This is a genomic window from Streptomyces sp. NPDC029169 (genome assembly GCF_055563935.1).
This window is the reverse complement of record NZ_JBVHXA010000020.1, coordinates 56,703-112,949: the sequence shown is the minus strand read 5'-3', so window position 1 is coordinate 112,949 and position 56,247 is coordinate 56,703. Positions and strand designations below refer to the sequence as shown.

Below are 56,247 nucleotides of genomic sequence, written 5' to 3'. Positions count from 1 at the left end.
GCCGCGCTCGACGCCCTCCAGGAACGGACGGGCCTCGACATCCCCGTCCACGTCGACGGCGCGTCGGGCGCCATGGTCGCCCCGTTCGTGGACGAGAACCTGGTCTGGGACTTCCGGCTGCCCCGGGTCTCCTCGATCAACACCTCCGGTCACAAGTACGGCCTGGTCTATCCGGGCGTCGGCTGGGCCCTGTGGCGCTCGCCGGCCGAGCTCCCCGAGGAGCTCGTCTTCCGGGTCAACTACCTGGGCGGCGACATGCCCACGTTCGCTCTGAACTTCTCCCGGCCGGGCGCCCAGGTCGTCGCGCAGTACTACACCTTCCTGCGGCTCGGCCGGGAGGGCTACCGGATGGTCCAGCAGACCACCCGGGACGTCGCCCGCGGGCTCGCCGGAAAGATCGAGGCGACGGGCGACTTCCGCCTCCTCACCCGGGGCGACCAGCTGCCGGTCTTCGCGTTCACCACCGCCCCCGAGGTCAGCCGCTTCGACGTCTTCGACGTCTCGCGCCGGCTGCGGGAGCGCGGCTGGCTCGTCCCGGCGTACACGTTCCCGGCCAACCGGGAGGACCTGTCCGTGCTGCGCGTGGTCTGCCGCAACGGCTTCTCGGCCGACCTGGCGGGGCTGTTCATCGAGGACCTCAACCGGATCCTGCCCGAACTGCGCCGCCAGCCCGGCCCCCTGACCGACAGCAAGGAGGCCGCCACCTCCTTCCACCACTGAGCGCGCCCGGCCCGGGTCAGGGCCGCTCGCCCTCGCACGCCAGGCGGAACTCCGTCCAGCGCACCCCGTCGGCCGATATGTCGTACAGGCAGGTGGTGCCCTGGCGGAGCAGCCCGATGGGGGTGCGGCGGGCGAAGCGGGCGCCCTCGCCCGAGGGGCGGAAGCTGCGACCGCCGTCGGCGCTGACGTACTCCCCGCCCTCGGCGCCGATCACCACCCGGCCGCCGGGGCCCGGCACCGGGAGCCCCTGGAGCGTGCGCGGCTCCCGCGTCGTCCCGGTCGTCCACATCCGCTCCCAGGTGCGACCGCCGTCCAGCGAGCGGTGCAGCGCCCGCAGGGGGTTCTTGACGGGCCGGCCGCCCTTCAACTCCCCCATCTCCGCCGCGTAGACGGCGTCCGGGCCGACCACGACCGCCGTGTACCAACCGGGGGCGGTGGTCGGGCTCGGCAGCCGGACCGGCGCCCAGCTGCGCCCCGCGTCCCGCGACACGGTGACCGCCGCCCGCCCCGTGACCGGATCGCTGCCCGAGACCCACCAGGAGCCGTCGGGCTCCGCCCGCTCGGCCGGCCTCGGGTGCGCACCGAGCAGCGGCCCCTTGGCGAGCGCCCGGCGCCGCCCGTCCTGCGGGGAGACCACGACCAGGCCCTCGCGGGCGCACTGCTCCCCCTGGGCCCCGGCGGGCTGCACACAGCCGGTGGTGAGGACGGCCCCGTCCGGTATCTCCGGGACCGTGCCGACCGTCCGCAGATCGCCCTTGCGCCACGTCGACCCGCCGTCCCTCGTGAACCAGGTCGTGGGCTTCGCGTCGGCACTCCACTCCTCGATCAGGGCGCGCCCCGGACCGAGCACCAGCAGGTTCGCCGAGATACCGTCTGTCGCCCGTACCTCGGCCAGCGGGGACTTCCGCATGACCCACTTCTCGGCGCCCCGGTCCAGGACGGCCACATGCTGCCTGCAGAACCCGTTCTCCGGCACCTGCGCGTCCTCCACGCAGTCGGCGAGCAGGACGAACCCGCTGCCGTCGGAGGCGAATCCTGGAGAGTGCGACCACCCGGGCAGCTGCGGCGCGGACGGTATCCGCGGCGGCGCGGCGCCCGGAGCCCCCGAACCGCCCGGCGCCGAAGCCCCCGAAGAACCCGCTGACCCCGGAGATCCCGAAGGCCCCGGCGACCCCGAAGGGCCCGAAGCCCCCTCCCCCGTACAAGCCGTCAACAGCAGCGCCACGACGGCGCCGGCCACTCCCCAGAGCCTGCGCATCGCCCGTCCCCCTGTCCCTTCGCCCGGTCCGCGGTGAACCGTCTGCCTTAGTTACACCGCTCGCCGCCGATGGGTTCCCAGTCCCCCGCCACGGCTTCTACGCGCTCAGCCGCCTGAACCTCCGTACCGCCAGCGGGTAGAAGACCGCGAGCAGCAGCAGCGGCCACACCACCGCCGCCGTCACGTGCCCCGGCTCGCCGCCCGGGTTGCCGAAGAGGTCCCGTACCGCCGTAGCCGTCGCCGACATCGGGTTCCACTCCACGGCCGTGCCCAGCCACCCCGGCATGGACCCGGGCGAGGCGAAGGCGTTGGAGAGGAAGCCGACCGGCCAGACCAGGATCTGCACGGCCATCACCAGCTCCGGCCGCCCCGCGAGCATCGCCAGGTAGATCCCGATCCAGAGCATCGCGAACCGCAGCAGGAGCAGCAGTCCCAGCGCGCCCAGGAAGGCCCCGAAGCCGCCGTGCGCCCGCCATCCGATCGCGTACCCGACGCCGGTCATCAGCAGCAGTCCGGCGGCGGACTGGAGCATGTCCGCGGCCGAACGCCCCACCAGGACCGCTCCGTCGGCCATCGGCATCGAGCGGAACCGGTCGATCACGCCCTTGTTGAGGTCCTGCGTGACGGCCGTCATCGTCGCTTCGAGGCCGAAGACCATCGTCAGCGTGAGCATCCCGGGCACGAGGAAGTCGACGTAGTCGCCCTCGATCCCCCGCCCGCCGCCGACGAGGTAGCCGAACATCAGCAGCATCATGACCGGGAAGGCGAGTCCGACGACCATCACGACCGGCTGCCGCGCCCAGTGGGCCAGTTCCCGCCTGGTCATGGTCCAGCAGTCGCTCAGTACATACGCCGCGCTCACGCCGCCACCTCCTTCTCACGGTCGGTCAGGTGCAGGAAGACCTCGTCGAGGGTCGGCCGCCGCAGGGCGATGTCCTCCGCCTCGATCCCGGCCGTCTCCAGGGCCCGTACGGTCTCGGCCAGCGCCGCCATCCGGTCCGTGACCTGCGCGCTGATCCGCCGCCGGTCCGCGTCGACGTGCACCTCGGATCCGGGGGCCGGCAGCAGCCGTGCCGCCTCCTCCAGCCGCCGGGCGTCGCGCAGGACGACGTCGATGCGGTCGCCGCCGACCTTCGCCTTCAGCTCGTCGGCGGTTCCGTCGGCGACGACCCGCCCGTGGTCGACGACCGAGATCCGGTCGGCGAGCTGGTCGGCCTCCTCCAGGTACTGCGTGGTGAGGAGGACGGTCGTCCCCCCGCCCACCAGCGAGCGCACCGACTCCCACACCTCGCCCCGGCCGCGCGGGTCGAGTCCGGTGGTGGGCTCGTCCAGGAAGAGCACCTCCGGCTCCGTGATCAGCGAGGCCGCGAGGTCGAGCCGCCGGCGCATGCCGCCGCTGTACTGCTTCACGGGCTTGCGTCCGGTGTCCGCGAGCCCGAACCGCTCCAGGAGCTCGTCGGCCCGGGCGCCGGCGCGCCGGGCGCCCAGGTGATAGAGCCGCCCGAACATCTCCAGGTTCTGCCGGCCGCCCAGCTCCTCGTCGACGGCCGCGTGCTGCCCGAGGAGCCCGATCCTGCGCCGCACCTCGGCCGCCTCGCCCCGGACGTCGTGGCCCGCCACCCGCACCAGGCCCTCGTCGTGGCGCAGCAGCGTGGCCAGGATCCGTACCGTCGTGGTCTTTCCCGCGCCGTTCGGGCCCAGCAGCCCGTGCACCGTGCCGCGCCCCACGACCAGGTCGAGGCCGTCCAGGGCCTGCTTGTCGCCGTACCGTTTCCGCGCGCCTTCGACGACGATCGCGTCAGTCATTCCAGCCCTCCAAGCCAGTAGTCAAACTTGACCACTCGATCGAAGGTAAGCCCGCCCAGATCGATTAGTCAAACTTGATTAGATCTCGTCCTCGGGTCCCTCAGGGCCGGACCCATCCGTCGCGAACGGATTCTCCTGACCCTCGGCGAGCACCCCCACGAAGGGCTCCCCGCCCTCCCCCGCGAAGGAATACGCGCCCGCCTCGATCCGCTCGATCAGACCGAGCGTCCATTCCTTGCCCGCGTCGGCCGAGTGGACCCAGAGGTGCATGATCTCGCCGATGTGCCCGAGCTGCTGCGGGCCACCCTCGGGGGTGTAGTACTCGGTGACGGCCTCACGCCAGGCGTCGAGCGCCCGCACCCGCTTCCGCAGCAGCTCCACGACCTCCCCTCTGGGGAGGTCCACGATGAACCCGATCCCCGCGGACAGGACGTCCATCTTCTGGTCGTACGTGGTCAGCGCCTCGCGCAGCAGCGCGAAGTACTCCTCCGTGCCCTTCTCCGTCATCTCGTACTCGGTGCGCGGCGGACCGCCGGCCGTGCTCGGCGCGATCTCGTACGCGCGCAGTAGGCCGTGCTTGGCCATCTGCTTGAGCGCGTGGTAGATCGAGCCGGGCTTGGCGTTGGACCACTCGTGCGCGCCCCAGAACTCCAGGTCGTTACGGATCTGGTAGCCGTGGGCCCGACCGTGCTGACGGACCGCGCCGAGGACGAGAAGCCGGATCGCTGACACGTTTCGTACCTCCTAGTCAATATTGACTAGCGTACGAGAGCATCAGGCGCCCTGCTCCTCCGCGATCAGCGTGAAGGAGTCCTTGCCGTCCAGGGACTCCCGGATGATGTCCGCGTGCCCGGCATGCCGTCCCATCTCCTGGACCAGGTGGAGCAGCATCCAGCGCATCGAGACCCGGCCGTCCTTGGGGAACCAGGGCGCGGGCGGCAGCGGGAAGGTGTCGTCCAGGCTCGGCACGGAGCGGACGAACTCCTCGGTCTCCTTGGCCACGCCCGCCCAGAAGGCCAGCATCTCGGGGACGCTCTCGCCCTCCATGAGCTTGAAGGCGTCGCCCCAGGTGTCCCGGGAGCGCTGCTTCTCGTTCGGGCGCTGCTGGGCCAGCCGCAGCCAGGTCAGCTCCACCTCGGCGACGTGCTTGATCAGCCCGGAGAGGCTGAGCGCGCTGGCGCTCGGGCGGCTCGCCGCCTGCTCCTCGGTGAGGCCGAGAGCGGCACGCCGGATCGCGGCCCGCTGGGCCTCGACGAAGTTGAGGAACGCTCCGCGCTCGTCGCCCTGGGCCTCCGCGGGAACAAGAGCAACCATGGTGTGTCCGCCTTCCTGAGGTGAAAGAAATGGTGGGCGCCGGGGAGCTCTCCTCTCCCGACACCCACCACGTTAGGGAGACTTCCGGACAGTTACGGTCCTAGAAGGCTCTGGAAGCGCTAGAACGGGAACCGGCTCCTGCCGTGCTGCACCGAGATCCACTTCTGGGTGGTGAAGGCCTCGATCATCGCGTCGCCGTTCAGCCGCCCGATGCCCGAGTGCTTCTCGCCGCCGAAGGGCACGATCGGCTCGTCGGCGATGGTGCCGTCGTTGATGTGGATCATGCCGGTGTGGATGCGCTTGGCGACCCGTACACCGCGCTCGACGTCACCCGTGTGGACGGCGCCGCTCAGCCCATACGGCGTGTCGTTGGCGATCCGTACCGCCTCCTCCTCGCCGTCGAAGGGGATGAGGAGGGCCACCGGGCCGAAGATCTCCTGGCTCAGCACGGGCGCGTCGGCCGGCAGACCGCCGAGGATCGACGGGGAGACGACGTTGCCGTCCGCCGAGCCGTGCAGCAGGGCCGTCGCGCCGGCCTCCACCGCCTGCGTGACGACGGCCGAGACCGACTCCGCCTGCTGGGAGTTGATGAGCGGGCCGATGTGGGTGGCGGGGTCGGCCGGGTCGCCGACGCGCAGGGTCTTCACCTTGGCGACGAACTTCTCGGTGAACTCCGCCTCCAGGGTGCGGTCCACCAGGATGCGGTTGGCGGCCATGCAGACCTGGCCCTGGTGCACGAAGCGGCTGAAGACGGCGGCGTCCACCGCGTAGTCGACGTCGGCGTCGTCGAGGACGATCAGGGCGCTGTTGCCGCCGAGTTCGAGGACGGCGTGCTTGAAGTTCTGCGCGCAGACGGTGGCGACGTGGCGGCCGACCTTGTCGGAGCCCGTGAAGGAGATGACCTTGGGCACGGGGTGGGTCAGGAGCGCGTCACCGATCTCGGCGATGTCGGTGACGACGACGTTCAGCAGACCGGCGGGCAGACCGGCCTCCTCAAGGACCTTGGCGACGAGGGTGCCGCCGCAGATCGGGGTGTTCTGGTGCGGCTTGAGGACGACACCGTTGCCCAGCGCGAGCGCGGGCGCGACCGACTTGAGGGAGAGGAGGAAGGGGAAGTTGAAGGGGGAGATGACGCCGACGACACCGACCGGGAGGCGGTAGACGCGGTTCTCCTTGCCGTCGACCGGCGAGGGCAGGATCTTCCCCTCGGGGCGCAGCGCCAGGCTGATCGCCTCGCGCAGGAACTCCTTGGCGAGGTGCAGCTCGAAGCCCGCCTTCAGGCGCGTGCCGCCGAGCTCGGCGACGATCGTGTCGCTGATCTCCTGCTCGCGGTCCTCCACGATCCGCAGGGCGCGCTCGAGGACGAGCCGGCGGGTGTACGGGTTGGTCTCGGCCCACTCGCGCTGGGCGCGCTCGGCGGCCCGGTAGGCGCGGTCGACCTCGTCGGCGGTCGCGACCGTGATCGAGGCGAGCTTCTCCCCTGTGTACGGGTTGAAGTCGATGATGTCCCACGAGCCGCTGCCGGGCTTCCACTCGCCGTCTATGTACTGGTGGGCCAGGTCGGTGAAGTAGGACATGGAACGAGACCCCTTAACCCGCGATGGCGGACGCTGTGGCGACTGTGACGTCGGGCAACTCTGCACTCTGATGTCACGTCATCGTACTGACGTCCTACGTGAGTTGGAGGAGTCCTCGGAGAAGATCGCGACTTTCGGCCGGATCGGGACTCTCCTCGGCCAGTCGCTCCATCACGCGCGCGTACTGGCCCACCTCCTCGCGCTTGTCGAGGTAGAGGGCGCTGGTCAGCTGCTCCAGATAGACGACGTCGGAGAGGTCGGACTCCGGGAAGCTCAGCATGGTGAACGCGCCGCTCTCGCCCGCGTGGCCGCCGTAGCTGAACGGCATGACCTGCAGCGTGACGTGAGGGTGCTCGGAGATCTCGATGAGGTGCCTCAACTGGCCCTGCATCACGGCCCGGTCGCCGTACGGGCGGCGCAGGGCGGCCTCGTCGAGGACGGCGTGGAAGCGCGGGGCGCGCTCGGAGACGAGTACCTTCTGGCGCTCCAGGCGCAGGGCGACGCGGCGGTCGATCTCGGCGCGGGGGGCGTCGGGCATGCCGCGGGTGACGACCGCGTGCGCGTACGCCTCGGTCTGCAACAGGCCGTGCACGAACTGGACTTCATACACGCGGATGAGGGAGGCGGCGCCCTCCAGGCCGATGTACGTCTGGAACCAGCCGGGCAGGACGTCGCCGAAACTGTGCCACCAGCCGGCCACGTTGGCCTCGCGGGCGAGCCCGAGGAGCGAGCCGCGCTCGGACTCGTCGCTGACCCCGTAGAGCGTGAGCAGGTCCTCGACATCCCTGGCCTTGAAGCTCACCCTGCCCAACTCCATACGGCTGATCTTGGATTCGGACGCGCGGATCGAGTAGCCGGCAGCCTCGCGGGTGATGCCGCGCGATTCGCGCAACCGCCTCAGTTGCGAACCCAGCAGGATGCGCCGCACCACGCTCCCGCTCGCTCCGCTCGATTCGACTGCCGTCACGGCTCCAGCCTCTCCTTCGCGGTCTCGGGCCCCCGGATTGTGCCACTAAACGCTTCAGCGCGTACACATTCGATTACGGAAAGGCGGCGACTTCAGGGCGACTTCCTGATCATGGCGAAAGTAGTCGGCAGAAGATATGCACAAAATCGGCACGGGGACGGACAGGTCCGGCGCGTGCACGTGCATCTGCCCTTGCATCCAGTGGTCGCATTCGGAACCATGGACCCGCGCAACCGCACCACATCCGCGATTCGCCGCGATTCCCGGGAGTGCCTCGCATGGGGACGAATGGATCGACCATGCTCGAGCCGTTACGGCAGGGGCTTCCGCCGATCGATCCCGCCGCCGTCTCCAACGCGGCCTCCTGCGCACTCCCGCCTGCGTACGAAGCGGTGCGCGGCGCACGGAAGTTCACGCGCGCGACGCTCGCGCAGTGGGACCTCACCGAGCGCTTCGACGACGTCGCCCTGGTCGTCTCCGAACTCGTCACCAACGCCTTGCGCCACGCGCTGCCGTCGGACGAGGCCCGGGAAGAAGGCCAGAACGCGCCCGTCCGGCTCCATCTGATGCGCTGGACGAGCCGTCTGGTGTGCGCGGTGCGCGATCCCAGCCACCGGGGTCCGGAGGCGCGCGAGAAGGACGAGGACTTCGCCGCGGAGTCCGGGCGAGGGCTGTTCCTGGTCGACTCCTTCAGCGACAGCTGGGGGTGGCACCCACTGGCCGGGACGCTCCAGGGCAAGGTGGTGTGGGCGCTGTTCCGGATCGGCCCGGAGTAACACCCGTACCTCTACACATAGGGCCCCGGCGGGATGCCGGGGCCCTTCGCGCGCATACATCACGTCACACGAGGTGGTCGAACTCCCCGTCCTTGACGCCCAGCAGCAGCGCCTCTATCTCGGCGGGCGTGTAGACCAGCGCGGGCCCGTCCGGGTGGCGCGAGTTGCGCATGGCCACGTTCCCGCCCGGAAGCTTCGCGAACTCCACACAGGATCCTTGGGAGTTGCTGTGCCGGCTCTTCTGCCAGACGACACCCCGCAGCTCTGTGGCCGCCATGCCGTTGTACGCACGATGCGCATGATGCACTGGTAGCTCCCCGAGTTTGCTTGGTGCAGGTCTCAACTTCCTCGGATCATAGCTGTGTTCATATGCCCATGCATGAGCAGATGCACGTGCACGCGGGGTGGCGTAGCGACTACGCGACTCAGTGCACTCGCGTGGCGCTCAGCGAGCTACCGACGAGTAAGGCAAGAGTGCCATCTCCCGGGCGTTCTTGACGGCCCGGGCGATCTGCCGCTGCTGCTGGGCGCTCACGCGCGTCACCCTACGGCTACGAATCTTCCCCCGGTCGGAGATGAACTTCCGCAGCAGGTCGGTGTCCTTGTAGTCGATGTACGTGATGCCGTCACGGTCCAGCGGGTTCGGGCGGGGCTTGGCGGGCTTACGGGGGGACTTCGGGGGCACGGGTCAGACCTCCAGGAGGGCGTCGAAGGCGGGCGGGAGCAGCTTCCAGGCGTCGCGCCCGGCGGCGTACTCCGCATCGGTGAGCAGGCAGGAGTCGAGGACCTCGGCCAGACCCTGGCGGTCCAGGCCGGGCGAGGTGAAGACCAGGTGCTGGCAGCGGTCGCCGTGTTCGGGATGCCAGTCCATGGCGGCGGCGGCCCTGCGGACGGGCGGGATCATCTCCCAGGCGGCGTCGGGCAGAGAGGCCAGCCAGGGGCCGACGCTCTCGACACAGAGCGCGCCGCCCGCCGCGTCCCAGTGGAGCAGGGTGTCGGGCTTGTCGGCGAGCCAGAAACGGCCACGGCTGCGGGCCGCGGCGCAGGTCAGGTCCTCCAGCGCCGCGTACAGGCGTCCGGGGTGGAAGGGGCGGATGTGGTGCCAGACGAAGGTGGTCACCCCGCTCGCGTCCGCCTCCTGGGGCAGCAGCGCGCAGGCCGGGTGCTGCGCGGCGGCCGCGGCCTCGACGTCGAAGCCCGCGAGGGCGGCGGCGGCCAGCTCCGTACCGGACTCGACGGGGACGTGGCGGGCGGTGGGGTGGAGCTGGGCGAGCAGCGCGCGGTCCTCGTCGTCGGCCTCGGGGCTGTCGACGACGGCCAGGACGGGCGCGTACTCCAGCTGGCGCGCCCAGGTGTCGGCGACGGTCCGCTGGTCGGTGGCGGCGGCCGCGAGACCGCCGTCGGCGAGGTCGTCGCCGTTTCCGAGGTACGGCAGGACGAGGGCAGGGTCGACGGCGGTGATCACGGAGGTGAGCCGGAGTCCGGCCGAGGCCACGACCTCGGCCATCGCCTTGGGCTCGACCGAGTCCCAGAGCTCGACGACCGCGAGCCGGGTCAGTCCGGCGTCGGCGAGCCGCTGGAGCTCGGGGACGAGGTCCTCGCGCAGGGCGCAGCAGGCGCAGTCGTTGACGAGCGGGGTCTCGTCGGTGGACAGGACGCCGGTGGTGTCGCGGACCGTACGGGCGACCGTCCCCGTCTCCGGGGCCGTCGCGAGGTCGTGGTGGAGCGCGACACTGCCGGGGACGGTGGCGAGGAGCCGGTCCACGGCAGCACGGCGGGCGTCGGAGTGGAGTCCTCCGACGAGGGCGACGGAGAGGCCGGCGGACATCAGCGAGCCTCGCGCCGTCCGTAACGCTTCTCGAAGCGCTCCACGCGGCCGGCGGTGTCGAGGACGCGTGCGGTGCCCGTGTAGAAGGGGTGGCTCGCGGAGGAGATCTCGACGTCGACGACGGGGTAGGTGTTGCCGTCCTCCCAGACCACCGTCTTGGTGCTGGTCATCGTCGAGCGGGTGAGGAAGGCGAAGTCACCGGCCTTGTCGCGGAAGACGACGGGGCCGTACGGGGGGTGGATGTCGTGCTGCATGGGTGCTCAGCGCTCCTCTCGGAAGTCGACGTGACGGCCGGCGACGGGGTCGTACTTGCGCAGGACGAGACGGTCGGGGTCGTTACGGCGGTTCTTGCGGGTGACGTACGTGTAGCCGGTGCCGGCGGTGGACCGGAGCTTGATGATCGGGCGGAGTTCGTTGCGGGCCATGGTGTGTAGAGTAAATGAACATGGTTCCCATTTCCAAAGACGTCTCCCGAGAGGTAGGTCACCCTTGTCCGCCCACTGCCAGCTGACCGGCGCACAGCCCGGCTTCGGCAACCGCATCTCGCACTCGCACCGCCGCACGTCACGGCGCTTCGACCCGAACATCCAGAAGAAGCGCTACTGGCTTCCGAGCGAGGGCCGGCACGTCCGGCTGACGCTGAGCGCCCGCGCGATCAAGACCGTCGACACGATCGGGATCGAGGCCGCCGTGGCCCGGATCCGGGCGCGGGGGGTGAAGGTCTGATGGCGAAGAAGAGCAAGATCGCGCGCAACGAGCGCCGGAAGTCGGTCGTGGAGCGGTACGCCGAGCGGCGGGCCGAGCTGAAGGAGATCATCCGCCGGCCGTCCACGCCGGAGGCCGAACGGGAGGCGGCGGTACGGGAGTTGCGGCGCCAGCCACGCGACGCGAGCGCGACGCGGGTCCGCAACCGCGACGCGGTGGACGGACGGCCGCGCGGACATCTGCGGAAGTTCGGCATCTCGCGCGTACGGCTCCGGGAGCAGGCGCACGCGGGGTTCCTGCCGGGGGTGCGCAAGGCGTCCTGGTGACCGACCCACCCGATCGGCCGGCCCGGGCTCTCGGCGGAGGGCCCGGGCCGGCGGCATACCGGACACGGCCTACGGCGTGCGCGGCGCGGCCGGGAGTTCCGCGAGGGCCTTGCCCGTACGGTCGTACAGCGTGACGCCGGGGTCGCCGTTCATGGGGCCCGTACGGGCGTACCAGACACCCCAGCCCGGCGTGCCGGGCAGCTCCAGGAGAGCGGCGACGGCCTTCTTGCCGTCCACGTCGGCCACTTCGACCCGGCCGACCGTGCGGGTCCCGTAATAGAGCCCCGAACGGAAGGCCCCCTTCGCGTCGCCCTCCGACTGGTGGCTGACGCCCGGGTCGGACACGGCGACGTTGCCGTCGACGACGCTGCGGAAGTTCTCGTAACCGTCGGGCCCCGACCAGAACTTTCCCTGCGCCGTCAGCCACAGCTTCCAGCCCCCGCCCGCGTCCACCTTCTCGCCGGGTGAGACCACCCGCGGCGGCGTGGCGAGCGGCGTGCGGGCGGCGGAGGCGGAGGGCGACGGGGAGAGGGGGGCCGGGGCGGCGACCGAGGCGCGGCTCGTCGGGGGCACGAGCAGGGGGGAGGGCGTCGGCGAGGGGGTCAGGCCGACGGCCGCCGCCGTGACCGTCGCGACGCCGGTCACCGACAGCGCCGCGAGCGCCACCGCACGGCGGCGACGGCGCGCCCGGCCCTCGCGCCGGACGGCCACCAGCGGCACCGGGCCGGGGGCGATCTCGTGGGCGGCGTGTGCGAACACCGCTCGGACCTCGGTCTCCGCGTCGGATTCCGCTCCGGATGCGTCGGATTCCGGGTCGGACTCGGGGATCATGGTCGTACTCCGGTGGGGGCGTGGGGGTACGGGACAGGGGCGGTGGCGAGTCGGGGGTGCGCACGCAGGGCCGCCAGTCCGCGCCGGGCATGGGTCTTGACAGTGCCGATCGAGCAGTTGAGCACGCACGCGATGTCCTGCTCGCTCAGGTCCTCCCAGTAACGGAGCACCATCACGGCACGCTGACGTTCCGTCAGTCCCGCTAAGGCCTCCAGAAGCGCGGTGCGCTGCTCGACGGCCTCGGCATGGTCCCCGTACGCGGACCTGACCGAGTCCGGCAGCACCGGCGTCAGGAGATGGACGACCCGTTTACGGCGCAGACGGCTGAGGTTGTTGTTGATCAGGGCGCGGCGCACATACAGGTCGATCTCGTCCCGTGGGACCCGCCGCCACCGGCCGTAGACCTTGGCCAGCGTCGTCTGCACCAGGTCCTCGGCCTCGTGGAAGTCACCGGTCAGGAGCTGGGCCGTGCGCACGAGACGGGGCCACGCAGCGACGGCGAACTCGTCGAAGCCGTCGTCCTCGGCGGCGGACTCGTGCGACACGGTGGGTGACCTCGCGATCGGTCGGCGGGAGAGGGGGAGGGAGCAGGGCCCGCCCCGTGGTCGGGCCCTGCTCCGGGTCGGATACGGCTCATGCGCCGCCGGTCGTCAGGCGTCCCACCCGGGCAGCTCGGCCAGAAGCCGGCCCTGACGGTCGTACAGCGACACGCTCGGGCCGCCCGTCGCCGGACCGGTGTGGGCGTACCAGACACCCCACCCAGGCTTGCCTGGCAGCTGCACGAGCGCGGCGACGGTCTTCTTCCCGGCCGAGTCGGTCAGTTCCACCCGGCCCGCCTTGTGGGTCCCGTAGTACAGGCCCGAGTGGAAGGCGCCGTTCGCGTCGCCCTCCGACTGGTGGCTGACGCCCGGCCGGGATAGGTCGATGTTGCCGTCGACGACGCTGCGGAAGTTCTCGTAACCGTCGGGCCCCGACCAGAACTTTCCCTCCTCCGTCAACCAGATCGTCCAGCCCCCGCCCGCGTCCACGCGCTCGCCGGACTGCACGGTACGGATCGGGGTCGCGGTGGTCGACTTCGGGGAGACGGACGTGGCGGCGGCCTGCGCGGTCGAGGTCGAGGCGAGCTGTGCGGCGGGCGCGCCCACGGCCGTCGGCGCCGCGGTCGCGACGGCGGCCACGACCACGGCCGCGGCCAGCAGGTACTTCTTCATGCGAACGCTCCTGGGTTGTGTGCGGTCTCCACTCCTTCCAACTCCTCTTGGGGGACTACCGGATGACATACCCAGGGAAGAGATTGCGTGGGGCGGCTACACCCAGTACTCGCTCCCCGGCTCTAGGGCACGTCGGGGAGCTCGGGGTGGGGGCGGGACAGGCCCGCGCGGTCGGCTGCTGTCGTGCCGTGGGTCCAGCCCGCCTCGTCCCACATCGCGCGGACGCGGGTCGTGCGGGTTTCGGGGAACATCTCGTCCGCGTGGGACGTGACCGCCGCCTCGCGGCTGCGCAGGGCGGGAAGCAGCGTGGGCTCCTCCGCCGTCACCCGGCGCGTCGTCGTCGCGAGCCGCGCGCCCAGGCGGTTCGCGTACGCGAGCAGGAACGACTGGCGGAAAGACTTCGTGCGCTTGCGGCCGCCCGCCCGCTGCTCCGCCTCCGCCCGCGTCATCGCCGCCGTGCCCTGGACCAGGAGCGAGGTGTACAGCAGCTCCACCGGCTCCAGGTCCGCCTCGAAGCCGACGACCGTCGAGAAGCCGTACGGCTCGTTCCACACCGCCCGGCAGTGGTTCGCCGTCGCCACCACGTCCAGCAGGATCGCCTTGGCCTGCTCGTAGGGCGGTTCCACCCCGATCCGGATCGCCCCCGGCGCGTCCCCCGACGGCGTACGCGACGCCAGCGCCGCCTCGTCCAGGCTGTGGCGGGCCATCAGCTCCTGGGCCTTGGCGGTCAGCGCCTCCGCCTCCTCCGGGTAGCCCGTCGCCTCGGCCTTCGCGAGCAGGGCCCGTACACGCGTCAGCATCCGCGGCTCCCCCGCCACGGCGGCCGGGAGTACGTCACCCGGAACCGGGCCAACCGGTTCCAGGGACGGCAGCCTGACCAGCAGGCGGTACAGCTCCAGGGTCATGGTCGCCGAGGAGAAGCGGTCCGCCCGGACGGGGGTGGTGTCCAGCTCGGCCAGTTGCGCGGCCCAGCGGTGCGGCAGGCGCTCGTAGCGGCTCGTCTCCGCCGCGATCAGGGCCCCCGCCAGCCTCACGTGCTCGTCCGGCAGCTCCCGCCGCACCAGCCGTACGAGATCCGCCGGCTGCCAGCCCCGCTCCCACGCCCGCCGTACGAACTCCTCGCCGCGACGCGCCAGTTCCGCGTCCGCCGACCGGTCCGCCGCGAGCAGCGACGCCGCCGTGTCCAAGGCCGTGTCGTCGTCCGTGTACAGCGCCGCCTCGAACGCTCTCTCGACCGTACTCATTACTGCTTCGCGTCCCATTCCTCACGCGCCCGACCGATCACCGCACGGTGGTCGAGCGACCAGTCGATCAGCTGCTTGATCAGGTGCGTCATGCTGTGGCCCGTCTCCGTCAGCGCGTACTCCACCTGCGGCGGCGTCGTCGGATACACCGTCCGCGCCACCAGCCCGTCGCGCTCCAGACGACGCAGCGTGAGCGTCAGCATCCGCTGCGAGATCCCGGCGACCAGCCGCTGGAGCTCCTTGAACCGCCGTGGCCCCGCCGCCAGTTCGACCACCACGTGCACGGTCCACTTGTCGCCGAGCCGGTCCTGCACATCCCGTACTCCGCACTCCTCCGCGCAGCTCACCACCGGGTCGGTGGTTACCTCCGTGTGCCCCTCGTACATGAATGTGCCTCCTTACAAGATCGGCGCGCTGCCTCCAGGATGGTCCTCGACGGAAAGAACCACGAAACCAGGGGGAACAATGCTGCTCGTCACCGGTGTCTCCGGCGGTCTCGGCTCGCTCGTCGCGGAGCGCCTCGCCGGTCGCGACGACGTCGTCCTCGGCACCCGCGCCGGACTGCCCGGGACGCGTCCCGTCGACTTCGACGAGCCCGCCGGCCTGCCGGAGGCCTTCGCCGGGGTGGACACGCTGCTGATGATCTCGGCGGGGTACGGCGAGGACGACACCGTCATCGCCCGGCACGAGGCCGCGATATCCGCCGCCGAGGCGGCCGGGGTCGGCCACATCGTCTACACCAGCCTCTCCGGCGACGGCGACCACCTCACGTACTCCCTCGCGCACCGCTGGACCGAGCGGCGGCTCCAGCGGTCGAGCGTGAACTGGACGATCCTGCGCAACGGCCTGTACGCCGAGTTCCTGACGTGGATCGCGACCCCGGACGCCGACAACCGCATCACCGGCCCCCTCGGCGAGGGGCGGCTCGCCGCCGTGGCCCGCGAGGACCTCGCCGACATCGCGGTCGCCGTCGCCACCGCGCCGGCCGCGCATGCCGGCCGCACGTACGAGCTCGTCGGCGAACGCCCGCTCGGCGGGGCCGACCTGGCGCGGGCGCTGGGTGCCGAGTACGCGCCCGGCACGATCGCGGAGGCGCGGGCGGCGATCGCCGCGTCGGGGGCCGTGCCGTTCCAGGTCCCGATGCTGACGGGCACGTACTCGGCGATCGCGCACGGCTTCATGGACGGCACGGGGGTGAAGAGCGACCTGCGGGAGCTGCTGGGGCGTGAGCCACTGGACGCGCTCGAGGTGTTCGTGGCGGCCGTACGCCGGGGGTAGGCCCAGGCATACCGTGCGGACGCCCTCCAGTGGTCGTGATCGGCGGACGCGGAAACGGTTCGCTTGAACCATGACTTCAACCGCCGTACGACTCACCGACCTTCACCGCCACCACGGCGACGTCCGCGCCCTGGACGGTGTCGACCTGGACTTCCGTACCGGGACCTTCACCGCCGTCATGGGGCCCTCCGGCTCCGGCAAGTCCACGCTGCTCCAGTGCGCGGCGGGCCTCGACCGGCCCACGAGCGGGACGGTCGAGGTGGGCGGGGTGGCCCTGGAAGGGCTGAGCGAGCGGCGGCTGACGCTGCTGCGGCGGGACCGGATCGGGTTCGTCTTCCAGTCGTTCAACCTGCTGCCCTCGCTGACGGCCGCGCAGAACGTGGCGCTGCCGCTGCGGCTGGCGGGGCGACGGGTGTCCCGGGGCGAGGTGCGGGCGGCGCTGGAACGGGTCGGTCTTGGCGGGCGGGAGAAGCACCGGCCCGGGGAGCTTTCGGGCGGACAGCAGCAACGGGTCGCGATCGCCCGGGCGTTGATCACCCGGCCCGCGGTGCTCTTCGGGGACGAGCCGACCGGGGCCCTGGACTCCACCACGAGCCGCGAGGTACTGACGATGCTGCGGGAGCTGGTGGACCGGGACGGCCAGACGATCGTCATGGTGACCCACGACCCGGCGGCGGCGGCCCGGGCGGACCGGGTGGTCTTCCTGGTCGACGGGCGGGTGGAGGGTGAGCTGCACGCCCCGACGGTGGAACGGGTCGCGACCCGAATGACCGGCCTGGAGACGGGGCGGGCGGCGGGGCGTGCCGTCGATCCGGTGGCGGAAGGTGCCGTCGATCCGGTGGCAGGGCGTGCCGCCGAACCGGCCACGGGGCGTGCCACCGGACCGGACGCGGACGCGGCGTCGGAGGCCGGCGCGGAGGCCCGCTCCGGTCCGGACGCGGACCCGGCGTCGGAGGCCGCCCCGGAGGCCGGGTCCGGCCGGGAGGCCGAGGCAGGGGCGGGGGTCGTCGCGTGTTGACCGTCGTGCTTTCCGGGCTGCGGGCCCGGTGGGCCGCCTTCCTCGGCAGCTTCGTCGCCCTCGCCCTCGGCGTGGGGCTTCTCACCACCATGGGTCTCGGCCTCTCCGCCACCTTCGACGCGCCCGAGCGCGCCCCGCAGCGGTTCGCCTCCGCACCCGTGGTCGTGAAGGGGCGGGACGCGGTCACCGTCGACGTACGGCGGGGTCCGGACACGGCCACCGTCTCTCGGAAGCTCGACCGTCCACAGCCTGTGGATACCGAACTGCTGCGCGACCTCAAGGCCCGCTGGACCGTCACCACCGCCGGCGGCCCGGACGCCGTCGGCGTCCACGGCCCCGCCGCCGAGGTCCGCGAGCTCGTCGGCGACCGGGCCCAGGTGCTCACCGGGAACGACCGCCGGCTCGCCGACCCCGAGCCGGAGCGGGACGCCGAGGCGCTCGTCGCCCTCAACGCCCTCCTCGGCACCGCCGGAGGCGTCACCACCTTCGTCTCCGTCTTCGTCGTCGCCTCCACGTTCGCGTTCGCGGTCGCCCTGCGGCGACGCGAGTTCGGGCTGCTGAGGACGGCGGGCGCGACCCCCGGTCAGGTGCGGCGGATGCTGCTCGCGGAGGCCTCGGGGGTCGGGGTCCTCGCCTCGGCCACCGGGTGCGCGCTGGGCGCGTGGGGTGCGCCGTGGCTGGCGCGGGTGCTCGTGGACGGCGATCTCGCCCCGGAGTGGTTCGCGATCGGCGGCGCCACGTGGCCGTTCCACACCGCGTTCTGGACGGGGGTGACCGTCGCCCTCGCGGGGGCCGTCGCCGCCTCGCGGCGGGCGGGGAAGATCGGTCCGGCGGCGGCGCTGCGCGAGGCGGACGTCGACACGGACGTCCTGCCGCTCGGCCGGGCGCTGCTCGCCACGGGGCTGCTGCTCGCGGGCGCCGGGCTGCTCGTCTGGACCTGTGTCACCGAGCCGTCGGAGCTGCTCAAGCGCAAGACGTACACGACCCTGCCGATGCTCCTGATCACCGGCGTCGCGCTGCTCGCCCCGGTGCTCGTCCGGCCGGTGGCGCGGGCGCTGCGGCTGCCGGGGGTGACGGGGATGCTCGTACGGGAGAACAGCGCGGCGGCCGTCCGCCGTACCGCCGCCGTCGCCGCGCCCGTCCTGGTCACGGTCGCGCTGGCCGGCTCGCTGCTTGGGTCGGCGACGACGGTCACGAGCACGAAGGCGGCGGAGGCGCGGGAGCAGACGCGGGCGGAGTGGGTGGTGACCGGCGAGAACCTGCGGCCGGTGCCGGGCGCGTCTGCGTCGGGCGCCACCTCCGTCTTCGCACGGGACGGGGCGGAGGCCCTGGTGAAGTACGGGGCGCGGGCGGTGGCCGACCCGGCGGCCTTCGCGACCCTGGCGCGGCTGCCGGTGGTGGCCGGGGACGTGGCCGACCTCGACGACCGGTCGATCGTCGTCAACGAGGAGTGGGAGCGGCGGACGGTCGGCGACGTGGTGGAGGTGTGGCGCGCGGACGGGAGCGGGCCGGTGAAGCTGCGGGTCGTGGCGGTCCTGGCGCTCGGGACGGGCGACAACGGACCGTATGTGACGCGGGCGAACGCGCCGGGGGCGGCGGTAGACCGGATCGAGGCGCGGGGCGTGGGCGCGGAGGCGCTGGCGGCGGCGGGCGGGACGGTACGGACCGCGGACGCCTGGGCGGCCGCCACGCACCCGACGACCAGCCCGCAGACCCGCCTCGGCCTGCTCCTGGTGCTCGGCATCGCCCTCGTCTACACGGTGATCGCCCTCGCCAACACGCTGCTGATGGCGACGTCGGTACGGGGCGGGGAGCTGGCCTCCCTCCGCCTGGCGGGCGCCACCCGGGCGCAGATCCTGCGCGTCGTGACGGGCGAGGCGGCCGTGGCCGTGACGATCGGCGCGGTCCTGGGCGTGGCGGTGACCGCGCTGTGCCTGGGCGCCCAGGCCGCGGCCCTGGCGACCCTGTCGGCCCCGGTCTCCGTCTCGGTCCCCTGGTCCGCCGTGGCCGCGGCGGCGGGCGCGTGCGCGGCGGCGGCGATCGCCTCGGCGGCGGTGCCCGCGTGGCGCCTGACGCGCTGAGCGGCGACAGTTGGGTGAACGGGGCGGTGACCGGGGTCGGAGCCGGGTCACCGCCCCGTCCTCGGCAGGACCGTCGACCGCCCAGCCCTCGGCAGCACCGTCAACATCGGGGCGCACGGGACACGACCGCGCTACTGGAGGCACTGGCACGCGCCCTGGGCGCGGCCGATACCGACTCCGTCGCGTACTACGCAGAACTGCTGGAAGTCGGCCTGGGCGACACCCCGGCCCGCAAGACCTGGAGGAAATTGATGAGCGTGGGCAGCTTCTTCCCCGGCCGAGGGACTCTCGTCGAGGAGACGTTCCTGAAGGGCAAGGCCGAAGGCGAGGCGGAGGGCGAGGCCAAGGGTAAGGCGGAAGGCAAGGCGGAGGCCGTGCTGCGGGTGCTCGCCGCACGAGGGATCGAGGTCCCTGAGGCCGCCGCCCGGCGCATCTCCTCGTGCACCGACACCGGCCTCCTCGACACCTGGCTCGACCGCGCGATCACGGCCACCGATGCCGAGGAGCTGTTCGCCGACTGACGTGCCCCGGGGCGGCCCCCCTACGGCACCAGGATCAACTTCCCCCGCACGCGGCCCGATTCGCTGAGTTCCTGGGCCCTGGCCGCCTCCTTCAGGGGGAGTATCTCCGCCAGGCGGATCGTCAGGGCGCCGCTCGCCGCCAGGGACGCGTGGGTCGTGAGGCCCGAGCGGACCGTGGCCGGGGATTCCATGACGCCCGAGAAGACGATTCCGTGCTCCTCCGCGTCCGGCGCCGCGATCGTCACGATGCGGTCCTTCGCGCCGCCCATCAGCTCGATCGAGACCGGCAGCGTGTCGTGGCCCGCCGCGTCGAAGACCGCGGCGCTCTTCCACAAGGCGGCTTGAGCGGGCGCCGCGTCAGCCGAGCGCCGCGTCAGCCGGGCGCCGCGTCAGCCGGGCGCCGCGTCAGCCGGGCGCCGCGTGAGCCGGGCGTTGTCAGTGGTGGGTGTCAGACTCGCGCCCATGAGCGAGAGGTGGGCGCTGGCCGCCGAGGCGGAGGGGGACGGGGCACGGCTCGTCCCCCTCGGTCCCGACGGGCTGCCCGCCGGACCCGTCCTGCGCGAGCCGGACCTCGTCGAGGCCGTCCGCTCCCGGCCCGGCGTCGCCCGCTGGGTGTGGCGGTCCACCGCCGAGGTCCATCCGCGGCTCCTCGCCGCCGGGGTGCGCGTCGAGCGGTGTTACGACATCGAGGTCGCCGAGGGCCTCCTGCTCGGCCACGAGGGGCGGCTCGGGGAGCCCCGGTCCGCCGCGGCCGCCCTCGCGCGGCTGCGGAACGCTCCCGTACCGCCCGATCCGCCCCAACGCGCCGCCGAGCCCGGCTCGCAGGACTCCCTCTTCGAGCCGGGCCCCGGCACCACGGCCGTGCCCTTCGACGACCTCCTCGCCGTCTACGCCGAGCAGCAGCGCCGCCACAACCGGGCAGAGCACCCGGGGCGGATGCGGCTGCTCACGGCCGCCGAGTCCGCGGGCATGCTCGTAGCCCTCGAGATGAACCGAGCGGGGATCCCCTGGCGGGCCGACGTGCACCGGGAGGTGCTGCACGAGCTGCTGGGCGAGCGGTACGCGGGCGGCGGGGAGCCCCGTCGCCTCGCCGAGCTCGCCGACGAGGTCTCGGCCGCCTTCGGCCGCCGGGTCCGCCCCGATCTGCCCGCCGACGTCGTCAGGGCCTTCGCCCAGGCCGGCATCCGGGTGCGGTCCACCCGCCGCTGGGAGCTGGAGGAGCTCGACCACCCGGCGGTGGCGCCGCTCATCGCGTACAAGAAGCTGTACCGGATCTGGACCGCCCACGGCTGGTCCTGGCTCCAGGACTGGGTGCGCGACGGCCGGTTCCGCCCCGAGTACCTGCCCGGGGGAACGGTCAGCGGCCGCTGGACGACCAACGGCGGCGGCGCGCTGCAGATCCCCAAGGTCATCCGGCGGGCCGTGGTGGCCGACGAGGGCTGGCGCCTCGTGGTCGCCGACGCCGACCAGATGGAGCCCCGGGTCCTGGCCGCGATCTCCCGCGACCCCGGTCTGATGGAGGTCGCCGGGCACCCCGACGACCTGTACACGCGGCTGTCGGACCGGGCGTTCTCCGGCGACCGCGACCACGCCAAGCTCGCCCTCCTCGGGGCGATCTACGGGCAGACCAGCGGCGACGGCCTGAAGAACCTGGCCGCGCTGCGCCGCCGCTTCCCGCGCGCCGTGGCCTACGTCGACGACGCGGCGAAGGCGGGCGAGGAGGGCCGGCTCGTACGGACCTGGCTGGGCCGGACCAGCCCGAAGGCCGTCGGCGCCGGCGCGGACGAGGAGGCGGGCATCCCTCAGGAGGGCGGCGCCGACTCCGAACCGGCCTCCGGGGAGGGCGAGTTCACGCCCGGCTACGCCTCCAGCAACGCGCGGGCGCGCGGCCGGTTCACCCGTAACTTCGTCGTCCAGGGCAGCGCCGCGGACTGGGCCCTCGTGATGCTCGCCGCGTTGCGCCGCGCCACGGCCGGCATGCGGGCCGAACTGGTCTTCTTCCAGCACGACGAGGTGATCGTCCACTGCCCGGCGGAGGAGGCGGAGGCGGTGACTGAAGCGGTCCGGGCCGCCGGCGACGAGGCGGGGCGGATCGCCTTCGGCCCGACCCCGGTCCGCTTCCCCTTCACGACGGCGACGGTGGAGCGGTACGCGGACGCGAAGTGAGGGGCGGGGGCGGGCGGGGGGCTGGCGACTGCGGTCGGCGTCGCCCCCCGGGCGGTCGGCGTCACGCTCGTGCGAGCGTGGTGACCGGATGCGCGGAGTCGGGCGCGGAGTCGGGCGCGGGCGTCGTGACCGGGGACGCGGAGGTGGGCCGGGTCCCCCGTGCCCGGCCCACCTGCTCCTCGTCGGGGCGCTACTTCGCCTCGAACTTGGCCCACTTGTCGTTGAGGGCGATCGCCTTGAGCTGCTCCGTCGTCAGCGCAGGCTCGGGGCGCGTCGCGTCCTCGTGCTGCGCGCCCGTGTTGAACGCGGAGACCACGACCCGGAACCCGGACTTCGTCATCGTGTCGGCCATCCACCAGACCACACCCGCGCCGCCCTTCTCCCCGGGCTGCTGGGTCACCTTCAGGAACCGCCCGTCGGGCAGCGGCGTGGTGCCGCCGTAGAGCTCCCCGGCGACATCGCCCATGCCGTTCTGCACGTTGATCTGGACGAGGCTCCTGCCCTTGCCGTCGTCCACGACCACGTACGCGAACTCGCCGTCGCCGCCCTTGGAGACCACCGTCAGCCCCTTGGGGACCAGCGACCGCAGGGTCGCCCGCACGGCAGCGCCGTCGATCTCCGGCGGCGCGGTGACGGCGCCCGGCTTGAGCTCCTGGTCCTTCGCCATGGGCAGCCGCTTGAGCAGCGGCCGCCAGCCCTCGGCGGTGATCAGGGTCTTCAGCTGGGCGGGGCTGAAGGGCGGGTCCGTCCGCGTGACGGCGGAGTCCTTCTCCGTGGGGGCGTTGTACTCGCCCACGTCGACCAAGAACCCGTCCTTCGTGAGCAGGACCGCCCGCCAGTTCTTGGTCTCCGTGCGCTTGTCCGGGTACTCGTAGCCCTGGAAGATCATCAGCCGGTCGCCGTTCGCGAGCTTCTCGCTCGTGCAGGCGTCGTGCGGCACGAAGGTCTTGTCCGGGCACGTCACCTGGCCCGCGCCGGCCTCCTGGGTGTCCCCGGCCCGGTTGAGGCCGACCGTGACCCCCGCCTCGCCCCTGCCGTCGTCGTAGACGCCGGTGACGTACGCACCCGTGCCGTTCTCATCGGTGATGGTCCACGTTCCCGCGGGGGTGTTCGCCGTCAGGACGGCCGCCATGTCCCTGACCGGGATCTGCGGCTCGGGCTGCATCTTGTCGGCTGGTACGGCCTTGTCCCAGGCGCTCTGGCCCACCCCGTCCCCGCCCGGCTTCGGCGCGGCGACCGAGGAGCCCTTGGCCTTCCCGCCCGCACCCAGCAGGTCCCCGCCGTAGACCCCGCCGACGCCCACCACGGCGAACGCCAGCACCCCGCCGGTCACCGCCGCCGCGCGGCGGCGCCGCAGCTTGCGCCTGCCTCGCGTCAGGCCGCCGGCCACCAGCACGCGGCCGTCGTCCGCCGCGAACCCGTCGCCGGTACGGCGCAGGGCCGCACCGAGCTCGTCCTCGAAACCGTCGTGTCCCTCGTTCAGAGGCATGCCGAATCACCGTCTCCGGTCCGTGAGTGAAAGAAGAAGTTTCAGAAGCTGAGAAGCTCAGCGGGACGCGAACTCGACGATGCTGCCGCCGAGCCGCTCCCGAAGCTTGCCGAGCGCCCGCACCGAGCGGGTGCGGACCGCCGCGGAGCTCACATGGAGCGCGTCGGCCGTCTCCTCGACGCTGCGGTCCTCCCAGTACCGCAGCACCACCACGGCCCGGTCCTTGGGCGCGAGGGCCGCGAGCGCGTCGAGCAGGGCGATCCGCAGCGCCGGGTCGTCAGCGCCCTCCGGCGCCCGGTCGGGCAGCTCGCCGAGTGGCCGCTCGGTCGCGGAGCGTCGCCGCCGGTGGCTGAGGAAGGTGCGGACCAGGACGGTCTGCGCGTACCCGGCCGGGTTGCCGATGCGCTGGGCGCGCCCCCACAGGACGTACATCCGGCCCAGCGTCTCCTGCACCAGGTCCTCGGCGAGATGGGTGTCGCCGCTGGTCAGCAGGCATGCCGACCGGAACAGATGACCCGTCCTGGCGGCTGCGAACTCCAGGAACCCGTCCGCTCGGGACTGTCTCATGCCCCTCCCCTCCGTCGCGGTCGCCGTACACCTCAATGACGCGATGGGCCCGGGGAAATGTTTCACACGAGATTCGTGCGGGGTCGTACGAGGCCGTACGAGTTCGAGGACGTGAGAATGTCCCAGAATGCTCAGGATTGGGTATCTCTGGAACATGAACGGTTTTCTCGTGGATTCCGCAGGGGTCACGATGGCCGGCGTCTGGCAGTCCGGGCTGGCCCAGGTTCTCGGCGGCCTGATCGTGGTCGCCGTGCTGATCGGCGCGTTCTGGCTGGGGATGAGGATCAGGGACAAGGAGTCCCCGACGCCCAAGCCCGAGGAGCAGCCGCACCGGCCCGAGGACGCCGGACTTCCCGGCGAGGCGTCCGAGTACCGCAGGCCCGCCGAGATGCCGCAGACCGACGGCGAGCACCGGCTCATGCCGTACGAGTTGAAGGGCGGCGGCACGTCGGGCAGCGAGACCTCGCCCGACCCGCCGAGCGAGGAGAAGCGCAAGTGGGGCGGGATCTCCAGCGGCGGCTTCGGCAGCGGCGGGCCGGGGCACGGCGACTGACCTCCGTCGCGTCCTGTCTCACGGAGGTTGCGACCGGTGGCCCACGCGGTGAATCACAGCGCTCACGGCGATCACGACGATCACGTCGAGGAGCAGGCGACGCGATTGCGGGCAGTCGCGTACCAGATGCTGGGCTCCTACGACGAGGCGGACGAGGCGGTCCGGGAGGCGCGGCGAGAGAGCGGCACGACTGCCGACACCGGGGAGATGACGGCGGTCGTGGCGCGGGTCTGTCTGGCCATGCTCCGGTCCCGCGAGTCGCGGCGGGAGGACCCGTGGGATCCGTGGGCCGGGGGTGAACCCGGCCGGCCGTACCGTTCCGAGGAGCTCGCGCTGGACACGCTGACGCCCGCCGAGCGGGTGGCGTTCGTGCTGCACGACATGTTCGCGGTGCCCGTCGACGCCATCGCGCCGATCGTGGAGCGCACCCCGGCGGCCACCCGGCAGCTCGTGAGCCGCGCGAGCACACGCGTACGGGGCACGGAGGAGATGCCGGAGCCGGACCTGTCGCGCCAGCGGGAGGTCGTGGCCGCGCTGCTCACCGCCGCGCGCGCCGGAGACTCCGACGCGCTGCGCGCGCTGCTCGATCCGGACGTGCTTCTCCGGGCGGACGCGGCGGCAGTACGAGCCGGCACGACGACCGCCCACGGACCACGGGCGGTCGCGGAGCGCCTCGCCGAGCGGACACGGACGGCCCGGATGGCGCGCGTGGACGGAGCGGCCGGTCTGGTGGAGGCGGCGCCGGACGGCGGCCTCAGGTCGGTGATCGCCTTCACGGTGATCGAGGGCCGCGTCACGGCCGTCGACGTCCTGATGGACCCGGGCCACCTCGGTCGCCTGGACGTGGAGGTCCTGGGGGACTGAGGTCGCGGCAGGGCCGTCACCCTTCCCGTACGCGAGGAGCCGTCACCCTTCCCGTACGCGAGGAGCCGTCACCCTTCCCGTACGCGAGGAGCCGTCACCCTTCCCGTACGCGAGGAGGCGACGCCGGCCGTACGGTGACGGGCTCCGCCGCCTCCGCGGGCAGTTCGCGCCGCGTCCGTACCGGCGAGAGGAGCACCGGCAGGAACGCAGTGGCGAGCAGCGCCCCGCCCACCCACAGGGTGGGGTGGAGGCCCACGAGTTCGCCGAGGAGGCCGGAGACGGCGGCGCCGATCGCGAGGGCCCCGGTGAGCAGGAAGCGGAAGGTCGCGTTCATGCGGCCGAGCAGCGCGTCCGGGGTCATCCGCTGGCGCAGGCTCACGCCGAGGACGTTGTCCATGCCGGTCTTGAACATGGCGAGCAGCCACCCGGCGCCCGCGATCCACAGCCAGGGGCCGTGTCCGACGAGCGGCACGAGAAGCCCGGCGGGGGCGAGGACGAGACCGGCGAGGCCCATGGCGCGGCCATGACCGAGGCGGGTCGCCACGGCGCGTGCGCACCGGGCGCCGAGGAGCAGGCCGACGCCGCCGGCCGCCCAGTAGATACCCAGGACACCGGCGGAGAGCCCGAGTTCGCGGACGAAGAGCACCGGCATCATCGTGTTGAGGATCTGCGAGCCGAGGTTGACGAGCGCGGCGGACAGGGCGAGCGCCCGCAGCTCCCTGTTGCCGAGGACATGCCGTACCCCCGTGGCGATCTGGGCGCGCAGCGGCTCCCGGGGCTCACCGGCCGGTGCGGCAGGGGCCTTCGGTGCGGCGGCGGCCTCCTTCAGCCACAGGAGCCGTACGGCTGAGGCCAGATGGCTCACCGCCGTACCCGCCACCGCGAGCGGAGCGGTGAGCAGCTGGACGAGGCCGCCGCCCGCGCCCCGTCCCGCCACATTGGTGACGGCCATCAGGCTGACCATGGCCGCGTTGGCCTGGACGAGTCCGTCACGGCCGACGAACCGGGGCAGGATGCTCTGGCCCGTGACGTCGTAGAAGACGGTGGCGCAGCCGCTGAGCAGGACGACGGCGTAGAGCTGGGCCAGGGTCAGAGCGTCGCACCACCACGCCACGGGCACGGAGGCGAAGAGCAGTCCCCGTACCGTGTCCGCCACGATCAGCACCCGGCGCTGCGGCAGCCGGTCCACCCACGCTCCGGCGGGAAGGCCGATGAGCAGGAAGGCGAGGGTGGAGAGCGTGGCGAGCGCCCCGACCTCGCCGGGGCTCGCGTCCAGGGCCTGGACGGCGATCAGCGGTACGGCGACGTATCCGACGTTGGTGCCGAGCTGGCTGAGGACGGCCGCGGAGAAGAGCGTACGGAAGTCGGGAACGCGCCACGGTGAGTCGGATCGCATGGATGTGAACCTGCCCCACCCCGACGCGACAGCACAAGCGAATAGATCTACAACGACAGTTAAGCCAGGCTAAACTGATGCCGCGTCCACCACGCCCATCGGCCGGCCCGCGCGGTCCGCGATGTGCGCCGGCGCTTCGATGCCCGCCGGCAGGACCGGGTCGGCGATCGGGGTGCCGAAGGTGGTGACGACCGGAAGGACCCCGGCCCACAGCCCCAGTTCCGCATCCGGGCTGTCGCCGTCGTCCGGCGGACCGGAGGCGATCTTCACCGACGCCTCGGTGAGGTCGAGGGCCAGCAGCGAGGTCGCCGCGAGCTCCTTCCGGCTGGGCTGCCGGGCGTACTCCCACTGACCCGGCGCGCACTGCTCGGTGAGCGCCCGCAGCCCCCGCAGCTTCTCCTCCGGGTCGGTCACCTCCCGCGGAACGCCGTAGATCATCGCGCAGCGGTAGTTGACGCCGTGCTCGAAGACGGAACGGGCGAGCACGAGGCCGTCGACGTGCGTGACGGTGACACAGACGGTGGCGTCGGGCGCCTGGACCAGGCTGCGGCTGGCGACCGAGCCGTGGACGTAGAGCCGGTCGCCCTCGGTGCCGTACGCCGTGGGCACCACCATCGGGGTGCCGTCGACGGTGACGCCGAGGTGGCAGAGGAACCCCGCGGCGAGCACCGCCTCCAGATCGGCGCGCCGGTGGCTGCCCTTGTGGCGCATCCGGCGCAGCCGCGTGCGCTCGGTGGGGGCGAGGTCGTCCGGGGCGGTGCTCATGGTGTCCTCTTCGTGTGTCGTGCGGGCGTGGCGTGCGTGGCGTTGATGTTTTGGGCTGTTCTTCGGGGTGTTCTACGGGTTTCAGCCGCGGGCCGCCACCGGTGCCCGCCTGTCGGAACGGCGCCCGGCCGCCAGCGAGTCGCAGATCTCGCCCGCGCGCACCGCGGCCATCGACAGCAGGTTCGCGGTGATGCCGTGGCTGTGCTCGGTGCCGCCCATCAGATAGACACCGGCCTCCAGTTCGGGCCCGGTGTGCACCCGGTAGTCGCGGCGTACGCGCAGCCGGCCGTCCTCGTCGCGGGCGCAGACCGCGTCCAGCTCGCCGAGCAGCCGGGCCGGGTCGGGCTCGCTGTACCCGGTGGCGTACACGACGGCGTCGGCCGTGAGCGCCTCGGTCGCGCCCGTCGCCAGGTTCCGTACCGTCACGCGCACCTCGTCCGGCCCCTCCTCGACCGACGTCAGCCGCGAGGCGCCCATGATGCGCAGTCGCTGCTCGCCGCGGACCTTCTCCTGGTAGGAGCGGCGGTAGAGCTCCTCGATGAGGTCCATGTCCACCACGCCGTAGTTGGTGTTGCGGTGGTAGTCCATCAGCGTGCGGCGCACCTCGGGCTCGGCGCCGTGGTAGAGGTCGACGGCCTCCGGGTCGAAGATGCGGTTCGCGTACGGGCTGTCGTCGGCGGGGCTGTAGCCGTAGCGGGTGTGGACGGCGACGACCTCGGCGTTCTCGTACGTACGGTGCAGATGGTCGGCGATCTCGGCGGCGCTCTGCCCGGCGCCCGCCACGACGAAGCGGCGCGGGTCCGGGGTCGGGAGCGCGGCGAGACGGTGCAGGAACTCGCTGCTGTGCCAGAGGCGTTCGGAGGACGCGATGCCTTCGGGGAGACGCGGTACGAGACCGGTGCCGAGGACCAGGTTGCGCGCCCGGTAGGTCACCGCCTCGGCCTCCCCGAACGCGGCGACGTCGACCTCGACGACCGGTCCCGCCTGGGTGACGGACCGGATGGCGGTGACCTCCAGGCCGTAACGGACCATGTGGTCCACGCCGTCGGCGGCCCACTGGAGGTAGTCGTGGAACTCCTCACGGGTGGGGAACAGCACCTTGTGGTTGATGAAGTCGACGAGCCGGCCGCGGTCGTGGAGGTACGGGACGAAGCCGAAGCGGCTGGTCGGATTGCGCATCGTGGCCAGGTCCTTGAGGAACGAGACCTGCATGGTGGCGTCCGGGATCAGCATGCCGCGGTGCCAGCCGAAGGCGGGCTGCTTCTCCAGGAAGACGGCGGTGAGCTTCTCGTCGGGCGCGGCCTGCTCGTTGTACTCCTCGATGGCGATGGCCAGGGCGAGGTTGGCGGGGCCGAAGCCGACGCCGACGACGTCGTAGACGGGCGTGGTCTCGTTCATGGCGGGGCCCTACTTTCTTGTCTTGGGTTCGAACGGGTCAGGCGGAACGGGTGGCGGTGACGGCGAAGCAGCCGGCGGCGAGGAGAAGCGCGAGCAGGAGCCCCGTACCGGCGAAGGAGAGGAAGACGGCGGCGATCAGCAGGGTCACGACGGCGGTGGTGCGCAGGGCGCGCCCGGTGCCGCGGGCCCGGAGGGCGGCGCCCGCCGCGGCCACGTACAGCAGCAGGAAGCCGCTGCTGGTGACGATGAGGACGAGCTCTTCACCGGTGCCGGTGAGGGTGAGGGCGCCGAGGACGGCGGTGTAGGCGAGGGTCAGGGCGACGGTCGCGGGCACCGGCCGGTCGGCGAGCGCGCGGGGCAGGATGCGGTCGCGGGCGGCGGCCCGGACGACGCGGGTGGCGCCGAGGACCCAGGCGTTGGTGGCGACGACGGCGAGACCGAGGGCGAGCAGGTTGCCCGCGACGGCACCGGCCTCGCCGAGGGAGGCGCCCAACAGGGCGGTGATGACGACGGGTTCGTCGCCGGGCACGGCGAGGTAGGCGGCGGTGACGGCGGCGTACAGGAGTCCGACGATGGGGACGGCCCAGCGGATCGCGCGGCGGTAGCTGCGGGCGGGGTCGTCGACCTGCTCGGCGAGGGTGGAGACGTTCTCCCAGCCGAGGAAGGAGAAGAAGGCGGTGACGACGGCGATGCCGACGCCGCCCCAGCCGTGCGTGAGGAACGGCGTGTACTCCCCCGCGTCGAACCGCGGCGCGGCGAGGACGACGGCCCCGCCGAGCCCGAGGAGCAGCACGACGAGCGAGGCGGCCTGGACGCGGGCGCCGGCGGTGAGGCCGAGCAGGGTGAAGGCGGCGGAGAGGGCCATGAAGCCCATGGCGATCGGGTAGACGGGACCGTCGGGCTGGCCGAGCAGGCCGAGCAGACAGCGGGCGGAGACGATGCCCATGACGGGGTTGCCGATGACGTACGTGGCGACGAGCAGCAGCGCGGCGGCCCGCCCGGGCCTCGGCCCGAACCCGGCACTCACCATGGCGGCGAGCCCGGAGGCGTCGGGCCGCCAGGCGGACATCTCCGCGAAGAAGCGGGCGAAAGGATACGAGCAGACCGCGAGCGCCAGCCACGCGAGCACGGAGGCCGGCCCGGCCTGCCGCTCGGTCAGCCCGGGCACCAGCAGAATGCCGGTCCCGACGAGGCTGCTGACGTAGAACACGACGAGAGCCCGAACACCGAGCTTCCCGGCCGCCTCGTCTCCGACAGACGCGGGACGGGCCATGAGGTCCGTCATGGGTGTCACCTCCAGGGGGTGGGGGGGTTGAGGGGGCGGGGAAGAGCGACTGGGTTTCGAGGGCGCCGGGCCCTGACGGGCTGGCGGCGACCGGGTGAGCCGGGCCGGGCCGTCCCGTCCCGCCCCCCGTTGTGGGCCTTCATCCCGCTGGTTTCGGGACGGGTGGGCACACGGGACGGCGCCCTCGCCGGGCCCAGGCTCCCGGTGCCTGCGTTGCACACAGGTGCGGCGCCGTCGTGGGTTGTGCGCACCGTTCCGCAGGGCAGCGCCGTCGTGCCTGCCATGCCCGGCCGTGCCGGATATGGCGGACGGCGGCCGGGCTCGGATCACGTCAGGCGCCCGACAGGACGTCCAGGGCTTCCGCGGCGGCGAGTTCGGCTGCCGCTGGGGCCGTCTTGAAGCCCGCGCCGGACCAGCCCGTCGCGAGGACGATCCGGCTGCCGGGACGTTCGCGGCCGAGGTGGGGCAGGGAGTGCGGGGTGTACAGGTCGACGCCCTGCCGTCCGCCGAGGAAGCGGGTCGACGGGTCCGCGAGCCAGGGCCAGCGGACCGCCCCGCCCTGGCGTATGTACGCCACGTGCTCGTCGGTGAGCGTGTCCTCGCCGCCCGCGGGTATGTCCCACTCGTCGACGGGCCGCCCGGCCATGTACCCGCCGGCCGCCTCCCCGGTGACCTGGGGCCGCCCCCACACCCCGGTCACCATGTCGACGACGGTCGGCAGACCGGCCGTGTCCGGGTGGTGGAAGAAGCCGTAGCGGATGCTCTTCGTCCGGCCCGCGTCCGAGCCGCTCAGCCGGTGCCCGGCGATCGCACCGGTGCCGCTGCCCGCCGCCAGGACGACGGCCAGGGCCTCGACGGGCCCGCCCGGCTCCAGCAGGACCCGCACCCGTTCGGCGCCCGGCGGCGCGACCAGCTCCCGCACACGGGCGGGCAGCAGCCGCGCCCCGTGGGCCAGGGCCCGGTCCCGGTACACGCGGGCGGTGCGCGGCGGATCCGCGTAGCCGCCCTCCGGCTCCCACACGGCCGCGGTCACCCCGTCGACGGAAAGCCCCGGGAAGCGCTCCCTCAGCGACCCCGGTGCCAGCAACTCGGCTGGTACCCCGGCCCCGTTGAGCTCCGCGATCCCCTTCTCCGCCTGCTCCAGGTCCGCGTCGCCGCACAGCACGAGCGACCCGGTCGGCACGAACCCGTACGGCCCCGGCACCAGCGCCGCGGGACCCCAGGCCAGCTGGTGGCTGCGCAGAGCGAGTCCCCGCAGGTACGGATCGGCCTCGAAGGCCCGTACGAGCCCCCCGGACCAGGCGGTCGCATGGTCCCGGCGCCCGTCCATCGGCGCGACGAGCGCCACCCGCGCACCCTGCCGGGCGAGCACGGCGGCGGTCGCGGAGCCGACGACTCCGGCGCCGACGACGATCACGTCGTAGGCCCGGCCGCGGTGACCCCCCGCGCTTGGGGCCGAAGCGGGTGCGGGCACGGGTACGAGGTCCCAGCCCACACTCCCCTCCACCGGCTCCCCGAGCGCGGTGAACGCCCGGTCGGCATGGGCGCGTACGGCGGCCAGTAGGGTACGGCCGGTCCGCTCCGGGTCCTCCGTGAGGGCGCGGGTGGCCGCCGCGAAGGCGGCCATGACGTGCGTCTCCGGTCCTCCCCGCATCCGGGCCACCCTGGCGTCGCGGCGCGCGTCCCCGAGGAGTTCGGCGAACTCGTCGACCGCGCAGTCGTCGGTGAAGTACAACTCCCCGCCGAACCCGGCCGCCCGCCACTCCCGCCCGGCCCGCGCGGCCCCACCGTGCGTCCCGCACACGACGAGGGCGGTGAGCGCTGCGGCGTCGGGACCGGGCTCGGCAACCAGATCCGGTACGGGTACGGCTGGCACGGCTGGTACGGCTGGTACGGCTGGTACGGCGGCCCCGGGCGCGAGCGGGCCCACGCCCGGCACGGCACCGGTCGCCGGTCCGCTCCCGTCCGAGACGACCGGCCCGGCCGGCAGCCGGCCACCAACGGCACCAGCACCGGAACCGAGGCCCGAATCGGCGACGGACCCCCAGCCCGGGTCCCCGCGCCACTCGTCCCGTACGAGCCGCGCCAGGCCCTCCCCGTACACCGTCCCGTCGTGCGTGACGGCGATCCGGGTGTGGCCCGCGGACCGTACGGCCCTACGCAGGTCCCGGGCCTGGGCGCGGTCGTCCGGGCACCAGCGCAGGACCGTTCCCGCGCTGTCGGCCAGGAGGTCGGGCGTCGTGGCCAGCGGCAGCAGGACCGGGAGCCCGCCCGCCCGGTAGACGGGCAGGGCGGCGCGCGCACCGGCGCTGTTGAAGTGGCCGATCACCAGCGTGTGCCGGCCCTCGGCGACGACGGCCTCGGCGATCTGCCGGGCGGTCTCCGCCTCTCCCCGGTCGTCGTACAGCTCCCAGTCGACGCCCCCGTGGAGCGCCGCGGCCCGCTCCAGATGCTCCCCCCAGGCGGCGCGGCCCCCCGAGAAGGGCCCCACAACCGCACCACGCGCCCGAGCGAACCCGGCCCCCGTGGACTCCGCCGACTCAGCCAACTCAGCCACTGAAGACCGTCCCGGGCCAGGCCGGCACCGGCGCCCCGGGGGACATCGGCGCCAGGGCGGCCGCGTCCACGCGTCGGATCTCCGGCAGGCCGAGGAGCTCCGCGAGCCGGGCCGAGCCGTACGGCAGAGCCGGCGCGGCCCAGGCCGCGAGCGCGGCGGCGACGGCGAGCTGCGCGGCGAGCGCGGCGCGGTGAGCCGGGGCTCCGTCCGGCCGCTCCGCCTCGAAGCCGTTGACGTACCCGAAGTCCTCGGCGAGTGCGACCACTTCGTCGAGCAGCGCGACCGCGCGCCGGGCGTCGTACCCCTCGACCCCGTACGCCTCCCGCAGCTGCCCGACGGTCTCCGTCAGCCGGGCGCGCAGCCGCTCCCAGGCCGCCCCCTGCGGGGCCTCGGCCGGTACGGCACCCCCGTTCTCGCCGACGGCGGTGAACAGCCGGCCGAGCCAGCCGTCCCAACGGTCCGCGAGCCGGGCCCGGCTGATCTCCAGGGCGGCCGGACTGAAGCTGGTCTGCCGCCCGTTGGGCCGGTCCGACAGCACGTGGTAGCGCAGCACGTCCGCGCTCGTACGGGCCAGCTCCTCGTGCGCCCAGATGGCGTGGCGCCGGCTGGTGGAGAACTTCAGCCCTTCGAGCCGGTAGAACTCGTTGACGACGAACGCCTTGGGCAGCGCGATCTCCGCGTCGTACGCCCGGAACGCCGCCGGGAACAGCACCGCGTGGAAGTACCCGTTGTCGAAGCCGAAGAACTGCACGGGCGCGGGCGCGGGCCCTGTCTCCCCCGCACCGGTCCACTCCAGCAGGTATCCGGGGGCCATCTCGAACCACACGTAGATCCGCTGCTCGGTGAAGCCCGCGACCGGTACCGGAACACCCCATGCGGAGGGGTGGCTGACCGCGATCTCCGGCAGCCCCTCGGCCCGCATCCTCTCGCACAGCGACCGCAGGTGCGGCGGCATGTCGACCTCCGCCCAGAAGGCGGTGAGCTGCTCCTCGAAGGGCGCGAGGGGGAAGTAGAGCCGCTCGCAGTCGCGGAGTTCGGGGGTGTCGCCGCAGACGGTGCAGACCGGGTCGATCAGGTCGGCGCAGTCGTTGGGACGGCCGCAGGGCTCGCAGGCGTTGCCGTTGGAGCCGGAGCCGCAGTGCGGGCAGTCGCCCTTGAGGTACGCCTCGTAGAGCCAGCGCTCGCAGCCGGTGCAGTACGGCAGCGGCCGCGTACGGGCGACGATGTGCCCGGCGTCGTACAGCCGCTGGAAGAACTCCTGGACGGCCGTCTGGTAGCCGATGTCACGGCGCGGGCGGACGATCGCGTCGAAGTCGGCGCCGGCCTGCCGCCAGACGGACTCGATGGAGGCGCCGTAGCCGTCGGCGACCTCCTCACCCTTGCGCCCGCCGTCGTTGAGGCCGCGGACGGGGACGTAGCTCTGGTGGTCGTCGAGGCCGGTGGTGTACCGGACGGTCCCGGTCCCCTCGGCGGCCAGGAAGCGGCGCAGCACGTCGCCGGCGAGGTATGGGCCGGCGAGGTGGCCGATGTGCAGGTCGCCGTTGGGCGTGGGCGGGGTGGCGGTGATCCAGTGCGTCGCACTCACGCGGCGACCTCCTCGTTCTCGGTCTCGTTCTCGGTACGGATGGCGGGTTCGCGAAGCGGCCAGTAGAGGGAGACCCAACTCAGCTCCATGTCACCCCTGTTGTGGACGACGTGCTCCTGGTTGCGGGGCAGGACGACGAGGTCGCCGGCGCGGAACGGCGGTTCAAGCACGCCGTCGAGGGTCACGCTGCCGGTGCCGGAGAGGATGAGCATGACCTCGTCCTGGTTGTGGCAGTCGGGGTCGGAGTCGCCGCCGGGCGCGAGGAAACAGGCCATGGCGCCGACCGGCGGCTCCTCGTCACCGCCGGCCCACGGGATGAGCCGCTGGCAGGCGAGGCCGAACTCCTCCTTGGCGGAACTCCGGTCGATGCGGAAGCGGTTCGGGGTGCGATCGGCCATGGCGACTCCTCTGCGGTGAACCGGCCGGGCCGGCTGGGTGGTGGTGGCGCCGCCGCCGTACGGGGTGACGGCGACGGCCGGCTGCCCCGGGGGCGGGATGGGTGCGGTGAAGGGCATACGGGTCTCCGGGAGCGGAGGGCGGACACAGGACGACCGAGCAGGCACGCGTAGTGGGCGACGTACAGCGCGGGTTACGTACGACGGGGGGCGGGGGGCCGGAGGGCCCGGGGGGCTGAGCGGACCGAGCGGACCGAGGGGACCGCGAGGACCGGGGTACCGAGGGGACCGGAGGGACCGAGCGGACCCGGAGGGACCGAGCGGACCCGGAGGGACCGAGCGGACCAAGGAGACCGGGGTCACCCCAGCCGCCACCCCCACCCTCACCCCACCTCGAACCCCCGCACCGCCGCGAGCGGGATCCGGGCGAGTCCGGCCATGACCTGGCGCGGCCCGGCGCCCCACCCGTACCGCCGCTTCAGCGGGGCGAAGTGCGTGGCGATGAGCGCGAGGAGCGGCCCGAGGTCGTCCGGCGTGGCGCCGAGCAGGGCGAGGAGCTGTTCGGTACGGGTCACCCCCGCCCCCGGCCCGATCCCGTGGACCGCCGCGTCCTGCCAGGTGGCGCCGGCGCTGCGGGCCACCACGGTGTTGTGCAGGGCGAAGCCCTGGTTGTCGCGGGCGTGGATGCCGACCGGGGCAGCGACGGTGGCGCGGGCGGACTGGACGAGCTCGATCACCCGCTCGGGGCGGAGCGAGCCGAGCGAGTCGACGAGGAAGACGGCGTCGAGCGGGCCGAGCGCCGCCGTGTCGTCGAGACAGCGGTCGAGTTCGGGGTACGAGGCGAGGTCGATCTCCTTGAGGAGGAGGCAGACGCCGAACCCGGCGTCCCTCAGCCGGCCGAGCGGGGCGGCGGCGCGCGCCACCTGGTCGTAACGGACGGCGAGGCGCACCAGGCCGACGGGGAGCGGGAGACCGCCGATCAGGTCGGCGATCCGGTCGGCCGCGGCGACGGAACCGGCGTCCACCAAGGGGAGTTCGGCGGCGTCGAGCAGGACGGCGAACCGCGGCCCGTGCCACTCCGCGCGGGCGGCGACCGTAATGCCGTCCGGCAGTACGCCGCCCGGTCGCTGCCGGCCGGCCGGGTCGTGGACGCGTCCCAGCTCGACGACGTCGATGCCGAGCCGCGCGCAGACCGTGAGGTAGTCGGCGACCAGCTGGGGTGACGGGGTGGCGCCCGTGAGCTGCCCGCTGGTGCGCAGGGTGCAGTCGAGCAGCGTCATACGGTCATCCCCAGCCGGTGTCGTTCGTGGCGGGACCGGGGGCGGGAGCGCCCCAGCCGGTGTCGTAGGTGCCGCTGACGACCGCCGCTCCCCACCCCGTGTCATCGGTGTCGCCGGCGATCTGCGTGGCGGTGCCCGTGGCCAGGCCCGCGAGGGCGAGGGCGAGGGTCAGGGTGGTGAGCACGGTGCTGCGATTCCGCCGCTTCATGTCGTCTGCTCTCTCTTCCGCGTCGAGTGGATCCGAGTAAGTCGGATCAAGTCCGGGTGATTTCAAGGGTTGTGCGTGGCTCGCGTGCTTCACGAGCTCTGTGAGCTTTGACCTTGTGGGCGGTGAGATGAACGTATCCGGGATTGCATGACTATCGAGCGGACCGCATGGCTCATTAGGCTGCATGGCAACAAGAGGACGCCGTTACAAGCGGGGGTAAAGGTGGCGATACCGGACAGAATTGAGCGGCCCGAGGGGCCCACGGCCGACTCGACGGAGGACGACCCGACGGCCCGCGTCTACACAGCGGTACTCGGCCGTGACCCGGCCCACCCGCCGCACCCCGCGGACCTGGCCGAGGAGCTCGAACTCCCGTTGTCGCGCGTGGAGTCCGCGGTGTCGGCCCTGCTGGACATGGGCCTGCTGCGGCGCACCCCCGGGCGGGGCGTGCTGCCGCTACCGCCGGACGAGGCGATCCAGCGCACCCTGGGCCCACTGGAGCGCGAGATGCGGGCCCGGCGCCTGCACATGGAGCGCACCCGGGAACAGCTGATGGCGTTCATGCCGCTCTACGAAACCCATCTGGCACAGCTGACCCATCTCCGGCAGACGGAGTACGTCGAGGTCCTCACCGACCTCCGGGCGGTCCGCGAGGCCATCACCGAGCTGGGCCGCACCTGCGAGAGCGAGGTCATGACGGCCCAGCCGGGCGGCGGCCGCCGCGCGGAGGTCCTGGAGGAGGCGGTCGCCCGCGACGAGGAACTCCTGCGCCGCGGTATCCGGATGCGCATGCTCTACCAGCACACGGCCCGCTTCTCCCCGGGCACCTGCGCCTACGTCGAACGGGTCGGCAAGCTGGGCGCCCAGGTGCGCACGCTGGACGACGAGTTCATGCGGATGCTGGTCTTCGACCGCGCGACGGCGGTCATCCCGGTCCCCGACGACCCGCACGCGGCGGTCCTGATCCGCGAACCCCACGTGGTCTCGTTCATGGTCGGCGCGTACGAACGGCTCTGGCTGGAGGGGCTTCCGTTCGAGACCGAGTGGGACCGCCAGACCATCATGGACATCTCCGACGAACTCAAGCAGACGATCGTCCGCCTCCTCACCGAGGGCCTGACCGACGCCGCGATCGCCCGCCGCCTGGGCCTCTCGGTCCGCAGCTGCCGCCGCCACGTCGCGGACGTGATGGCAGCCCTGGGCGCCGAAAGCCGCTTCCAGGCCGGCTACCTCCTGGCCCAACAGGACCGCGACCAGCCGCCGGGATGACCGTTCCCGAACCAGCGGCGGACCGCCCCGGGGCAGGTCCGCCGCTCGTCACGACCGCACCTCGGCCATGTCCAGGTCAGTGGCCGGACAGGCGGAAGTCGTAGTAGCGCTCGCCCGCGACCAGAACCGAGGTCACGTGGACCGGAAGCCCTTGCGCGGTGCGTGGCACCTCTTGGCTGGTCTGCCGGGTGAAGCCGAGGGAGACACCGGGAACGAAGGGGTACTCGGCCTCGGACGTGTCGACGGTCCAGCCCCGCTCGGCCGCCCGCCGGAACAGGTCCTCGGCGGGGGTGGCGAAGACGTCGTCGTCGTCGAGCAGGACCCGCACGTCCGCCTCCCGACCCTCACCCGGCCACCACAATTCGACTGCGGTGACCGCCTCGCCGGACTCCTCCAGCAGGATGTTGACGCGCACATTGCCACAGGAGGTGTAGATCGTCCTCTCGTCGTCGTCCTGCTCGACTTCGTACGGTCCCCACGGGGACACCGCCGCGACCGCTTCGTCGAGGGACATTCCCAGCCGCACGGGGCCGACGCCGCGGGGCGGGTCCAGAACAACGTCCACAGGTGCTCCTTCTGCGCTCTACTTGAGAATGTCGTAGTCGATCGTCCAGCCGCGCTTCGTGAGCATCTTCTGGAACTTCCGGTTCTTTTCCAGACTGGCGATCATGTCGGCGATGTGCGTGTCGTACTTCGTGCCGAACTTGCGTCGGCATTCGTCGATGTCCATCTTCATCGCCAGGTCCCACCGCCCCGCGTCGATCAACGCTCGCTGATCGGCGCGCCATTTGATGGACTTGTGGCTCGATCCGGTGCTCGTCATCTTACGGTGATCGTCGTACTCCATCCTGATGGCCGGGCCCATTCCCGCGCCGCCACCGTCCGCGTTCGTCCGGAATCCGGGCTCGTCCAGATGGGCGTAGGCATTCTTCGCCGGGATGTGGTTGATCTCCATGTCGACGTCCGTGCGCCGGTTGCCGTCGTCGTCCTTGAGGTTGGCGGGCGTCATCCCGCTGTACCAGCCACCCGACTCGGTGCAGCCCTTGGCGATCTTCAGACCCTCGGGGTCCATCCAGGCGTGGGGGTTGGTCACATAGGCGACCGGGTTCGGCGCGGCTGCGAGCCCGAGCGGGTCGGGGCTGACATACCGCGCGGTGGTGGGGTCGTAGTGGCGGAAACAGTTGTAGTAGAGCCCCGTCTCCGGGTCGTCGTACTGGCCCGGGAACCGCAACGGTGTGTACGCCACGGCGTCCCGGTTCCACAGCGTGCTGCCCCACACGGTGGTTCGGGCATGCCATCCGACGTGGCCCTGCTCGTCGACGAGTTCGCTCGGGGCGCCGATCAGGTCGGTGACGATCGCGAAGAACCGGGAGTCCGTCTCCGCGCCCTCCCCGGGAACGCCGTCCCCACCGGATCGGCGCTCTCGCTGAGCCAGCGGCACGCGCCCGTCGTAGTCCCAGGTGAGCGTGGTGTTGTTCGCCGTGTCGGTCTGCTCGACGAGTCGGGTTCCGTCCCAGCTGAAGAGCACGGAGTGGAGCACGGTGCTGCCGTCCTCGGACATGCGGTGCTTGGCGGTACGCCTGCCGAGCGGATCGTAGGTGTACCGCCACAGTGCCCCGTCGGGGGTACGGCAGGCGACCAGCCGGCTCTCCGCGTCCCAGGTGTAGAGCCAGGTGTCGGGCTTGCGCGACAGACGGGTTCGCCGGCGCAGCACCGTACGGCCCGCGACGTCGTACTCGCAGCGCACCTTGCCGGCGGTCAGCAACCGCGTGCCCTCGAAGGCACGCGCGCCCCGGGCACCGGTCCGGCGAGCAGCGTCGGGCCACGTGCCCTCGGTCTGGTTGCCTGCCGCGTCGTACGCGTAGCTCTCGGTCCAGTTGTCCGCCGTCACCCGAACCGGGCGTCCCACCGTGTCGAGTTCGAAGTGCGTACTCGTCTGCCTGACCTCGTCGGTGATCCGCTCAAGAAGGCCGTCCGCGCGGTATCCGAAGGAACGCGCGCGCACGGTCCGCCCGGGCGTGGAGAGCACGTGCGAGGCCAGCCGCCCGGAGGCGTCCCAGGCCGAGGTGAGCGTCAGCGCGGGGGCGTGCCGGCCGATCGTGCGGGTCAGTTCCCGGCCACAGGGATCATGGGTGAACGCCAGGGTGTGGCTGCCGCCGCGCAGCGCGGTGCGATTGCCCACGGCGTCGTAGACGGAGTCCGACACCGCTCCCGAGGGAGTCGTCCGCCGAACGGTACGACCTGCGGCGTCGTACTCGAACCGGATGGTCCGGCCGTCGACGGTTTCCGCCACGACGCGGCCCAGCGCGTCCCGTTCCCACACCACCGTCGAAGTGGGCGAGGCTGCACTCAGCGGTTCGCCGTCGGCGTCATATGTGTAGCGCGTGATCCGGCCGGCCACGTCCTTGGAGACGACCCGGCCGCACACGTCGTACGCGGTGCGGATCTCGTCGCCCAGCGGCGTCGTGTGCCGCACGAGGCGGCCGGCCGCGTCGTACGCGTAGGTGGAAGTGCGGCCGTCGAAGTCGGTCTCGGAAACGGTGTTGCCGGCCGCATCGTAGACGTACGTCCAGGTGAGGCCCTGAGGGTTGCGCACCTCGGTGAGCCTCAACTCCGTGTCGTACGCGAACTCGTAGCGTGCTCCGTCCGCTCCGGTGCGAGCGGAGAGACGGTCGAAGTGGGTGTACTCGAACCGCGTCGTGTCACCACGGGGGTCGGTGTGCGAGAGGCAGTTGCCCTCCGCGTCCCAGGTCCAGGACTCCTCCGTGCCGTCGGGGTGGACTCGGCGGGAGAGCCAGCCCTCGGCCCGCCACTCCATGAGGGTGACGGCCCCGCTCGCGTCGGTCGTGCGCACGGGGTGGCCGAAGGCGTCCCGTACGACCGACGAGCGCTGTCCGAGCGGGTCGGTGACCGCGAGAGCGACGCCGACACCGTCGTGCTCGATACGCCGGACCGCGCCGGTGGGGTCCGTCTCCTCGACGACGGCACCCCGGACGTCGAGCCGGTAGGAGGAGGTGGTGCCGTCGGGGGCCGTGAGGGAGACGCGGTTGCCACGTCCGTCGTACCGCTGCCGCCATACCGCGCCGTTGGGTCGGGTTATCTCTTCGGGCAGGTCGAAGTCGTTGTACACGGTGGAGACGACGGTGCCGTCAGGGCGTCGGACAGACGTGAGGTTCCCGTGCTCGTCCCAGGTGAACTCGGCGACGTTGCCCAGCTCGTCGGTCCGGGAGAGCAGGTTGTCGTACTGGTCCCACTCGCGCAGGACGGTGTTCCCCAGGGGATCGGTCTCCGTGATCACCTGGCCGGCCGTGTTGAGCCGGGAGACGGTGACCGCGCCGGTGGAGTCGGTGAAGCGGGTGATGCGCTGGACGTCGTCGTAGGAGAAGCGGGAGGACAGCGCGCCGCCGGGACCGACGGTCTGCACGACACGACCGGCCGTGTCGTAGAGGTACTGGTAGGTGTGGCCGTTGCGGTCGGTCCACGACGTCACGCGCTGCTCGTCGTCGTAGGTGAACAGCAGCGGATCCCCGGAGAAGTTCCGTACCGCTTCCAGCCGTCCCTGATCGTCGTATCCGAACGCGGCGACCTCGACCGGCCCGTCCGGCGTGTGCAGGGCCAGACCGGTGATCCGCCCCAGTGAGGCATCCGACGACACGGCGAGCCGGTATCCGCCCTCGTGCGCCACCATCGACGGCAGCCCGTTCTCGGTACGCCCTATTCGGAAGGCGTTGCCGTTGCGGTCCTCCACCTCGGACAGCCAGTACAGGCCACCCCCCTTGTAGGGGTTGCCGGTGAACCGCCGTGAGAGGCCCGAATGCCGGTCCAGGGCTTCATACGTGACATCACCCAGCGCCGTACGTTCGACAAAGGCGAGCGGTATCCGATCCCCCTCCAGGGGGAGGACCTCCTCGCCCTCCTCTGCCGGCAGGTGGGGGTAGAAGAGGACCGAGCCGTCCTCGCGGGCCCAGGCCGCGCCCGTGCCGGTCGGCTCCAGGCGTTCGTCCAGGGTGGAGGTCCAGCTGGCACCGAAGCAGTGCCCGAACCGGTAACTCGAGATGTGCGTGCGCTGAAGCACCAGCGGCAGCACACCCGGGAGCGAGACGTCGGTCTGGGTGAGAACCATCTCGCCGGACGCGACGTCCACGGGGTCGGTCTTGCACCGCCGTTTGAACAGCGAAGCCGCGAGTTCGCGGGCCCGTTCCCCCGCCTCCCGCAGCGACTTCGGGCGGCGGCGCCCCTCCCCGGACCTTCCCTTCAGGCCGTCGAGGCCGCCGTCGCCCTTGCCGTCCTTCGCCGAGATGGCCTTGACGCGGTCGCGGACGTCGCCGTCGGTGTCCTTGTGCGTCCTGGAACTCTTCCTGATCGCGTCCGGGACCTTCTTGCCGACGTGGTCGCCCAGGTCCTTGAGTGCCTTGGTGAGTTTCTCGGTGACGCCTTCGATGGTGGTGTCCAGCACGGCGGTCAGGGAGTCCTTGCCCTTGGCGCGACCGTGGTGGCTCTTGGCCTTGCCGAGCTTGCTGCCCGCCCGGGTGTTCATGGAGATCTGCACGTTGGCCAGATGCATCCCGGCCTTGCCGTGCGCGTCGTGGTCGATCTCCGGACCGCCGCCGGGGCGGGGGCCGCCCGGCCCTCCCGCGGAGTTGATCTGCAGGCCGTCCTTGCCCGCCTGCACCGTCTGGTCGGTGTTGTAGCCGTCCTGCACTCCTGCCGCGTTCAGCGCGGTCTGGATGGCGAGGTCGGCCACGATGTTCTCGATCGCGGCGACCGCGGGCTCGGTGAGCGTCGCGACGATCTCCGCGACGGCCATCTCCGCCATCTCCTTGAGAATCTTCTTGAACGCGATCCTGGTGGCGACGATCTTCGCGCCTGCGAGGAGGGTCGACAGACCGGCCGTCACTGGTGCGAAGGCGAGCGTGATACCCACCGTGGCGCACAGGTCGGCCAGTTCACCGACCGCGGCGATCTTCCGGGCGACGATGATGTCCGCCACACGGTCGAGAGCGCCGGCGACGGTCCGGGCGGCTTTGGCAAGGTCCTTGTGCTTGCCCTGCACCTTGGACCAGTGGTCGTCCAGCGCGGTCAGCGACTCGCTCTGCCCGCTGGAGAGCAGCTTCTGGATGTGTCCGTAGGCAGTCCCCGCGTCGTCGTCCGCGTCCTCCGCGAATTCCCGCAACGAGTCCGCCATGTCGCGGTAGGCGTCCTCGTCCACATTCGGCCAGCCGACACCGACGACATCGAGCATCGTGTCGACGCCCTCGGGAATCGTGTACCCCACGACGCAACAGCCCCCGTCCCCACCTGCAAGCAGAAAATCCGATGATCACTCTTGCATGTGACGCCCCGTCGGGACCAACCGGTTCCCGGACCGGCGGAATCCAGGCCTGCGGGCGATGGCGGTCGGCGAACTCCCCTGGCTGCCGACGAGATCGGCAGGAAACACGGGGGTGCCGTGGTGTTCTCGCCGCAGCGCTCGCTCGGGCGTGATGCGTGCCGCCCGAATGCGGCGATCCGCGCCCTTCCCTTCCCTGCGCCGCCGCCTCTTCGAGCGGCTCGTGGCTGCCTCCGGGCTCCCGCCGATCCGGCTGCACGATCTGCGACACGGGGCGGCCACGCTCATGCTGGCCGCCGACATCGACATCAAGATCGTGTCCGACAGGCTCGGACACGGCGACACCCGGATCACGCGCGACATCTACAAGAGCGTGCTTCCCCATGTCGGCAAGAGCGCCGCCGAGGCCACCGCCAAGCTGGTCCCTCTCCGGCGGAAAGCCGAGGCAGAAGAGGCCGCGCGCAAGGCAGCCAAGAAGCCCAAGGCCCAGGTCGAGGCCAGGGCCAAGGTCAAGAAGAAGAGCGTGCGGAAGAAGCCACGGAAGTAGGGCTGGGAACCGCTTCGCTGACGCGGCAGCGAATCCGCCCAGGCTCGCGTCACTCGGCGGCGCTTCGCCCCTAAACGGCTCTGGCACGATGCCTGGTTTCCAAGTGCCGGTTGGGCCGACATGATGGGCTGTCGTGAAGGACTTAGTGATTCCTCTCCTAGTCGCGGTGATCGGGTTGGCTGCAACCGGGCTGGGCGCCATTGTCGGAGCTCGATCAGCCAGGTTCGGCGCTGAGAAGAACGCCGAGACTGTACGGCGACAGGTGCAGGACCAGGGGCCGTGGAGCATGGCCATTGGCTGCGGCAGCAGCGACTCAGTACGTACGAGAGCTTCCTTGAAGCATGGGACGAGTGTCTGCGTATCACTCAAGGATCCGTAGATGCGCCCGGCCCTGACTCTGCTGGCCTCGACGAACTCAGAGCGGCTGCAGGGCGCATGGCGGAGCGTGCACGGCGCATCGCGCTCTTGGGGCCAGAGGAAGTCACGCAAGCGGCTGAGAGCCTGACCGAGGGGATGCAGGAAGATGTCGAGGTTTCCACCCGGTTCATCCAGGCATCCCAAGCCGCGATAGCTGCGGTCGACGGCCGCCCGGTTCGCGCCGAGGCTGTGGCCGAGGCGACGGAGGAGTACAGGCAGCGCAGGGTGCAGCTTGCGGAGCTCATGAATGCTCATCGTGATCAAGGGCGAGATCTACGAGATCTTGATGGTCACCCACTGTTGACGGAAGTGATGCGGAGCATCGAGCAGTTCCGGCAGGTTTCCGGAGAAGCGCAGGGAGCGCTACGGGAGAACGTCGAGCGGCTTTCGGCGACCCTGGGCGAGGCCGAATCACTGTTGGCCGTTCTCACGCGCAACAGGGAAGCCCGGGAACTCAGCCGGGAGCGTTTCACGAGCACGGCACGGCAGGCGTTGGGCACGCCGCCTATGCCCACGCAGCACTAAGCAGGGCCGGATGGCCAAGCGGAAGAAACCCACCGAGTAGAACGCTTCCGCCATCCGCTCACGCATAGCTCACGCAGGGGGTCTCGGGCCCCAGCAGACGTACGCGCCGACCGGCCCTGGAAATAGCAAAACCCCCAGGTCACGGCGAGTGAGTCCTGAGGGTTCTACAGAGCCGCCTTCGGGATTCGAACCCGAGACCTACGCATTACGAGTGCGTTGCTCTGGCCAACTGAGCTAAGGCGGCATGCCGTGCGTTCCCATGGTGGGTGCAGCGGCCTCGCCAAGTCTACACAGTTTCCGGGGGTGCTCCTGACCACCCTCCGCGTGGCCCACGACACCTCTCACGTGCAGCGCTTGCCGTCCTTCGGGACCGTGCCCTCCAGGAGGTAGGCGTTGATCGCGGTGTCGATGCAGTCGCTGCCGCGGCCGTACGCCGTGTGGCCGTCGCCCTCGTAGGTCAGCAGTGAGCCGGAGGCGAGCTGGCCGGCGAGGGACTGGGCCCACTTGTAGGGGGTCGCCGGGTCGCGGGTGGTGCCGACGACGACGATCGGGGCGGCGCCCTCGGCGGTGATGCGGTGGGGGCGGCCGGTCGGGGGGACGGGCCAGTAGGAGCAGTTCAGGGCGGCCCAGGCGAGGCCCTCGCCGAAGACGGGGGACGCCTTCTGGAAGGACGGAACCGCCTTCTCGACGTCCTCCGGGCCGGTGAAGGCCGCCGGGAGGTCCAGGCAGTTCACGGCGGCGTTGGCGAACATCAGGTTCGCGTACGTGCCGTCCGGCTCGCGCTCGTAGTAGCTGTCCGCCAGAGCGAGCAGGCCCGAACCCTCGCCACCCATCGCCCTCGTCAGCGCCTCGCGCAGCTGCGGCCAGGCGCCCTCGTCGTACATCGCCGCGATCACGCCGGTCGTGGCCAGGGACTCCCCGAGCTGCCGGCTCTCGCCGGTCGGCACCGGTTCGGCGTCGAGCGCGCGGAAGAAGCCCTTCAGGGTGCCGGCGGCCGCGGTGACGGACTCCGTGCCGAGCGGGCAGTCGGGCTTCCGGATGCAGTCGGCGGCGAAGGCCCGGAAGGCCGTCTCGAAGCCGGCGGTCTGGTCGCGGTTGAGGTCGATCGCGGGCAGCGAGGGGTCCATCGCGCCGTCCAGGACCAGCCGTCCGACGCGGCCGGGGAACAGCTCCGCGTAGGTGGCGCCGAGGAAGGTGCCGTACGAGGCGCCGACGTAGGTGAGCTTCTCGTCGCCGAGCACGGCCCGCAGGATGTCCATGTCCCGTGCCGTCTCGACCGTGGAGACATGCGGCAGGACCGCGCCCGAGCGCTTCTCGCACCCCGCCGCGAACCCCTTGAGGGACGCGGTCAGTGCGGTGGTCTCGGCGCCGCTGTCGGGTGTCTGGTCGATCTGCGTGTACGAGTCCATCTGCGGGCCCGTCAGGCACTCGACGGGCTCGCTGCGGGCCACGCCACGTGGGTCGACGGCGACCATGTCGTAGCGGGCACGGACCTGGTCGGGGTAGCCGATGCCCGCGTACCCCTGGAGGTAGCCGACGGCGGAGCCGCCGGGTCCGCCGGGGTTGACCACGAGCGAGCCGAGGCGCTTGCCGGGGCCGGTGGCCGCGGCCCGCGAGACGGCCAGCTTCACCTCGCCTGCCGCCGGCTTGGCGTAGTCCAGCGGGGCACGGAGCGTCGCGCACTGGAACGCCGGCACACCGCAGTCGCGCCACGTCAGCTTCTGCCCGTAGAAGCTCGCCAGGGCCGGATCGGGCGTGGCGGATGTCTTCGCCGCGGGCGCCGGACCCGCGGGCGCGGCGGCGTCGCTTCCGCCCGTGCAGCCGGAGAGGATCAGCCCGGCGGCCGCGAGAGCCGTGGCGGACATACGGAGCAAACGCCTGGAGTCCATTCCCGGAGGGTATCCGTACGAGTACGGACCGTGTCCAATCCCGCCCGCTCAGTCGCGGAGGGCCATCGTCATCGCCTCCACCGCGAGCAGCGGGGCCACGTTCCGGTCCAGTGCCTCGCGGCAGGCGAGCACCGCCTCGATCCGGCGCAGGGTCCGCTCGGGAGCGGTGTCCCGGGCGATCCGCTCCACCGCGTCCCGTACGTCCTCGTTGGCGAGCGGGGTCCGGGCCCGCAGCTGGAGGGTCAGCACGTCGCGGTAGAAACCGGTGAGGTCGGTGAGCGCGAGGTCCAGGCTGTCGCGCTGCGTACGGGTCTTGCGCCGCTTCTGCCGCTCCTCCAGCTCCTTCATCGCGCCGGCCGTGCCGCGCGGCATCCGCGCGCCCTGGCCTCCGCCGAGCGCGGCCTTCAGCTCCTCGGTCTCCTTGGTGTCGATCTCCTCGGCGACCTCCTTGGCGTCCTCGCCGGCCGCGTCGATCAGCTCCTGGGCCGCCTTGAGGCAGCCGCCGATGTCCGCGACCCGCTGCGGCAGCTTCAGGACGACGGCCCGGCGGGCCCGGGTGCGCTCGTCGGTGGCCAGCCGGCGGGCGCGGTCGATGTGGCCCTGGGTGGCGCGGGCGGCGGCCGCGGCGACCTGGGGGTCGATGCCGTCCCGGCGTACGAGCACGTCGGCGACGGCGTCCACCGGGGGCGTGCGGAGGGTCAGGTGGCGGCAGCGCGAGCGGATGGTCGGCAGCACGTCCTCCAGGGAGGGCGCGCAGAGCAGCCAGACGGTCCGGGGCGCCGGCTCCTCGACCGCCTTCAGGAGCACGTTGCCCGCGCCCTCGGTGAGGCGGTCGGCGTCCTCCAGGACGATCACCTGCCAGCGACCGCCTGCGGGCGAGAGCTGGGCGCGCCGTACGAGGTCACGGGTCTCCTTCACACCGATGGAGAGCAGGTCCGTGCGGATGACCTCCACGTCGGCGTGCGTCCCGATGAGCGCGGTGTGGCAGCCGTCGCAGAACCCGCACCCCGGCGCTCCGCCGAGCGCCCGGTCCGGGCTCACGCACTGCAGCGCGGCGGCGAAGGCCCGCGCCGCGGTCGCCCGCCCGGACCCCGGGGGACCGGTGAAGAGCCAGGCGTGGGTCATCTTGGACGCCTCGGGGACGGGCGCGCCGGCGGCATGGGCGGTCACGAACGCGTCGGCGTCCCGCGCGGCGGCGGCCAACTGCTCCTCGACCCGCGCCTGCCCGACCAGGTCGTCCCATACGGCCATGTGCCCTCCTCAGGTACGCCCCCCATTGTGGGGCACCCCTCTGACACTCCAGCCCGAACGGGACAGGGCCGGGCCCGCCGGGGCGGGGAGGGGCAGACCGGGACCGGCGGGGTCGGCGCCCACCAGCCAGTCGGCGACTCCGGGGAAGCCAGCCGCAGTGTCCGGCCGCGCGGCCCACATCCGGCCCCGGCCCTCCCCGCCCCCGTCAGCGGCGGCGGCCTCGGGCGTCGTCCTCGTCGTCGTGGGGGCCGAGCAGTTCGTCCGCCAGGGTCGGGAGGTCGTCGAGCGGGGTCTCCTCCGCCCAGTCGGAGCGGCGCCGCGGGCGGCCCTGGTCGTCGACCTGGGGCAGCTCGCGCGTCTGGTCGTCGGCTCCGGCGGCGGGCTGCTCGTCGCGGAAGATGCCCGGCGGAACCCGGTCAGCCGGGTCCGTGTCCCGTACGGGAGGCAGCACGGCCGTCTCGTCGGCCGCCCGGACCGGGGGCAGCACCGCCGTCTCGTCGGCGGACGGCACCGCGCGCAGTACCGTCGTCTCCTCCTCGGTCCGGGGGGGCTCCGGCTTCACGATCGGCGTCGGGACCGTGATCTCGTTCGGCGACACCACCGGCACGGTCTGCGTCACGTCGTCGGGCCGCGTGTCCGGGCGCGAGTCAGGCCGGGTGTCAGGCCGCGTGTCCGGCTGCGGCTCCGGCCGCCTCTCCGGACCCGGCTCCGGCTGCGTGCTCGGCCGCGGGTCGGGCTTCACGACGGGCGTCGCCACCGTGATCTCGTTCGCCGAAGCCTCTGCCGCCGCCTTCGCGGCCGCTGCGGCCTCAGTCGCCTTCGCAGCCTCAGCGGCCTTGGCCGCCTCCGCCTCCTCCGCGGCCTTCGCCGCCGCGGCCTCGGCCAGGCGCCGGGCCTCCTCCGCCCGCAGCAGGGCCTCCTCGGCCTTGCGCTGCTTCTCCAGGCGGCGCTCCTCCGCCTCCGCGCGGAGCCGGGCCTCTTCCTCGGCCTGCTTGCGGCGGCGTTCCTCCTCCTCGCGGCGGGCCTTCTCCTCGGCCTCGCGCCGCTTGCGCTCCTCCTCGGCGGCCAGCCTGGCCTCCTCGGCGCGCCGACGCGCCTCCTCGGCCTGCCGCTCCGCCTCACGGCGCCGCGCCTCTTCCTCCTCCTGGCGCTTGCGCTCCTCCTCCTCGGCACGGAGCTTGGCGAGCTGCGCCTGGCGCTCGCGCTCGAGACGCTCCTCCTCGGCCTTGCGCGCGGCCTCTTCCTCCGCCTTCCGCCGCGCATCCTCCTCGGCCTTCCGCCGCGCCTCCTCCTGGGCCTTCACCTCGGCCTCGGACAGCGGCAGCATCCGGTCGAGCCGGTGGCGTACGACGGTGGCGACGGCCTCCGGGTCCTGGCCGGCGTCGACGACGAGGTAGCGGCCGGGGTCACCGGCGGCGAGCGCGAGGAAACCGGCCCGCACGCGCGCGTGGAACTCCGGCGGCTCGGACTCCAGCCGGTCCGGGGCCTCGGTGAACCGTTCCCGCGCGGTCTCCGGCGAGACGTCGAGGAGCACGGTCAGGTGCGGGACGAGCCCGCCGGTCGCCCAGCGGTTGATGCGGGCGATCTCCGTCGGTGACAGGTCCCGTCCGGCGCCCTGGTAGGCCACGGACGAGTCGATGTACCGGTCGGTGATCACCACCGCGCCCCGCTCCAGGGCCGGGCGCACCAGCGAATCGACGTGCTCGGCGCGGTCGGCGGCGTACAGCAGCGCCTCGGCGCGGTTCGAGAGCCCGGCGCTGGACACGTCGAGCAGGATCGAGCGCAGCCGCTTGCCGATCGGGGTGGCCCCCGGTTCGCGGGTGACGACGACCTCGTGGCCCTTGGCGCGGATCCACTCGGCGAGCGCCTCGACCTGGGTGGACTTGCCCGCGCCGTCGCCGCCCTCCAGGGCGATGAAGAAGCCGGTCGGCGCGGGCGCCTGCACGGGGTCGGCGCCGCGCAGCGCGTCACGCAGGTCACGGCGCAGCGGCACGCCGGCCCGGTCGTCGGTCTTGGCCAGGACGAGGGCGGCGACCGGCAGCAGCAGCGCGCCGACCAGCATCAGCGTGAACGCGGCGCCGCCGTGGGCGAAGACGAAGCTGCCGGAGGCGAGCCGGTACGGCCCGATGGCGGCGGCGAGCAGCGGCGCGCCGAGCGCGCCGACGGCCATGGCGACCCGGGCGACGGCCTGGAGGTGCTCGGTGACCCGGGGGCGCCGGGCCTCCTCGGTCTCCTGGTCGATGAGGGTGTGGCCGGTGTTGGCGGCGACCCCGGCCGCGTACCCGGCCAGTACGGCGATGAGCAGCACCGTGGCCGTGTCCGGCACGAGGCCCATCGCGAGCAGCGCGATCCCGGTGAGGGCGATCGCGAGGGCGAGGAGCCGGCGGCGGGAGAGCACGGTGAGCACGGAGCCGGCGGTCCGGATGCCGACGGCGGTGGCGCCGCTCAGCGCCAGGATCAGCAGCGCGAAGGTGACGGGGCCGCCAGCGAGGTCGTACGCGTGCAGGACGGAGACGGCCGCCGCGGCGGCGATCGCTCCGGCAACGGTCGCGCAAGCGATGACGAGCAATCCGACGGCCCCCGTGCGGCCCTTCTCGGCCGAGGGACGGCGCAGGCCCTCCAGCGGCGAGCGCGGACGGGGCGTCTGTCCGCCGGGCAGCTCGACGAAGTACAGGACGGAGACAGAGGCGGCGAACAGACCGGCGGCGACGTATGAGCCGAGGGCGGCCTGGTGCAGCGTGAACCAGTCGATGCCGGCGCCGAGCAGGTTGCTCAGCAGAGTAGCGGCCAGGAGCACGGCGGCCGCCGTCGGTACGGCCAGGAAGCCCGTACGCAGCGACAGCCGGCGCAGCGCGTCGAGGTGGTCCGGCAGCGGGCGCACGGTGGCGCCCTCCAGCGGCGGCGCGGGCAGCAGCGCGGGGGCCGCGCCCTCCCGGGCGATGGTCGAGAGCCGTTCGGCGGCGCCTGCGACGAAGACGGTGCCGAGCAGGAAGCCCAGGGCCTTGTCCGGGGTCCAGTCGATCCACAGGGGCGCGATCACGAGGAGCGCGATCCGCAGGACGTCGGCCCCGATCATGGTCCAGCGCCGGTCGAGCGGGCCGCTGGGTCCGGTCAGCTTGGTGAGCGGGCCAAGCAGGACGGCGCCGAACAGCACCGAGGCCAGCAGCCGGGCGCCGATCACGGCGGCGACGGCGAACGCGGCGCCCCGGTACCCGCCTCCGAAGGCGTCCTCGGACACGGCGGCCTGGAGCCCGAGCAGCACCAGGACGAGCACGGCGAGGGCGTCACCGGTCCCGCCGACGAACTGCACGCTCCACAGCCGTCGCAACGGCTGATGGCGCAACAACGCCCGTACGGCACGCTCCCGGGAGTCTGCGACAAGCGCGACGTCGGAGTCTGGCTGCTCTGCTCGCCTCATCCGTCCACCCTATCCGGACCCCCTCACTCCCTGTGGCCTCCATCCGAACAAACGTCGGGCGGCCAGGGAACACGTAAGGGGCGGGGTCCCATGGACCCCGCCCCTTACACGTACAACAGGTCGCTACTCCGGCTTCGCCGCCGCGGTCTTCTTCGCCGCCGCGGCCTTGGCCGTCGTCGTCTTCGCGGTCGTCGTCTTCTTCGCGGCCGTCTTCTTGGCCGCCGTCTTCTTCGCCGGTGTGGCCTTCTTGGCGGCCGCCTTCTTCGCGGGCGCCTTCTTGGCCGTCTTCTTCGCCGGCCCCTTGGCGCGCTTCTCGGCGAGCAGCTCGAAGCCGCGCTCCGGCGTGATGTCCTCGACGCTGTCCCCGGTCCGCAGGGTCGCGTTCGTCTCGCCGTCGGTCACGTACGGGCCGAAGCGGCCGTCCTTCACGACCACCGGCTTCTCGCTGACCGGGTCGGTGCCCAGCTCCTTCAGCGGCGGCTTGGCGGCGGCCCGGCCACGCTGCTTGGGCTGCGCGTAGATCGCGAGCGCCTCCTCCAGCGTGATCGTGAAGAGCTGCTCCTCGTCGGTCAGCGACCGCGAGTCCGTGCCCTTCTTCAGGTACGGGCCGTAGCGGCCGTTCTGCGCCGTGATCTCGACGCCCTCCGCGTCCGTGCCCACCACGCGCGGCAGGGACATCAGCTTGAGCGCGTCCTCCAGCGTCACCGTGTCGAGGGACATCGACTTGAAGAGCGAGGCCGTCCGCGGCTTCACCGCGTTCTTTCCCGTCTTCGGGGTGTCCTCGGGCAGGATCTCGGTGACGTACGGGCCGTACCGCCCGTCCCTCGCCACGATCGGGTTGCCGCTGACCGGGTCCACGCCCAGCTCGAAGTCGCCGCTCGGCTTGGCCAGCAGCTCCTCGGCGTACGCGACCGTCAGCTCGTCGGGCGCGATGTCCTCCGGCACGTCCGCCCGCTGGTGGCCCTCGGCGTCCTTCTCGCCCCGCTCGACGTACGGGCCGTAGCGGCCGACGCGCAGCATGATGCCGTCGCCGACCGGGAAGGAGGAGATCTCCCGGGCGTCGATGGCGCCGAGGTCGGTCACCAGCTCCTTCAGACCGCCGAGGTGGTCGCCGTCGCCGTTCCCGGCGTCCGCCGCGCCGCCTTCGCCGAGGCCGCCGCCCTCACCGAAGTAGAAGCGCTTCAGCCACGGCACGGCCTGCGCCTCGCCCCGGGCGATGCGGTCGAGGTCGTCCTCCATCTTGGCGGTGAAGGAGTAGTCGACGAGCCGGCCGAAGTGCTTCTCCAGCAGGTTGACCACGGCGAAGCTCAGGAAGGACGGCACGAGCGCCGTCCCCTTCTTGAAGACGTAGCCGCGGTCGAGGATCGTGCCGATGATCGACGCATACGTCGACGGGCGGCCGATCTCGCGCTCTTCCAGCTCCTTGACCAGCGAGGCCTCGGTGTAGCGGGCCGGCGGCTTGGTCGCGTGGCCGTCGGCGGTGATCTCCTCCGCCGACAGCGCGTCGCCCTCGGCGACCTGCGGCAGCCGGCGCTCGCGGTCGTCCAGCTCGGCGTTCGGGTCGTCGGCCCCTTCCACGTACGCCTTCATGAAGCCGTGGAAGGTGATCGTCTTGCCGGAGGCGCTGAACTCGGCGTCCCGGCCGTCCGCGGAGCGGCCGGCGATCTTCACGGTGACCGAGTTTCCGGTCGCGTCCTTCATCTGGGAGGCGACGGTCCGCTTCCAGATCAGCTCGTAGAGCCGGAACTGGTCGCCGGTCAGACCGGTCTCCGCCGGGGTGCGGAAACGATCACCCGAAGGGCGAATCGCCTCGTGCGCCTCCTGCGCGTTCTTGACCTTGCCCGCGTAGACGCGCGGCTTCTCCGGCAGGTAGTCGGCGCCGTACAGCTGCGTGACCTGCGCCCGCGCCGCCGCGACGGCGGTGTCGGACAGGACCGTCGAGTCCGTACGCATGTACGTGATGAAGCCGTTCTCGTACAGCTTCTGCGCGACCTGCATGGTCGCCTTCGCGCCGAAGCCCAGCTTCCGGCTCGCCTCCTGCTGGAGGGTCGTCGTACGGAACGGGGCGTACGGGGAGCGGCGGTACGGCTTCGACTCGACCGACCGGACGCTGAACGAGGTGTCGGCGAGCGAGGCGGCGAGCGCCCGCGCCTTCTCCTCGTCGAGGTGCAGGATGTTCGCGGTCTTCAGCTGCCCGTCGGCGCCGAAGTCACGGCCCTGGGCGACGCGCTTGCCGTCGACCGTGTTCAGGCGGGCGACCAGCGCCGACGGGTCGGAGGGGTCACCGGCGCGGCCGGTGGAGAAGGTGCCGGTGAGGTCCCAGTACTCGGCGGAGCGGAAGGCGATGCGCTCGCGCTCCCGCTCGACGACGAGGCGGGTGGCGACGGACTGGACGCGGCCGGCGGACAGGCCGCGCATGACCTTCTTCCACAGGACCGGCGAGACCTCGTAGCCATAGAGCCGGTCGAGGATGCGGCGGGTCTCCTGGGCGTCGACCAGCGGCTTGTTCAGCTCGCGCGGGTTGCGGACGGCCTCCTCGATTGCGTCCTTGGTGATCTCGTGGAAGACCATCCGGTGGACGGGAACCTTGGGCTTCAGGACCTCCAGGAGGTGCCACGCGATGGCCTCGCCCTCGCGGTCCTCATCGGTGGCGAGGAAGAGCTCGTCGACCCCGGCCAGCTGCTCCTTGAGCTTCCTGACCTGCGCCTTCTTGTCGGCGTTGACGACGTAGATGGGCTGGAAGTCGTGCTCGACGTCGACGCCGAGCCGGCGCACCTCGCCGGTGTACTTCTCCGGCACCTCGGCGGCGCCGCTGGGGAGGTCGCGGATGTGCCCGACGCTCGCCTCGACGACGTAGCCGGGGCCGAGGTAGCCCTTGATCGTCTTCGCCTTGGCAGGCGACTCGACGATGACGAGTCGGCGGCCGCCCTGTGCGGTCTCGCTGGTCGGGGACAACTTCGCTCTTCTCTCCGGTCGACGCTCGGTGGCACGTACGGCGCTGGCACTCCGCCGGCACGCACGGCGGCGGCACGCATGGTGACGCTGCCGCCGCTGCGGAGTGTGACGGTACAACCCGCCCCCGTGTCAAACGGCAAAAGCCCGCAACGGCCACTCGAACGGTAACCCGACTCCGTGCATTCATGCCGCCCGGACTCCCGGTCCGGTGAGCGGGACCGTGCGGAACGATCTCGTCCGGCCCGATGCAGCGCCCCCGTCACACGCGCCCGAAGCACCACACCCCGAGGAGGAGGAAGACGAGTCCGAAGATCGTCGTCAGCGTGGCGGCCACCGGCGTGCCGACCCCCTGCGCGACCGGCTCGCGATGCGCCACGCGGACCCCCGTCCACAGCAGCAGTGCGGCTCCGAACAGCGCGAATGCCATCCCGGCGAAGATCGCCGGCCCGCTCTCCATGCCCGTACCCCGTTCCCTTCCCACGCCCCCAAGGCCCCCTGGAGGCCGAGGCTGGCACCTCCCGGCGTCCTCGGTACGAATTCCAGGTGAACGCCACGGACGGTCCCGTACGGGTTCACGAATATGGCCGGTAGTGCCCCCTGACCCTGGCCGACTCGTTCGTCACATCACGGCCGAGGCGTGTCGGGGGTCACCCCGTCCCGGCCGGGGGGTGCCGGGGCAGCCGCATCGCGGCCGGGACGTGCCGGGGGCACCGCATCGCGGCCGGGGTGTGTCGGGGCAGCCACATCGCGGCCGGGACGCGCCGGAGTCACCCCTTCGTCGGCGGGAGCAGGAAGCCCTCCTCCACGAGGAGGCGGATGGCCTGCGGGGTGCGGTCGCGCAGCACGACCGGGTCCTCGCCCATCAGCCGGCCGATCGCGTCGAGGATCCGTCCTGCGCTGAGCGTCCCGTCGCAGACGCCCGCGAAGCCGGCCCCGACGTGGTCCACCCTGGTCGCGCGCCGCATGCCGCGGTTCTGCCGCAGCACCACGTGCTCCGGGTCCTCGGCGCCCGGCAGTCCGACCTGCTCCTGCACGACCTCGGGCGCGAGGGTGAAGTGGTCGGCGAGCAGCGACGCGTCGTCGTGCGTCCGCAGATAGTCCTGGCGCTCGAAGTGGGCGCGGACGGTGTCGCCGAGCGGCTGCTCGACGGGGTGCGGCCACTCCTCGATCACGATGGACGGCTCGACCTCGCCGGAGGCCACCGCCGCGCTCTTGCGCAGGGTGATCCAGCCGAACCCGACCGCCTTGGTCCTACGCGCCTCGAACTCGTCGAGCCACGCCCCGTACCGCAGCGCGTACTCCGCCGGGTCCGAGCGGTGGTCGCCGCTGTCGCGCAGCCACAGCTCGGCGTACTGCGTGATGTCCTGGACCTCGCGCTGCACGATCCACGCGTCGCAGCCCTGCGGCACCCAGGAGCCGAGCCGGTCCTGCCACTCCTCGCCCTCGACGTGCTGCCAGTTGGCGAGGAACTGGGCGTATCCGCCGTCGTTGAGCCGCTCCCCGGCCTGCTGCACGAGCGTGCGGCACAGGTCGTCGCCGCCCATCCCGCCGTCGCGGTAGGTGAGCCGGGCGCCGGGGGAGATGACGAACGGCGGGTTGGAGACGATCAGGTCGTACGTGTCGCCGTCGACGGGCTCGAAGAGCGAGCCCTGGAGCAGTTCGGCCTCGCGGGCCCCGGAGAGCGCGAGCGTGAGCCGGGTGAACTCCAGGGCCCGCGGGTTCAGATCGGTCGCGGTGACCAGCGTGGCGTGCTGGGCGGCGTGCAGGGCCTGGATGCCGGAACCGGTGCCGACGTCGAGCGCGGAGGACACCGGCGTACGGACGGTGATGCCGGCGAGCGTGGTCGAGGCGCCGCCGACGCCGAGGACGACCCCTTCGTCCGTGCTGCCGATACCGCCGGCCCCGCCGACCGCGCAGCCCAGGTCGGAGACGATGAACCAGTCCTCACCACTGGGCCCGCCGTACGGCCTGATGTCGACGGTGGCGCGCACCTCGTCGTCGGCGCGCTCCAGCCAGCCGTCCTCCAGGCACTCCTCCAGCGGCAGCGCGGCGGCGGCGCGGGCGGCGGAGACGGGGCGCTGGAGGAGGAAGAGCCGCACGAGGGTCTCCAGCGGAGAGTCCCCCCGGGTGGCGCGCAGCGCGGGCACGGTCTCGCTGCGGGCGAGCGCGGCGTAGGCGGGGGCGCCGAGCAGTTCGAGCACGCCGTCGGCGGTGAAGTCGGCGGCGAGCAGGGCTTCGCGGAGCCGGGCGGCGTGCGCGGGCACAGGGAGGCGGGAGGTCACGCTGGTCGTACTCACCCCACCATTGTGGCGGCCACCACCGACAATGCCTCGTCAGCCCCACGCAAAGGGCCCCGGGCGAGCCGTGCTCACCCGGGGCCCTTCGTACAGCCGACGCCTGTTGCGGGCTACTCCCCGCTCTTGCTCGGGGAACTCGACGGCGTGGAGCCCGCCTTCGGGGAGGCCGTGCCGGTCGGGGGGAGCGACGGGGTCACCTTCTGGCAGCCCGGCTGCTTCGCCATCGCCGTGCCCAGCTCACCGGACTGCAGCTTGGCCAGCGCGTCCTGGTCCATCTTCTCGATCTTCTTCAGGCCGTCGGCGACGTCCTGCAGACCGTCCGCGAACTTCTGCTGGTTGCCCGGGTCGAGCGCGTCGACCTGCTTCTTCAGCCCCTCGTAG

General features: G+C 72.3%; 51 protein-coding genes, 1 tRNA gene and 1 pseudogene (2 of these 53 running past the window's edge). 14 read left to right on the top strand and 39 right to left on the bottom strand.

Annotated features, from left to right (window positions below):
• On the top strand, nt 1-720 hold the 3' portion of the coding sequence (locus ACZ4VI_RS30310; RefSeq protein WP_468004374.1) for a glutamate decarboxylase. The gene continues 693 nt to the left of window position 1, outside the view; only the last 720 of its 1,413 coding nucleotides appear in the window; the start codon falls outside the window, past its left edge; it ends in the stop codon at nt 718-720.
• A gap of 16 nt (nt 721-736) precedes the next feature.
• On the opposite strand, the gene ACZ4VI_RS30305 is transcribed toward ACZ4VI_RS30310, so the two are convergent.
• The 7 genes from ACZ4VI_RS30305 to ACZ4VI_RS30275 form a co-directional block, all read right to left on the bottom strand.
• Nucleotides 737-1,696 carry a WD40/YVTN/BNR-like repeat-containing protein gene (locus tag ACZ4VI_RS30305; RefSeq protein WP_468004372.1) on the bottom strand — a complete coding sequence of 320 codons (960 nt, stop codon included), beginning with the start codon at nt 1,694-1,696 and terminating at the stop codon, nt 737-739.
• Between the two features lie 379 nt (nt 1,697-2,075).
• On the bottom strand, nt 2,076-2,804 hold the full coding sequence (locus ACZ4VI_RS30300; RefSeq protein WP_468004445.1) for an ABC transporter permease: 729 nt from the start codon (nt 2,802-2,804) through the stop codon (nt 2,076-2,078).
• A 32-nt stretch (nt 2,805-2,836) separates the two neighbouring features.
• Nucleotides 2,837-3,784: an ATP-binding cassette domain-containing protein gene (locus ACZ4VI_RS30295; protein WP_468004370.1), complete on the bottom strand. Its 948-nt coding sequence runs from the start codon at nt 3,782-3,784 to the stop codon at nt 2,837-2,839.
• Nucleotides 3,785-3,862: 78 nt separating this feature from the next.
• Nucleotides 3,863-4,516, bottom strand: coding sequence for a PadR family transcriptional regulator (locus tag ACZ4VI_RS30290; RefSeq protein WP_468004368.1), 654 nt, complete (start codon nt 4,514-4,516; stop codon nt 3,863-3,865).
• A 42-nt stretch (nt 4,517-4,558) separates the two neighbouring features.
• Nucleotides 4,559-5,098, bottom strand: a complete 540-nt coding sequence (locus ACZ4VI_RS30285) for a DinB family protein (protein WP_468004366.1) — start codon at nt 5,096-5,098, stop codon at nt 4,559-4,561.
• A 119-nt stretch (nt 5,099-5,217) separates the two neighbouring features.
• Nucleotides 5,218-6,675, bottom strand: coding sequence for an aldehyde dehydrogenase family protein (locus tag ACZ4VI_RS30280; RefSeq protein ID WP_468004364.1), 1,458 nt, complete (start codon nt 6,673-6,675; stop codon nt 5,218-5,220).
• 94 nt (nt 6,676-6,769) lie between these two features.
• Nucleotides 6,770-7,642 (bottom strand): helix-turn-helix domain-containing protein, encoded by an 873-nt coding sequence (locus ACZ4VI_RS30275; RefSeq protein ID WP_468004362.1) that lies wholly within the window; start codon nt 7,640-7,642, stop codon nt 6,770-6,772.
• 278 nt (nt 7,643-7,920) lie between these two features.
• Here ACZ4VI_RS30275 and ACZ4VI_RS30270 point away from each other — a divergent pair, with 278 nt between their 5' ends.
• Complete coding sequence (locus ACZ4VI_RS30270; protein WP_468004360.1) at nt 7,921-8,418, top strand: ATP-binding protein; 498 nt, start codon at nt 7,921-7,923, stop codon at nt 8,416-8,418.
• Between the two features lie 64 nt (nt 8,419-8,482).
• Here the strand turns inward: ACZ4VI_RS30270 and ACZ4VI_RS30265 are convergent, their stop codons facing one another.
• The 5 genes from ACZ4VI_RS30265 to rpmG form a co-directional block, all read right to left on the bottom strand.
• Nucleotides 8,483-8,695 (bottom strand): DUF397 domain-containing protein, encoded by a 213-nt coding sequence (locus ACZ4VI_RS30265; protein ID WP_043226629.1) that lies wholly within the window; start codon nt 8,693-8,695, stop codon nt 8,483-8,485.
• Nucleotides 8,696-8,863: 168 nt separating this feature from the next.
• Nucleotides 8,864-9,103, bottom strand: a complete 240-nt coding sequence (gene rpsR, locus ACZ4VI_RS30260) for a 30S ribosomal protein S18 (RefSeq protein ID WP_137988604.1) — start codon at nt 9,101-9,103, stop codon at nt 8,864-8,866.
• Between the two features lie 3 nt (nt 9,104-9,106).
• The gene (locus ACZ4VI_RS30255) at nt 9,107-10,246 is read right to left on the bottom strand and encodes a CobW family GTP-binding protein (protein ID WP_468004358.1); all 1,140 of its coding nucleotides are present in this window, start codon (nt 10,244-10,246) and stop codon (nt 9,107-9,109) included.
• Nucleotides 10,246-10,500 (bottom strand): type B 50S ribosomal protein L31, encoded by a 255-nt coding sequence (locus ACZ4VI_RS30250; protein ID WP_468004356.1) that lies wholly within the window; start codon nt 10,498-10,500, stop codon nt 10,246-10,248. The genes ACZ4VI_RS30255 and ACZ4VI_RS30250 overlap by 1 nt, the downstream gene beginning before the upstream one ends.
• Nucleotides 10,501-10,506: 6 nt before the next feature.
• On the bottom strand, nt 10,507-10,671 hold the full coding sequence (gene rpmG, locus ACZ4VI_RS30245) for a 50S ribosomal protein L33 (protein ID WP_362709513.1): 165 nt from the start codon (nt 10,669-10,671) through the stop codon (nt 10,507-10,509).
• A 64-nt stretch (nt 10,672-10,735) separates the two neighbouring features.
• On the opposite strand from rpmG, the gene rpmB reads away from it, so the two are divergent.
• Entirely contained in the window at nt 10,736-10,972 is a 237-nt protein-coding gene (rpmB, locus tag ACZ4VI_RS30240) for a 50S ribosomal protein L28 (protein WP_215067454.1), read from the top strand.
• Nucleotides 10,972-11,277, top strand: a complete 306-nt coding sequence (rpsN, locus tag ACZ4VI_RS30235) for a 30S ribosomal protein S14 (protein ID WP_468004353.1) — start codon at nt 10,972-10,974, stop codon at nt 11,275-11,277. Before rpmB ends, rpsN begins: the two co-directional genes overlap by 1 nt.
• 69 nt (nt 11,278-11,346) lie before the next feature.
• Here the strand turns inward: rpsN and ACZ4VI_RS30230 are convergent, their stop codons facing one another.
• From ACZ4VI_RS30230 to ACZ4VI_RS30210, 5 genes are all read right to left on the bottom strand, one after another.
• A complete protein-coding gene (locus ACZ4VI_RS30230) occupies nt 11,347-12,108 on the bottom strand; it encodes a hypothetical protein (RefSeq protein WP_468004352.1) in 762 nt (253 codons plus the stop codon).
• Nucleotides 12,105-12,653, bottom strand: a complete 549-nt coding sequence (locus ACZ4VI_RS30225; protein ID WP_468004350.1) for a SigE family RNA polymerase sigma factor — start codon at nt 12,651-12,653, stop codon at nt 12,105-12,107. Before ACZ4VI_RS30225 ends, ACZ4VI_RS30230 begins: the two co-directional genes overlap by 4 nt.
• A gap of 105 nt (nt 12,654-12,758) precedes the next feature.
• Nucleotides 12,759-13,319: a hypothetical protein gene (locus tag ACZ4VI_RS30220; protein ID WP_468004348.1), complete on the bottom strand. Its 561-nt coding sequence runs from the start codon at nt 13,317-13,319 to the stop codon at nt 12,759-12,761.
• Between the two features lie 122 nt (nt 13,320-13,441).
• Nucleotides 13,442-14,563, bottom strand: coding sequence for a DUF2786 domain-containing protein (locus ACZ4VI_RS30215; protein WP_468004346.1), 1,122 nt, complete (start codon nt 14,561-14,563; stop codon nt 13,442-13,444).
• A complete protein-coding gene (locus ACZ4VI_RS30210; protein ID WP_468004344.1) occupies nt 14,563-14,949 on the bottom strand; it encodes a winged helix-turn-helix transcriptional regulator in 387 nt (128 codons plus the stop codon). The genes ACZ4VI_RS30215 and ACZ4VI_RS30210 overlap by 1 nt, the downstream gene beginning before the upstream one ends.
• A gap of 79 nt (nt 14,950-15,028) precedes the next feature.
• Here ACZ4VI_RS30210 and ACZ4VI_RS30205 point away from each other — a divergent pair, with 79 nt between their 5' ends.
• The 4 genes from ACZ4VI_RS30205 to ACZ4VI_RS30190 all read left to right on the top strand — a co-directional run bounded on the left by ACZ4VI_RS30205 (nt 15,029) and on the right by ACZ4VI_RS30190 (nt 19,461).
• Nucleotides 15,029-15,841 carry an NAD(P)H-binding protein gene (locus ACZ4VI_RS30205; protein WP_468004342.1) on the top strand — a complete coding sequence of 271 codons (813 nt, stop codon included), beginning with the start codon at nt 15,029-15,031 and terminating at the stop codon, nt 15,839-15,841.
• Between the two features lie 70 nt (nt 15,842-15,911).
• The gene (locus ACZ4VI_RS30200; protein ID WP_468004340.1) at nt 15,912-16,859 is read left to right on the top strand and encodes an ABC transporter ATP-binding protein; all 948 of its coding nucleotides are present in this window, start codon (nt 15,912-15,914) and stop codon (nt 16,857-16,859) included.
• Nucleotides 16,853-18,940, top strand: a complete 2,088-nt coding sequence (locus tag ACZ4VI_RS30195) for an ABC transporter permease (protein WP_468004338.1) — start codon at nt 16,853-16,855, stop codon at nt 18,938-18,940. The genes ACZ4VI_RS30200 and ACZ4VI_RS30195 overlap by 7 nt, the downstream gene beginning before the upstream one ends.
• A 251-nt stretch (nt 18,941-19,191) precedes the next feature.
• Nucleotides 19,192-19,461 (top strand): hypothetical protein, encoded by a 270-nt coding sequence (locus ACZ4VI_RS30190; protein ID WP_468004336.1) that lies wholly within the window; start codon nt 19,192-19,194, stop codon nt 19,459-19,461.
• A gap of 20 nt (nt 19,462-19,481) precedes the next feature.
• On the opposite strand, the gene ACZ4VI_RS30185 is transcribed toward ACZ4VI_RS30190, so the two are convergent.
• Nucleotides 19,482-19,796, bottom strand: a complete 315-nt coding sequence (locus ACZ4VI_RS30185; RefSeq protein ID WP_468004334.1) for a zinc-binding dehydrogenase — start codon at nt 19,794-19,796, stop codon at nt 19,482-19,484.
• A 127-nt stretch (nt 19,797-19,923) separates the two neighbouring features.
• Between ACZ4VI_RS30185 and ACZ4VI_RS30180 the strand changes: the two genes are divergently transcribed.
• Complete coding sequence (locus tag ACZ4VI_RS30180; RefSeq protein ID WP_468004332.1) at nt 19,924-21,627, top strand: bifunctional 3'-5' exonuclease/DNA polymerase; 1,704 nt, start codon at nt 19,924-19,926, stop codon at nt 21,625-21,627.
• Nucleotides 21,628-21,817: 190 nt separating this feature from the next.
• On the opposite strand, the gene ACZ4VI_RS30175 is transcribed toward ACZ4VI_RS30180, so the two are convergent.
• Both ACZ4VI_RS30175 and ACZ4VI_RS30170 read right to left on the bottom strand, forming a co-directional pair.
• Nucleotides 21,818-23,116 (bottom strand): hypothetical protein, encoded by a 1,299-nt coding sequence (locus ACZ4VI_RS30175; protein WP_468004331.1) that lies wholly within the window; start codon nt 23,114-23,116, stop codon nt 21,818-21,820.
• Between the two features lie 57 nt (nt 23,117-23,173).
• On the bottom strand, nt 23,174-23,683 hold the full coding sequence (locus ACZ4VI_RS30170) for a SigE family RNA polymerase sigma factor (RefSeq protein WP_468004329.1): 510 nt from the start codon (nt 23,681-23,683) through the stop codon (nt 23,174-23,176).
• Nucleotides 23,684-23,810: 127 nt separating this feature from the next.
• Here ACZ4VI_RS30170 and ACZ4VI_RS30165 point away from each other — a divergent pair, with 127 nt between their 5' ends.
• Together ACZ4VI_RS30165 and ACZ4VI_RS30160 are read left to right on the top strand one after the other, a co-directional pair.
• Entirely contained in the window at nt 23,811-24,236 is a 426-nt protein-coding gene (locus ACZ4VI_RS30165) for a DUF6479 family protein (protein ID WP_468004327.1), read from the top strand.
• Nucleotides 24,237-24,284: 48 nt separating this feature from the next.
• On the top strand, nt 24,285-25,100 hold the full coding sequence (locus tag ACZ4VI_RS30160) for a sigma-70 family RNA polymerase sigma factor family protein (RefSeq protein WP_468004325.1): 816 nt from the start codon (nt 24,285-24,287) through the stop codon (nt 25,098-25,100).
• 94 nt (nt 25,101-25,194) lie between these two features.
• On the opposite strand, the gene ACZ4VI_RS30155 is transcribed toward ACZ4VI_RS30160, so the two are convergent.
• From ACZ4VI_RS30155 to ACZ4VI_RS30115, 9 genes are all read right to left on the bottom strand, one after another.
• Entirely contained in the window at nt 25,195-26,496 is a 1,302-nt protein-coding gene (locus ACZ4VI_RS30155) for an MFS transporter (RefSeq protein WP_468004323.1), read from the bottom strand.
• A 69-nt stretch (nt 26,497-26,565) separates the two neighbouring features.
• Nucleotides 26,566-27,261: a pyridoxamine 5'-phosphate oxidase family protein gene (locus tag ACZ4VI_RS30150; protein WP_468004321.1), complete on the bottom strand. Its 696-nt coding sequence runs from the start codon at nt 27,259-27,261 to the stop codon at nt 26,566-26,568.
• An 81-nt stretch (nt 27,262-27,342) separates the two neighbouring features.
• A complete protein-coding gene (locus ACZ4VI_RS30145; RefSeq protein ID WP_468004319.1) occupies nt 27,343-28,659 on the bottom strand; it encodes a lysine N(6)-hydroxylase/L-ornithine N(5)-oxygenase family protein in 1,317 nt (438 codons plus the stop codon).
• Between the two features lie 37 nt (nt 28,660-28,696).
• The gene (locus ACZ4VI_RS30140) at nt 28,697-29,944 is read right to left on the bottom strand and encodes an APC family permease (RefSeq protein WP_468004317.1); all 1,248 of its coding nucleotides are present in this window, start codon (nt 29,942-29,944) and stop codon (nt 28,697-28,699) included.
• A 331-nt stretch (nt 29,945-30,275) separates the two neighbouring features.
• On the bottom strand, nt 30,276-32,435 hold the full coding sequence (locus ACZ4VI_RS30135; RefSeq protein ID WP_468004315.1) for an FAD-dependent oxidoreductase: 2,160 nt from the start codon (nt 32,433-32,435) through the stop codon (nt 30,276-30,278).
• Between the two features lie 58 nt (nt 32,436-32,493).
• A complete protein-coding gene (locus ACZ4VI_RS30130; RefSeq protein ID WP_468004313.1) occupies nt 32,494-34,086 on the bottom strand; it encodes a methionine--tRNA ligase in 1,593 nt (530 codons plus the stop codon).
• On the bottom strand, nt 34,083-34,601 hold the full coding sequence (locus ACZ4VI_RS30125; protein ID WP_468004312.1) for a cupin domain-containing protein: 519 nt from the start codon (nt 34,599-34,601) through the stop codon (nt 34,083-34,085). Before ACZ4VI_RS30125 ends, ACZ4VI_RS30130 begins: the two co-directional genes overlap by 4 nt.
• A 263-nt stretch (nt 34,602-34,864) precedes the next feature.
• Nucleotides 34,865-35,761, bottom strand: a complete 897-nt coding sequence (locus ACZ4VI_RS30120; RefSeq protein ID WP_468004310.1) for a beta/alpha barrel domain-containing protein — start codon at nt 35,759-35,761, stop codon at nt 34,865-34,867.
• A 4-nt stretch (nt 35,762-35,765) separates the two neighbouring features.
• Nucleotides 35,766-35,969, bottom strand: coding sequence for a hypothetical protein (locus tag ACZ4VI_RS30115; protein WP_468004308.1), 204 nt, complete (start codon nt 35,967-35,969; stop codon nt 35,766-35,768).
• Nucleotides 35,970-36,191: 222 nt separating this feature from the next.
• Between ACZ4VI_RS30115 and ACZ4VI_RS30110 the strand changes: the two genes are divergently transcribed.
• Nucleotides 36,192-37,238 carry a LuxR C-terminal-related transcriptional regulator gene (locus ACZ4VI_RS30110; protein ID WP_468004306.1) on the top strand — a complete coding sequence of 349 codons (1,047 nt, stop codon included), beginning with the start codon at nt 36,192-36,194 and terminating at the stop codon, nt 37,236-37,238.
• Between the two features lie 76 nt (nt 37,239-37,314).
• Here ACZ4VI_RS30110 and ACZ4VI_RS30105 read toward each other — a convergent pair whose 3' ends face one another.
• Nucleotides 37,315-37,803, bottom strand: coding sequence for a hypothetical protein (locus ACZ4VI_RS30105; RefSeq protein WP_468004304.1), 489 nt, complete (start codon nt 37,801-37,803; stop codon nt 37,315-37,317).
• Between the two features lie 18 nt (nt 37,804-37,821).
• On the bottom strand, nt 37,822-42,513 hold the full coding sequence (locus ACZ4VI_RS30100) for an RHS repeat-associated core domain-containing protein (protein WP_468004302.1): 4,692 nt from the start codon (nt 42,511-42,513) through the stop codon (nt 37,822-37,824).
• Between the two features lie 262 nt (nt 42,514-42,775).
• Between ACZ4VI_RS30100 and ACZ4VI_RS30095 the strand changes: the two are divergent.
• A pseudogene (locus ACZ4VI_RS30095) lies at nt 42,776-43,114 on the top strand (tyrosine-type recombinase/integrase); the annotation flags it as partial.
• Between the two features lie 279 nt (nt 43,115-43,393).
• A complete protein-coding gene (locus ACZ4VI_RS30090) occupies nt 43,394-44,056 on the top strand; it encodes a hypothetical protein (RefSeq protein WP_468004300.1) in 663 nt (220 codons plus the stop codon).
• 170 nt (nt 44,057-44,226) lie between these two features.
• Here ACZ4VI_RS30090 and ACZ4VI_RS30085 read toward each other — a convergent pair.
• The 8 genes from ACZ4VI_RS30085 to ACZ4VI_RS30050 form a co-directional block, all read right to left on the bottom strand.
• Nucleotides 44,227-44,300, bottom strand: a tRNA-Thr gene (locus ACZ4VI_RS30085).
• A 97-nt stretch (nt 44,301-44,397) separates the two neighbouring features.
• Nucleotides 44,398-45,945 carry an alpha/beta hydrolase gene (locus ACZ4VI_RS30080; protein WP_468004298.1) on the bottom strand — a complete coding sequence of 516 codons (1,548 nt, stop codon included), beginning with the start codon at nt 45,943-45,945 and terminating at the stop codon, nt 44,398-44,400.
• 48 nt (nt 45,946-45,993) lie between these two features.
• The gene (locus tag ACZ4VI_RS30075; protein ID WP_468004296.1) at nt 45,994-47,196 is read right to left on the bottom strand and encodes a DNA polymerase III subunit delta'; all 1,203 of its coding nucleotides are present in this window, start codon (nt 47,194-47,196) and stop codon (nt 45,994-45,996) included.
• A gap of 205 nt (nt 47,197-47,401) precedes the next feature.
• Nucleotides 47,402-50,614, bottom strand: a complete 3,213-nt coding sequence (gene tmk, locus ACZ4VI_RS30070; RefSeq protein WP_468004294.1) for a dTMP kinase — start codon at nt 50,612-50,614, stop codon at nt 47,402-47,404.
• Between the two features lie 123 nt (nt 50,615-50,737).
• Entirely contained in the window at nt 50,738-53,569 is a 2,832-nt protein-coding gene (topA, locus tag ACZ4VI_RS30065; protein ID WP_468004292.1) for a type I DNA topoisomerase, read from the bottom strand.
• Nucleotides 53,570-53,828: 259 nt separating this feature from the next.
• Complete coding sequence (locus ACZ4VI_RS30060; RefSeq protein ID WP_468004290.1) at nt 53,829-54,026, bottom strand: hypothetical protein; 198 nt, start codon at nt 54,024-54,026, stop codon at nt 53,829-53,831.
• Nucleotides 54,027-54,336: 310 nt separating this feature from the next.
• Nucleotides 54,337-55,866 (bottom strand): DUF7059 domain-containing protein, encoded by a 1,530-nt coding sequence (locus ACZ4VI_RS30055; protein ID WP_468004288.1) that lies wholly within the window; start codon nt 55,864-55,866, stop codon nt 54,337-54,339.
• A gap of 110 nt (nt 55,867-55,976) precedes the next feature.
• A protein-coding gene (locus ACZ4VI_RS30050; protein ID WP_468004286.1) for a small secreted protein crosses the window boundary here: on the bottom strand, nt 55,977-56,247 show its 3' portion. Its footprint extends 347 nt past the window's final position; 271 of the gene's 618 nt are visible here — the last part of the coding sequence; its start codon lies off the right edge, out of view; the stop codon is at nt 55,977-55,979.

Bases quoted from the DNA above. Each gene is read 5' to 3' on its own strand.
- rpsN (WP_468004353.1), top strand. From the start codon at position 10,972: ATGGCGAAGAAGAGCAAGATCGCGCGCAACGAGCGCCGGAAGTCGGTC.
- ACZ4VI_RS30140 (WP_468004317.1), bottom strand. From the start codon at position 29,944: ATGACGGACCTCATGGCCCGTCCCGCGTCTGTCGGAGACGAGGCGGCC.
- ACZ4VI_RS30120 (WP_468004310.1), bottom strand. From the start codon at position 35,761: ATGACGCTGCTCGACTGCACCCTGCGCACCAGCGGGCAGCTCACGGGC.
- ACZ4VI_RS30125 (WP_468004312.1), bottom strand. From the start codon at position 34,601: ATGCCCTTCACCGCACCCATCCCGCCCCCGGGGCAGCCGGCCGTCGCC.
- ACZ4VI_RS30170 (WP_468004329.1), bottom strand. From the start codon at position 23,683: ATGAGACAGTCCCGAGCGGACGGGTTCCTGGAGTTCGCAGCCGCCAGG.
- ACZ4VI_RS30200 (WP_468004340.1), top strand. From the start codon at position 15,912: ATGACTTCAACCGCCGTACGACTCACCGACCTTCACCGCCACCACGGC.
- ACZ4VI_RS30255 (WP_468004358.1), bottom strand. From the start codon at position 10,246: ATGTCCGCCGGCCTCTCCGTCGCCCTCGTCGGAGGACTCCACTCCGAC.
- tmk (WP_468004294.1), bottom strand. From the start codon at position 50,614: ATGAGGCGAGCAGAGCAGCCAGACTCCGACGTCGCGCTTGTCGCAGAC.
- ACZ4VI_RS30230 (WP_468004352.1), bottom strand. From the start codon at position 12,108: ATGATCCCCGAGTCCGACCCGGAATCCGACGCATCCGGAGCGGAATCC.
- ACZ4VI_RS30075 (WP_468004296.1), bottom strand. From the start codon at position 47,196: ATGGCCGTATGGGACGACCTGGTCGGGCAGGCGCGGGTCGAGGAGCAG.
- ACZ4VI_RS30180 (WP_468004332.1), top strand. From the start codon at position 19,924: ATGAGCGAGAGGTGGGCGCTGGCCGCCGAGGCGGAGGGGGACGGGGCA.
- ACZ4VI_RS30175 (WP_468004331.1), bottom strand. From the start codon at position 23,116: ATGCCTCTGAACGAGGGACACGACGGTTTCGAGGACGAGCTCGGTGCG.
- ACZ4VI_RS30220 (WP_468004348.1), bottom strand. From the start codon at position 13,319: ATGAAGAAGTACCTGCTGGCCGCGGCCGTGGTCGTGGCCGCCGTCGCG.
- ACZ4VI_RS30270 (WP_468004360.1), top strand. From the start codon at position 7,921: ATGGGGACGAATGGATCGACCATGCTCGAGCCGTTACGGCAGGGGCTT.
- ACZ4VI_RS30080 (WP_468004298.1), bottom strand. From the start codon at position 45,945: ATGGACTCCAGGCGTTTGCTCCGTATGTCCGCCACGGCTCTCGCGGCC.
- ACZ4VI_RS30285 (WP_468004366.1), bottom strand. From the start codon at position 5,098: ATGGTTGCTCTTGTTCCCGCGGAGGCCCAGGGCGACGAGCGCGGAGCG.
- ACZ4VI_RS30155 (WP_468004323.1), bottom strand. From the start codon at position 26,496: ATGCGATCCGACTCACCGTGGCGCGTTCCCGACTTCCGTACGCTCTTC.
- ACZ4VI_RS30215 (WP_468004346.1), bottom strand. From the start codon at position 14,563: ATGAGTACGGTCGAGAGAGCGTTCGAGGCGGCGCTGTACACGGACGAC.
- ACZ4VI_RS30145 (WP_468004319.1), bottom strand. From the start codon at position 28,659: ATGAACGAGACCACGCCCGTCTACGACGTCGTCGGCGTCGGCTTCGGC.
- rpmG (WP_362709513.1), bottom strand. From the start codon at position 10,671: ATGGCCCGCAACGAACTCCGCCCGATCATCAAGCTCCGGTCCACCGCC.
- ACZ4VI_RS30210 (WP_468004344.1), bottom strand. From the start codon at position 14,949: ATGTACGAGGGGCACACGGAGGTAACCACCGACCCGGTGGTGAGCTGC.
- ACZ4VI_RS30115 (WP_468004308.1), bottom strand. From the start codon at position 35,969: ATGAAGCGGCGGAATCGCAGCACCGTGCTCACCACCCTGACCCTCGCC.
- ACZ4VI_RS30280 (WP_468004364.1), bottom strand. From the start codon at position 6,675: ATGTCCTACTTCACCGACCTGGCCCACCAGTACATAGACGGCGAGTGG.
- ACZ4VI_RS30265 (WP_043226629.1), bottom strand. From the start codon at position 8,695: ATGGCGGCCACAGAGCTGCGGGGTGTCGTCTGGCAGAAGAGCCGGCAC.
- ACZ4VI_RS30250 (WP_468004356.1), bottom strand. From the start codon at position 10,500: ATGCAGCACGACATCCACCCCCCGTACGGCCCCGTCGTCTTCCGCGAC.
- ACZ4VI_RS30190 (WP_468004336.1), top strand. From the start codon at position 19,192: ATGAGCGTGGGCAGCTTCTTCCCCGGCCGAGGGACTCTCGTCGAGGAG.
- ACZ4VI_RS30165 (WP_468004327.1), top strand. From the start codon at position 23,811: ATGCTCAGGATTGGGTATCTCTGGAACATGAACGGTTTTCTCGTGGAT.
- ACZ4VI_RS30150 (WP_468004321.1), bottom strand. From the start codon at position 27,261: ATGAGCACCGCCCCGGACGACCTCGCCCCCACCGAGCGCACGCGGCTG.
- ACZ4VI_RS30060 (WP_468004290.1), bottom strand. From the start codon at position 54,026: ATGGAGAGCGGGCCGGCGATCTTCGCCGGGATGGCATTCGCGCTGTTC.
- ACZ4VI_RS30300 (WP_468004445.1), bottom strand. From the start codon at position 2,804: ATGACCAGGCGGGAACTGGCCCACTGGGCGCGGCAGCCGGTCGTGATG.
- ACZ4VI_RS30205 (WP_468004342.1), top strand. From the start codon at position 15,029: ATGCTGCTCGTCACCGGTGTCTCCGGCGGTCTCGGCTCGCTCGTCGCG.
- ACZ4VI_RS30295 (WP_468004370.1), bottom strand. From the start codon at position 3,784: ATGACTGACGCGATCGTCGTCGAAGGCGCGCGGAAACGGTACGGCGAC.